The following is a 57,072-nucleotide window of genomic DNA, read 5'->3' on the forward strand; positions in this document are numbered from 1 at the left end:
TGAGCGCGGCGGCGGGCATGTCGCCGCCCGCCGCGAAGGCCACGCCCGCGCCGGCGATACCGCCGATGCCGTAAGACGCGCCGAGCAGCCCCATGCCCTCGGCGCGGCGCTCGGGCGGCGTGCCGTCCGCCATCCATGCCTGCGCCGCCGGCAGCAGCCCGCCCGAAAGGATCGACTGCCCGGCGCGGATCGCGAACAGCAGCGCGAGCGTCGGCATGCGGTCGAGCGCGCCGTCGAGTCGCAGCGCGATGACCCCGGCCATCAGCGCGGGACCGACAGCCGCGCCCATTAGCCCGGTCAGCAGAACGAAACGGCGGCCGCACGTCTCGCTGACCCTGCCCCATACAGGCGCGGAAACGAGCAGGATCAGCGCGGCGAGACCCAGCAGCAACCCGGTCTCGATCGGCGAGAACCCCAAATCGCGGCCGAGTGCGGGAAGCACGACCAGCACGAAGGATTGAGCGGCTGCGTTCGCCGCGAGGGCGAAGAGGAGAGGCAGGGCTTCGATGCGGAAGCTCCTTTCCGCACGCATCAGAAACTCACCCGCGCACCGAGAGCGAACGTCCTTCCCTTGCCGGGAACGCCCGCGAAGACCGGTTGTCCGGCCGTGTCCGTTCCTGCCTGAAACGCCGATGTCACATAGCTCTTGTCGAACAGGTTCTCGACGGCGCCGAAAACCTCCAGCCGGTCGCCTTGCCAGCCCGCGCGCAGATTGGCGAGGCCGTAGCCGTCGAGCTTGCGGCTGTTGGCGGGATCGATCTGGCGACCGCCGGTATAGCTGTATTCGGCCCGGACGAAGCCCGTGCCATTATACCCGCCGAAGTCGATGTCACGACGGTATTCGGCGTGCAGCATCCCGCTGAAGGACGGCGCGTAGGGGACGTCCTTGCCGCGAATCAGCGGATTGCCGCCCGTGATCTCGGCGTTCAACAATGCGATGTTCGCGCCAAGACTCCACTCCGCCGTCGGGCGGATGACGGCCTCCAGCTCCGCGCCGTAGCTGCGCGTGTCCGCGTTCTCCACCGAAAAGCGTCCGAGAACGGGATTGTAGGTGAAGAGCTGCTCGTCCCTCGTGTCGTTGTAGAAGACCGACGCCGACAGATCGAGCCAGCCCCCCAGGTCCGCCGCCTTCAGCCCGGCCTCGTATGACCAGGTGTTCGAGCTTCTGTATGGCGTCAGCGGGATGCCCATTGCCGCGAACTGGTTGTAGAACAGGTATCCGCCGGTCTTCTCGCCACGCGCCACTGTGGCGAAGGCCGTCAGGTCTTCTGTGAGGTCGTAGGTGAGCCCGGTGCGGCCGGTCACGAATGTATCGCTTACCCGCCCGGCTTCGTCGAATTGCGGCAAAGCGCCAGCGCGGCCGAGGAACCGGCCCTCGAAATCCTTGCTCTCGTGAGTGAGGCGCAGGCCACCGATCCAGTTCAGCCGGTCGGAAAGGGGCACAGTCACCTCGCCGAAAGCCGCAAGGTTCGTCGTGTCGATCCTGCCGCGATAGCTCCCGTTGGGCATCGCCATGCTGGTGATGTCAGTCGTGGAATCGAAACGCGACCACAGGCCGCTCAGCCCCGCCACCCAGCGCGTGCCGCCTGCGGTTTCGCCGTCGAGGCGGAACTCTTGGCTCAATTGGGTGCTGCTCTCGTCGATCCGGTGGACGTTGAGACCGGGAGCCTGAAGCGCGAAGCCCGGAGCGCCTGTCTGCGCGGAACCGATGAACCCGTCGACGATGTCGGCCTCCATCCATGTCGAATAATGCTGGATGCCGCTGATCGAGGTGAAGCGGGCCCATTCAAGATCGCGCTCGTACTTTGCGCCGAAGCCGGCGGTCTCGGTCTCCGTCTCGGGCAACGGATTGAGTGCGTTGCGCGGGAAGCCGGGATCGTCCAGCCAGACGCCGGTGGTCGGGTTCTGCCGATCACGGCTCCAGCTTCCCGAAAGCGTCAGCCGGCTTACCTCGTCGGGTTCGAACAGCAGCTTTCCCGAAAGCGCTCCGTAGGTTCGCGCGCGCAAACCTTTGTCGGAAGAAGACACCACGCCGGGAGCCGGCCAGAGCACATTGGTCAGGTCGCCGTCGAAATCTTTGATGCGGCCGGAAATGCGGCCTGAAACCGCGTCCGACAGCGGCCCCTCCAGCGTGAAGTCCGCCTCCTTGCGGCCGTGGGACCCGAAGATGATACCCGCGCTTCCTCCGGCGACGGGCGAAGGATCGCGGGTCACGATGCTGACGGCGCCCGCCTGCGCGTTCAGCCCGAAATGCGTTCCCTGGGGACCTCGCAGCATCTCGATGCGCTCGACGTCGCCGAAGGGCATGTCGAAGATTCGCGGAGGAACGGGAATGCCGTCGATATAGGTGTGGACCGATGGTGAGATCAGCGCCGAGGATGAGCCGATGCCCCGCATGTTGACGAGGTTGGCGAAGGTCAGCCCGGAATCGGCGTGGTTGAAGTTCGGCACGCGGCGCGCCAGAGATTGCGTGTCGTTCACACCCTCACGCCGCAATTCCTCGCCGCCGGCGGCGGTTATAGCGAAGGGGATGCGCTGGATCGACTCCTCGATATGTCTGGCCGTCACGGTGATCGGGGCGAGCATGGTCGTTTCGCGGTCGTCAGCGACAACGTCCTGTTCCTGGGCTGCCGCCATTCCGCTCAGAAGCACGGTTGTCACGGTCACGGGAACGAGACCCCGCCGCATCCCGTTCACAAGGTCGATGCTCCGCCGTGTCCGTCGCCCGCACCCCATTCTAATTCCCCCTGACTTGGTAAGTTACCAACTAAGTCAGCTATCAGCATCCGCGTAGCCGCGCAATAGCGGAGTGTCTTCGTCAGGTTTCAGGGAGAGTCAGGACGAAGAGAAGCCGTCCAAGTGGATCTGATTGCCCGTGCCGGCCGCAAAATTCCTAAGTTTGCGGCAAAGTCAGTTGCGCTGATTCTCCATAAGAGTTTCCGCCGCAAAATCAGGCGTGAATATCTAACTTGGGAACGACAGATTTTGCGACGCTGCGCGACCGCTTCCGCCCTCTGTCAACCGAGAGCCGCCGTTCGGCTTCCCACCCCATAGTGCCGTAGGATTCGGCCCACCCGCTTCCAAAGTGGGAAATGGGGGCCGTCAGACGACGGTCCGCTATCGTGCTGAGTAAAGCGGATTGCTGCCGTTCAGCCCAATAGCGTTGGTGCAATCCTGAAGAGAGAGACTAAGTCTCGCTGGTCGACGCGCCGATCTCATGCACTTAGTCTCGCCTCACGCATGTCGCGCCCGGGAGGTGCACCGAACAGGCGCGCGTAGTCGCGGGTGAATTGCGGCACGCTTTCATAGCCGACCCGGTGGGCAGCATGGGCGATGCCTGCACTGTCCACCAGCATCAGTCGCCGTGCCTCGATCAACCGCAATTGCTTCTGGAACTGAAGAGGCGACAGCGTGGTGACAGCTCGAAAATGCTGATGGAAGGAGGATTCACTCATCCCCGCTACAGCCGCCAGATCCCCGATGCGCAGCGTACTGGCATAGTCCTGGCGGATTAGCGCCACCGCCCGGGCAATGCGATGGGCGTGGGTATCGGTGCCGCCAAGTGACCGAATCGCAGCGCCGTGGCGCCCTGTCAGTAGCCAGTAATGCATCTCGCGCAGGAGCGCCTCGCCCAACACTGGCAAGGCTGTAGGCCGGTCTATGAGCCGCATTAGGCGCAGGGCTGCATCGATCGCATCGGTGTCAGCCTGCTCCACACGGATCGGGACAGTATCGACAGGACGCAGATCGGCCTCGGTGGACAGCGATCGCAATAGCGATGCGTCGAGTTCCAGCGCCAGCGCGTAATATGGGGCGGCGAGGCTAGCTTCGAGAATCTGGCTGATTGTTGGAACATCGGCGGTGATAACCAGTGCCTCGCCAGCGCCATAGTCAAAGCTGGTTGTGCCCATGGTCACCCGTTTGCGGCCCTGAAGGCAGATTGCAATCAATGGCTTTTGCACGGTCACCTGCAATTCGCCCGGATAGAGCGCGCGAACCGCGCCCAGACCACGAAAGGGCGTTGGCGCAAAACCCGCCCGGTCGGAATGGGCGTCCGCGTGGCGGCGAACAAGGCCGAGGAGATTGCGCATCGGAAAAACTTCAGGAAATAGCATGATGGTATCAGGCAAGGGATATCGGCTCCTTTGCAAGTCTTATCCTGGGATTTCGCAGAAACAGGCAAAACTATGCGAGGAACAGGCAACTCTGCCGCACCTGTTGCCCCATCTTCCGCTCATCCAAACAAGATGAGGAACATCACATGAGCAAGATCGCACTGGTCACCGGCGCCAATCGTGGCCTTGGCCGAAACACCGCCCTTTCAATCGCCCGCCACGGTGGCGATGTCGTCGTGGCCTATCGTGGCAATGCCGTCCAGGCAGGTGAGGTCGTGGCGGAAATCGAAGCCATGGGCCGCAAGGCCGTCGCCCTCCAGCTTGATGTGTCGAAAGTCGCAAGTTTTCCCACCTTTGCCGATGCTCTGCGCGATAGCCTCCGCGAACTGTGGAATCGCGACACCTTCGATCATCTGATCAATAACGCAGGCCATGGCGAGTTCACCCCGATCAGCGAGACAACCGAGGCGCAGTTCGACGGATTGTTCGACGTGCATGTGAAGGGGGTCTTCTTCTTGGCCCAGGCGTTGTTGCCGCTGATCGCTGATGGCGGGCGGATCGTGAATTTCTCGACTGGGCTGACACGATTCTCCTACGAAGGCTTCTCAGCCTATGCAGCGGCGAAGGGCGCGATTGAGGTGCTGACCCGTTATATGGCGAAAGAGCTTGGCCCCCGGGGCATTGCCGTGAACACCGTCGCTCCGGGCGCGATCGAGACCGATTTCGGCGGTGGGGTTGTGCGCGACAATCCCGATCTGAACGCCCAGTTCGCCGGGCTGACCGCACTCGGCCGTGTTGGCCTGCCCGATGATATCGGTCCTATGGTCGCGAGCCTTCTGTCGGATGACAACCGCTGGGTCACCGCACAGCGGATCGAGGTTTCGGGAGGTCAGGCAATCTGAACCAAAACCCAAGCGGCAGGCCAGCCCGAGAGGGTTCGCCTGCTGCTATGGCTGAGAGCATCTGGCTACTTGCAAGAGTGGTCTCAGGTTGCGCCGAATCTACCGCTTTTTCAGTTCCAACCAAATGGAAACATCAGGGCCTGTGAGCGGACTGTCCGCTATCGGCCATACAATCGAGAGAGCCGACCCCAGATCATGGTTAGTCGGCCGGCGCCTTGACTTCCCATGGCGCAATCCAGTCGCCGGCTACACGCAGGTCGATGCCAGCATCGTCCTCGATCACCTTGCAGACGGTCATCTCGCCCGCGCCCGTCCCATAGCGCGCGCCAGCTTCTTTGAAGCGGTCGTGGGTCGCGCGGGTCAGCTCGCTGCGCGTGCCCATTTCGGTCATGAGTTCTTCGATGAGCCCGAGATCCTTCAGGCACAGCGCAATCGGGAACGATGGGTCATAGTGCCCTGCAAAGATCGAGGGCACGTCGTGCTGCATGACGAAGCTGTCGGCTGCGCCGCCCTTCATCACGTCCCACCAGACTTTCGGGTCGAGGCCTGCGAGCTTGGCCGTAACCATCGCCTCGCCGATGGCCGCGGCATGAATCTTCCAGAGCTGGTTGTTGACCAGCTTGGCGACATAGCCATTGCCATGCTGCCCGACCTTGCGGATTTCGCCCATCGTCTCAATGACCGGGCGAGCGCGCTCGATGTCAGCATCCTCCCCACCCACGAACATCAACATGTCGCCCCGGATCGCGGCGTCGACGGATCCTGTGACCGGGGCATCGATGGGCGCGCCGCCCTTGGCACGAAACGCGCGGCCAAGGTCGCGCATCAGTTGCGGGCGGCTGGTCGTGAGATCGATCCATGTCTTGCCGTTACAGTCATTTGACAGGAGGCCATCCTCCCCGCGGAGGACTGCCTCGATCTCATTCGGGCCGAAGACCATGCTAACGACCACGTCGACCTGGTTCAGGACATCCGCCGGGCTGGCGCCCGCGGTGGCGCCTTTGTCGACGAGCGGCACGAGCGCTTCGGGCCGCACGTCATAGACGACCATCTCGAAGCCGTGACGCAGGATATTGAGCGCTGCGTTGCGGCCCATCATGCCCAGTCCAATAAAGCCGACCCTCATGCCAATGTCCTCGATGTCATCATGTCGGTGGTCACTTCTCCCAATGCGGCACCCAGTCACCGTCGAGGCGCATGGAGATCCCTGCATCATCCTCGATCCGCTTCGCGACATGAAGTTCCGCGGCGCCAATGCCGTAGCGCGTTGCCGCCAACGCAAACGCGCCTTCCGCTGCGGTGGTCATTGGCATTGCCGCTCGGACGTTGCGGTTCAGCTCCTGGATCAGTCGCAGGTCCTTCAGGCACAGATCGAGCGAGAACGATGGGTCGTAATGCCCAGCGAAGATCGAAGGAGCGTCATGGTCGGCGACGAAGCTGTCGCCGACGCTGTTACGGATCGCATGCCAGAGCGTGCCGAGTTCGACGCCGTTCGCGATACCGGTCGCGAAGCCTTCGCCGATGGCCGCCGCGTGAATGAACCAGAGCTGGTTGGTCACCAGTTTTACGACGTTGCCGGTGCCGAGCGCGCCGCAGTGTATGACCTTGCCGAGGTGGCGGAGGACTGGCTCTGCCCGGTCGAATGCAGCCTTCTCGCCGCCGGCGAACAGGGTCAGCTTACCATTCCGCGCGCCATCGACCGCTCCTGTCACCGGACTGTCGACGATGGTCACCCCGTCGGGCGCATCCCCGGCAAGCCGGAAGATGAGCTCATTGCTGTTGGTGGTGAGGTCGATCCACAGGCTCCCTGGCCTGAGGCTTTTCAGGCTGTCGGTCTTGCCGCTCATAACTGCTTCGACGTGATCAGGTCGCGGCAGGGACGTCAGGAGGATATCCGCGGCCGCGGCGCAGGCAGAGGCGGAGGTTGCCGCCACCGCACCCGCCGCGACAGCCCGCTCCAATGCCGCCTGGTTAAGGTCGAAGGCCCACACCCGATAACCTGCCTGAAGGAGTCGCTGGCACATGGGGCCACCCATATTGCCGAGGCCGATGAAGCCAAGGTGTGGCAGCGAACTCATCGCAGCATCTCCTCTTCGAAGGCGAAGCGCGACAGGAGTTCGATTCCCGTCCCGGTGATCAGAACTTGCTGTTCGAGCTTGACACCCTCGGCTCCACCCTCCTCGCCGATATAGCTCTCGACGCAAATCGTCATGCCGGGCTCGATGACGCCGTCATAGCCGGCATCGGGAAAATCGCCGTGATGGTAAAGATAGGGATATTCACCGGTCATCCCGCAGCCATGCGCCGACAGGTAGTAGCGGTTGGCGTAGTATTTTTCGGGGATGTTCCACGCCCGGTCGGCATAGTCGCGGAAGGTCATTCCGGGCTTCAGGATGTCCATGTTGGTATGGACCTGCTCAATGGCCGTCTTGTAGAGGTCGCGCTGCGCGTCTGACGGCTTGCCCGGGCCGGAATGGAAGGTGCGCGAGAAGTCGGAATAGTAGCCGTGGCAGCCGACGACGTCGGTGTCGAGGGCGATCAGTTCGTTGTCGCCGATGACACTGCTAGCCGTCTCCTGAAACCACGGATTGGTGCGCTGGCCAGCGCTCAGGAGCCGCGTCTCGCAGTAGTCACCGTTCTGCTCGATGACCGACTTGTGCAACACCGACCAGAGTTCGTTCTCGGTCATGCCGGGACGGATCGCATCGCGCAGCTTGCCGACGCCGACTTCGGTCGCCCGCAGCGAGGCGTTGATGCACTTCATCTCTTCCGCTGATTTGATCGCGCGGGCCATCTCGACGGGCTGCTGGGCGTCGACGATGCGCAGGCCTTGTGCCGCCAATGCAATCGAGGTTCCGGCATTGAGGCGCTCAAGGCCGACCGTTACGCCCTTGCCGACCAGTTCAAAGATCAGGTCGTTCATCTCGTCCGCCCAGATGCGCTCTCGGTCGGCGATATGCGGCCCTGCAGCGACGAAGCTCGCCGTCTTCGACGGACGGACCTCATCCACCGTCTCGTAGCCGTCGGCAAGATGCAGGCAGCCGGTGAACTCGAACAGGATCGATCGATTGGCGGTCATCAGCAGATAGCGCGACGGCGCATTGCGCATCGAGAACACCTGCATGTTGCGGGTGCCGGTGGCGTAGCGGATGTTGACCGGATCGGAGAGGATGATCGCGTCGACCCCATATTTCGCCATCTGCTCGCGCACCCGGCCTTGCCGGTAGAGGCGAACCTGCCTCAGGTCGATGCCCTCGCTTTCCGGTGCCCTGTCGAGCAGCGCTATGCCGGAGAGATCGCTGCGTTCAGCGTGCCAGTCGAAATTTGCCATGCGAGGACCGTACCATTGCCTGGGTGCCATTCTGGCGGTGCGCCGTCGACGTGACGACGTTGGAAAATCTCATGTCTCACGATAACCTGGAGTTATGAGTAAGTATCGCTCGACGTTGCCGCCGCTGGACCTCCTGATCTTTTTCGAAGCCGCGCGACGTGTTGGCAGCTTCACTGGCTGTGCATCCGAACTGCACGTTTCTCAGGCGGCGGTCAGCAAACGCATCAGGCAGTTGGAGGACTGGATCGGCGAACCGCTCTTCGTGCGTACCGGAAAGCGTGTCAGGACAACTGAGAGCGGGGAGCGGCTCTACCACACTACCACGATGGCGCTGGAATTCCTGCGCCAGGGTCTGGGCACAGCGCGCGAACAAGCGATGCGGCCACTGACGATCGGTGCACACACGGTGGTCGGCATGTTCTGGCTCACAGCCCAGCTGCAAGCCTTCGGGCTGTCAGGGGATGCCTGTCCGACGCGTCTCACGACATCGGACAACACGGGCGATCTCATCGCGGGCTCGAACGATCTCCTCATGATCTACAGCAACGGCACGATCCCGGGCTGGCATGCGACGCGCCTGCTGGACGAACAAATGGTGCCGATGGCTTCGCCTGAGGTGGCGGCCAAACTCCAGGGCCACCATGCCAGTTCATTCGCGGCGTTGCGGGGTCCGGGGCTTCCGCCCCTCCTCGACTATGTGAAGGGGTCGCCCGAATGGATCGATTGGCAAGCCTGGTTCGGCAGGCTGAAGATCAAGGGACCGGAAGGCTGGACGGTTCACCGGATGAGTGCCTACTCGCAAACGATCGGCGAGGCCATCCGAGGTAACGGAATCGCGCTGGGCAGCGTAGCGCTTCTCAGGACTGAGCTTGAGACGAAGCGCCTGGTAACGCTTGGCACCGACATACTCAGGACTGACCGGGGTTACTATCTTTGCCGACCGGCTAGCGCTCCGATCCCTCGAAGCGCGACGACTGGCGGATTTTCTTCTGAGGGCTGCGACGACGCCCTGACTATTTAGGGGCCGGTAGCTGTCAGTCCGGTTAGGAGTACCAGCCAGACGAAAGCGGCCCTTCAGGTCATGACCTCATCTTTGTCGTTCCTAAATCATTGATGACTTTCCGAAAGCCGCCGCTCTTGGCTCATCCCGGCTGTCGGCGTAATCGGGTCGCTTACCGCGCAACAGATTCTGGAACGCAAAATCGGCGTAACTGTCGTCTGCTAGTGTCCGGATGGGTATCTTGGAAGTGCGTAAGGCCTCCCCGAGATCATCTCGAACGCTCGCACCTATTGTTCGGTGCCGCGAGAGAACACCGCACAGGTCGCTGGCTTGCTTACCGATTCTGACCCAACCGAGACCTTTCCCCATGTACCAAATGGCGGAGATCAAAGATCCGAAGCCCCGACGCGCCTAGCTGGGGACCGGTCATGAACACAGCGGCCAAACTGGCGTGGGGTCAGTCCGGTTACCTCCCGGAAGCGGGCGGAAAAATGGCTTTGGCTGCCAAAGCCGCAGGAATGTGCCACATCGGACAACGGAATATTGCCTGCCGCAAGAAGCCGCTTGGCACGCTCTGTCCGTCTCCGCAACACGTAGCGATACGGGCCAAAGCCGGTCGAGCGTTTGAAGGCGCGGGCGAAGTGATAGGGACTCAGACCGGCCACAGCAGCCAGATCCTCGATCGTCAGGTCCTGCTCCAGATGGGCTTCGACATACTCCTGTACCCGCCGCAGGACGACTGGCGCCAGACCCCCGCGGATCAAGAGCGCTCTCAGCGGGCGTTCGCTGCAGTGGGCCGCGAGGTAGGCGGTCAGCATTTCGCCAGCCTGAGTTATGGCGATGCGGTCGGCCGGCTCCTCCCACGACAGTGGCAGCACCATGGAGCGGATAATGCTTTCGAGCGACGGATCGCGTTGGAGGCCCTCTTCGCGCAGGCTTATCAGGCTGGGGTCGGCATCGAGCGTCTCCACCACCCGCGATTCGAACACCGGCGTCGGGATATAGAAGTGGAGGAGCCTGCCTTTCCCGGCAGCTTCCCAGGTGGTCGACGCGCCGGCCGGCACAACCCAGAGACTGCTTTCGCCATGGATGGGATCGTAGCTGCGTCCGCGCAGCCGGCGAAAGCCCGCGCCCTCCGCGACCCAGAAACTGAGCGTATGGTGGTTGGCCGGCTTATAGCGGTAATGCCCGCGTCCTTCCCGCTCCCAGAGCGCGGCCGCCAAGCCCTCCCCGAAGCGTGCCGAGGCCCGCAAGGGAACACCCGACTGCTGCAAATGGTTGAAGGTGGCGTACTCCTGCAGTCGTACCATGACAGTTTAGGTAATCAGAATCTCCCGGCCAGCAAGACCGCTGTCCATTCCGCAGCAAGATCAGAACAAAACCCGGAGCTTTTGGGATGACAATGCTGCGGTGACTACCCTATGTGTCTGCCACGAACTTGATGGCGATGAGTTAGAGCGGTCCGGATTGCAGCAATGTTCGGAGCCCGTACCGCCAAGAATGCGATGCGGTCTGAAGCTGCGAATTAACCGCCAACACTGAGGAATGCACCATGCTGAACCATCCCCAGCGCGCTGCCGCGCGCACGACGACGCTTGCCCGCGAACGTCCTGCCTGGATTCCATTCGGGCCGGACCTGAACGTTGCCGTCTCGCCGCACGCCATCGAAGCGGAGCTTCCTTCCGCCATCCCGCTGATGGCGCTTTCGACCGGTTTCTGGGCCTTCAAAACCCTCGCCGCCGCGCACGAACTCGACCTCTTCAGTCGCCTTGCCGGCGGCGCAGGCATCGCGGTTGAAGAGCTGGCGGAAACGCTTGGTCTGCACCCGCGCCCGGCGGAAATGCTGTTGACCGGCTGCGCTGCGCTCGGGCTTCTGGAGAAAACCGACGGCCGTTATCGCAACACGCCGCTAAGCGAGACCTATCTCGTGCGCGGGAAGCCCTACTATTTTGGCGGCTTCGTGCAGATGGCCGACAAGCGGCTCTACCCGGGCTGGGGCAAACTTGACGAAGCGCTGCGCACGAACCGGCCAACCACGTGGAATCCCGACACGCAATCCTCGCTATTCGACGGCGAGGATCCGACGATGATGGCAGTTTTCTGGGAGGCGATGCATTCGCTTTCCACAATGACCGCGCGCAAGCTCGGCGAAGCGGTGGATCTCAGTGATTTCCATCGCCTCCTGGACATTGGCGGCGGATCGGGCGCCTACGACATCGAGCTTTGCAAACAGCACGGGGCGCTGCGTGCGACCGTGTTCGACCTGCCACATGTGGCCGAGATCGCGGCGGGCAAGATCGCCGAGGCCGGCCTGGCCGACCGGGTGGACGCCGTCGGCGGCAGCTTCTTCGACGGCGTGCCTGATGGCTACGACGTGCATCTCCTGTCGATGATCATGCACGATTGGGATGAGACGAAGAACCGCGCCCTGCTCAGCCGATCCTTCGAGGCTTTGCCGAACGGCGGCGCAGTCGTCATCAGCGAGCTTCTCGTCAATGACGAAAAGACCGGGCCGGCGCCGGCCGCGCTGATGAGCCTCAACATGCTGATCGAGACCGAAGGCGGACGAAACTACACGTCGGCCGAATATTCGGCCTGGCTCGAGGAAGCCGGTTTCCGGGACATCGAGACGGTCTGGTTCGACGGGCCTGCCGCGAGCGGCGCCGTGATCGGCCGCAAGCCCTAGAGCCACGGGATGGAGGCAAGCATGAGCATTTAGGACTTCGGATCTGCCGTGGCGCGCGTGGCATCGCAGACAGGCAGACGGTGGCGCCCGCAGCATTCGCGCCGCTGGCAGCGGCGATCGTATCGCTGTCCGCCAACGCGGCCGACAGCAAGCTGCTCGAACGGGGGAAATACCTGGTGACCATCGGGAGTTGCACCGATTGCCACACGCCGGGACATTTCCTCGGCAAGCCGGACACGACGCGTCACCTCTCGCCCATGATTGATGTGACCTCCGCAAGGGTGCGGCCCGCATTCTCAACGCCTTTGCTTTCCTGATGCGACGCCCAGGCAGCCTGCACGCCCTCGTATTGCGTGGCGGCTTCAAACTGGGCTACTTCCTCGGTGGTGAGGACCCGCACGGTCGCCCCGGCCTTCTTGAGATCCTCCAGCTGCGCGTCGAAGCTTTGCTCCATCACGGCGCCCAAGGTCTCGTAGGATTTTCTGGCGGCGCGGCCGATGGCGTCCCTGTCCTCCTGTGCGAGGCTGTTCCAGACATCCTTGTTCATCGCCAGAATATAGACATGCCCCAGCCGCAGATCCTTCGAGACCAGCACATGAGGGGCGCTTTCGTGGACTTTCAGCAGGTTGCCACTGTCGACGTTCACCATGAGGCCGTCCAGCGTCCCGGCCTTCAGGGCTGCGGGGATTTCCGGTCCCCAGTGCATGGTGACGGGCGTCGCCCCCGCACAGGCTTCGCGAGGAAGCTCGCCTCCTGTCACAAGCGTATCTCTTGGCCGCCGCGGACGCCACGCCTTGCCTGTCGCGGTAGTTCCATAGGCTTCGAGGGCGTTCGCTGCCGAAGCTCGTTGAATGTGTGAAAGGCAGCTTTTACCGCGTAGCGGCCCAAAACCTGCCAGTCTTTTTCCCCACCAATAGGTGCCGGAGGACTTGGCCCGCCCGCTTCCAAAGTGGGAAATGATTTCCCGTGACCGAACTGGGGCCATGTATGGACGGCTCTCCGTTGGCAAGGGGTTCGTTCGGCTTTGTGCATTAGCTTCTGTCCGCCCTTTCCAACCTCGTCAGCGATCGCTCGCCTTTTTCTTGCTTTATGCGACGACCGGCTCCCTGTAGCGCTCGCCGCCTGTCATCAATGCCCAGACCATCCGGGCGGTCTTGTTGGCGAGCGCGACGGCCGCCACCTTGGTCGTTCGTCGCGCCATTAGCTGTACGAGCCATGGCCGCCTGGTGCCGTTCCGCGCGGCATAGCGGATGACCGCCATCGCTCCGACCACGAGCAGCTGTCGCAGGTAGCGATTGCCGGCCTTGGAGATACTGCCGAGCTTCTCCTTGCCCCCGCTCGAGTTTTGCTTTGGAACGAGCCCTATCCAGGCCGAGAGATACCGCCCTGACTTGAATGCGTGCGGATCGGCGATGGTCGCGAAGAACGCGCTCGCCAGCAGCGGGCCGACGCCTGGAATCTCCATCAACCTGCGACCCAACTCCGTCTCTCGCGCACTCGCACGGACCCGGCGATCGTTTTCAAGGATCTGTTCCTTTACGACCTGGAGCTGTGCCTCCAGCATTCGCAGACAAAGCCGTGCGTCTGCGGGTATCTTGGCGTCTTTCTCGTCGTTGACGACAGCGAGCAGTTGCTCGATTTCATTCCGCCCGATCGGAGCCACAACCCCGAACTCGGATAGGTGTGACCGCAGCGCATTCGATATCTGAGTGCGCTGGCGGTTGAGCATCAACCGGACCCGGTGCAGCATCATTACGCTTTGCTGCCCGGGCGACTTCACCGGCACAAAGCGCATCGTCGGCCGCGTCACTGCCTCGCATATAGCCTATGCATCTGCAGCGTCGTTCTTCTGTCGCTTCAGATAGGGCTTCACATATTGAGCCGGCAGCAGCCGCACATCGTGGCCAAGTGCGATGAGCTCACGAGCCCAGTAGTGCGACGAACTGCAAGCCTCGATACCGACCAGGCATCGCGGCAAGCCCTTGAAGAATGCCAGCACGCGCCCCCGCGTAAGCTTCTTGCGAACAGCAACCTCACCAGCCGCATCCACGCCGTGAACTTGAAACACGGACTTCGCGATATCAAGACCGATCGTCGTAACGTTGCTCACCATAGCGCTCCTCCAGCTCAAATCCCGCGATCATACCGCAGGGAGGGAGGAGAGCCGTCCACCGCATCAACAGCGGAATGGCAGCTTCGGAGAGCGGCGGCCCCAGGAGCAGACTCGACTCTATAGGTGGGCATCGAAGTGCGCGGCAATTCGTCGTCATGTTCACGCGTCTCGCGCCACGCTCAGCGGATCCGGTATCCCACCTCATTGGGTCCGGTCGACGCCGGCCTTGAACTCGTAGCGCCATGTCGGCTTGCCGGAATCTCCCCCGCAGATGTCGTCGAAGGTCCACACCTTTGTTGCCGAGCGGAGCGGTTGGCCCGGCAGCGACGCCCATGTGTCGAGGAACCATTTGGTCTGCCAGCCGCCAGGCGGCGCCCTTCCCGACACGCCGCACATCAGGTGATCGGCGACAACCCAGTCGAAGGCGGTGAAGTCGTCGCGCTCCGTCGCCTCCACTCGCGCCGACGAGGTGTAGTTGATCCACGTTCCCCGGTTGTTGTCCGTCGGGAAGCGGCCGCCATAGACCCGTGGCTTGCCGTCGACGCCTGTCATCGGGAAGTCCGGCCACATATCTGGGAAACGGTAGGTGTCGTTGCCGGCATTGTCGACGTTCAGGTCGTAGTCGACAGAGTTCAGCTGGCCGCCGTTGGAGAACTGCCGGATCCGGATCTCGTCCGTATTGTTCAGCGGATCGGAGACCTGGATGTCGTCGCCGAACGGATTCCAGATGGTAAAGAGGTAATCGTCCTCGATGTTGGTGGTGCTGATCGCCTGGAACACCACCGATTTCAGGTTGGTGTCCCAGGTGAGGTAGGCAGCATGCGGGCGGGAGGTGTCGTCGCGCCTTGTCCGGACGTAATAGGCCTTCCGGCCCGTATCCGGTTCGGGCGTGAGGTTCCAGGCCGCGTCGACGTTCGCGGTATCGGTCCTGCCTCCGCCCAGCAATGCCGCTTCCTGCGGGAAGCGCCACAGCGTCGCTCCATGGGCATCGGCCGTCGCCTTGTCGGTGAACACGTCCATCTCGTAGGCGCGTGAGCAATTGCCGCCGGACGCCGCCACATTCGTGCAGGCCTGGCCGTCAAGGCTGCCGACATTGGCGATGCTGAGCGTCTGGAAGTCGGTTGCGGAGGAGGGCTTCTGCATCTCCACCTGGAACCAGCAGGAATCCTGCCCGGCGCCGAACCAGCCCTGTTCCGTCGTGTCGAGGTCCGCCTTGATCCCCGAGGAGACGGCGATCGCCTCGACCGGCTTGCGGCAGGTCCGCTTGCGGAAGCGGACGTGATAGCGGCCGGTGCAGCTCGTGCAGCGGCGGGCGATTCCGGGCTTGTTGACCTTGTCGACGTAGCGGGCCGGCGTGATGCGGAAATAGAGCTGGCCGGGGCTGCGGAAGGTGACCCGCGTCTCCGGCTTTCCGCAGGCCTCCGCAATCGTCCCGCCGTTCTGCGGGTCGGGATTGGCGATCGCCGAGCCGTTCGATTCACTGTTGCAGGCCGGATCGCCGGGCACCCGTCGACATGCTGCTTGGAATCGGCCACGGGAATGGGCGTCGAGATGTCGGACGGCAGGAAGGCCTCGACCATGATGCCGTACATGCCAGAATCCTTCCCCTCAATGATCAGATCGAAGGCGCCCGGCTCGCTGACGAAGAACCATTCGTTGGCACCGCGATGGCGGAACCAGCCATTGTGCACGCCCGCCTTGCTGTCGTAGCCGGGCTTGTTCGGGTCCGGGAACGGCGCCGTATTGGGCTCGCGCCACAAATGCGGGTTCGCCTTGGCCTCCATCGGGTTGCAATAGGGCGCTTCCGGGCCGACCTCGATGATCGTGCCGAAATGGTCAGAATAGGCGAAGTCGCGCGCCAGGCTCACATGCTGGACGCAGGACCGCTTCTCCAGCCAAGCCGGCGACGGACCGGGATACGGGCGTCCCGTGCCCGGCGCGTTGCGGATGTTGGAGGTGTGGAAACGGGCAAGCACCGTATCGTAGCGCGAGCCGCTGTCGAAGCCCGCCTTTGGATCGGGCGGCGCGTAGCGGTTGCCGCAGGTCTCCCGCTCGAACTCGGTGCAGGCGATCACGGTCCGGCGGCCGGAGACGTCGAAGGTGAGGCCTGCATCGCCGGCCGGATTCTCCAGCCACAGGTCGTAGAAATCCGAGAAGGTGCGCGCCGTGTTGCGCGGATCGAAGAACGTCCAATATTGCTGGTAGAGGGTCGGCGTCGGCCCATCGCCCGGATCGCGTGCTCGCCTGGAAGCCCCAGGAACTGGCTCGCTAAGCACCCATCCCCTTCACACACAAACCTGCATAGCGGAGTAATCATGGCGCAGCCCTGGATCAAAGACCAATGGTATTCCAGTCCCCATACCTTCTCGACGGAAGTGCAGCAGGACCTGCAATTTCCCAACAAGGTCGAGCTTTTGGATCTCTCGCTGGACGAGAATGGGGAAGGCATGTCCGGCGCCCATCTCACCGAGGACCAGAAGCTCACAATCGCCGGACTGCTCGACGACCTCGGCGTCCACCGTATTGGGATCCTCGGATATCCGCCGCGGGTGACGCCGGAAGAGATCGGGCGGCTGAAAATCGAGGTCTCGGCCGCCAAGCGCGTCGCCAAGGCCGTAAAGAAAGCCAAGCTGGTCGCGCTTTCCTCGACGCGCGAGGATATCGACCGGGCTGCTGAATGTGGCGCCGGCCAGGTGATCATACGGCAATACCTGTCGCATGTGCAGGACATTACGGCGGAATCCAACGCTGAGAAGGTCGCGAATTTCCTCGCTCTAGCCACACACGCGCGCAGTCATGGCCTGTCTGTCGCCATGCTGGCGCAAGGGATCACCCGTGCAGATGTCGGCGACATCCGCACGATACTTTCCGCCATCGATCGCGAGGGGATGCTGGACGAAGTCTGCCTGACCGATACCCATGGTGTCTGCACGCCCCAGGGCTTCCACTATCTGGTTTCATTCGTACGGCATTTCCTGAAGTCCCCCGTCCAGGTTCACTGCCACAACCATCTCGGCCTTGGCGTTGCGAACGCCTGCCTCGCGGCTTCCGCGGGGGCAAGCATTGGCCTGCTGCCGGTTTCGTGGACACCGAGATAAGGTGTTTGACGGAACTGGAGAGTGGGAATGCAGAGAAGGAAGTTCAGCCGCGAGTTCAAACTTGAGGCGGTGAGGTTGGTGAAGGATCGAGGCGTTGCTGTTGCGCAGGCTGCCCGTGATCTGGATCTCCACGAGAACGTGCTGCGCAAGTGGGTCAGGGAGTTCGCTGCCGATCGACAGCATGCGTTTCCCGGCCATGGTCAGATGAAGCCAGAGCAGCAGGAGATCGACCGGCTGCGCAAGGAAGTGGCGAAGCTGAAGGCGGAACGCGACATCCTAAAAAAGGCCGCAGCCTACTTCGCGAGGGAAGCGATATGAGATTCGCCTTCATCGCGAAGCACCGTTCGATCTGGCCGGTGGCATGGCTGTGCAGTGCGCTGGACGTCTCCCGCTCGGGCTTCCATGCCTGGCTCAACCGCAGCCCCAGCGCCCGGTCGCGGCGCGACGAGGTGCTCATTCCCCGGATCGACCGCAGCTTCAAGAGCAGCGACCGAACCTATGGCGCCCGTCGTGTCTGGCATGACGTGCTGGCCGAAGGCTTCTCCTGCGGCCTTCATCGTGTCGAAAGGCTCATGCGGGAGAACGGGCTGCGTGCTCGGCCCCGACGCCGTGGATTGCCGAAGGATACGGGCGAGCGAGCCTCCGTGTCGGACAACCTGCTTGACCGCGCATTCGAGGCATCGGCGCCGAACCAGAAGTGGATCGCCGACTTCACCTACATCTGGACCGCCGAGGGATGGCTCTACGTTGCCGCCGTCGTCGACCTGTTCTCCCGCCGTGTCGTGGGTTGGGCGATGAAGGCAGAGATGACGGCCCAGCTCGTGACCGACGCCCTCATCATGGCGATCTGGCGCCGAGGCAAACCCGACAGCCTGCTCCATCACTCGGACCAGGGATCGCAATATACAAGCGAGCAGTTCCAGCGCCTGATGGCCGACCATGGCATCACCTGTTCGATGAGCCGGTCGGGCAACGTCTGGGACAATGCCGCGATGGAGAGCTTCTTCTCGTCGCTGAAAACCGAGCGGACAGCCCGCAAGGTCTACAGGAAAAGGGACGACGCAAGGGCAGATGTGTTCGATTACATCGAGCGCTTCTACAACCCCCGACGGAGGCACTCGACACTGGGCTACCTGAGTCCTGTCGAGTTCGAGGAGAAAGCTATGTTAGCTTAACCTCGTGTCCGAAAAACCGGCAGCAGGCCACATCATCCATACGACGATCCACGGGCTTGGCCACTTTGCCGGCTTGGCAGCCCTTGAAGAGGTCGTGGCTGCCATTCAGATTGGCTATGGCATCGATCTCGGATTGAACCTCGAAGGGCTGTTCGAGCTGTCGCAGGTGTTTCAGCGATTCACCGGCATCGAGATGCCTCCACACAAGCCCGTCGTCGGCATGCGAGCCTTCGTGATGGCCAACGACGCCTTCTACAACAAGCTGAACATGGATCGGGTCAAAGGAGGTGTTCCAAAGATCAACGTGCTACCCTTCCTACCGGAACTGGTTGGAAACCGAGAGCGGGTCTATCTCGGTGAGGGTCTTACCCGGGAGGCCGTGCAGTGGAATCTCGAGCTGGAAGGGCTGTCGTCGTCAGAGACCCAGGTCGACTTGATCCATGTCAGCATCATGGACCTCGTCAGCCGCAAGGGGGCGCCTGCCACAGATGCGGAGTTCCGGGGCGTGGCCGACGCGATACTTGCCGGAGCCATATAGAACCTGAAGTATTCCACTCTGCGAAATGTGTGTGCAACCATCCGCCTCAAGCGGAGCCGTTGCGGCCTGTGACGATGGCGCCGTCTCGCTTGCTGTCCAGTCTGGACAGCAGCGCGTCACGGAACCAGTTGTTGGCCGAATTGCGCTCGGCCTCCGACATGACGTCGCCAGCCTTGATCGGATCGTCTACGAGGATCAAGTCACCGCCGCGCCCGGTGAGCGTTCCTCCGACCGACGTCGCATAGCGAAAACCCCCGGCGGTCGTTGTCTGCTCGGTCTCGGTGTTTCTGCCGCCGAGTCGGGTGTTGGGGAACAGACAACGATAGCGTTCGGATTGCATGATGTTGCGAAGGCCTGTGCCGAGACTGACGGCGAGATCTCGCGAATAGCTTACGCTGATGATTTTCTTCGTCGGGGCGCGACCGAGACACCACGCCGCGAATGTTGCCGAGACGGTGAATGATTTGAGCGCCCCGGCGGGGTGACGATACCTTACACTGCTCTGATTGCCGCGGCCTACGGTTCAACCGTGCCCTGTCGCGCCGCCCAATCGAACGGGTAGAGGGCATAAAAATAGCCGGTGCGTTCCGTGGCGATGTATTTGAGATGTGTGCCGTTCGGCAGCCAGACGATGTCGCCGGGCGTGCACTCATGCCGGCCATCGTCGAGTTCGATGGTCAGCGTACCCTCGTGGATAAAGAGCACCTCGTCATAGGTGACGGTCCAGTCGATCGACGCGTTTTCGAGATATTCGATGCCGCCGCCCATGTGCCGGCTGATGTCGCCGTTGATGACGCGGGCGATCGAAGACGTTCCGGTCGGCGTCACCGCCGGCTTGAGCTTCAGTTCGCTGTGTTTGAAGATCCTTGCCCTAGACATGGTCATCCTTTCCGCGCGCCGCGACGGTTGGCCTTGGAGGGGGTGACGCCAGACGGCGCGAGGCCGGCGAGCCATCTGGTGAGACCGTCCGGCTTGCGGCCGGCGTGTTCGAGGTCGTCTCTCCGGCGCACCGCGCCGCGCACGAAATGGGCGCCGATGAAGCGGAAGGGTTCCGGCGGAAAGCCGCGGGTCACGGGGCGGACGAGAGCCGAGTCGGTCAGTTCCGATTCGCTGCCGGTCAAAAGCTGGCTCAGAATCTGACCGCCGAGATAGGTCATCGTCGTGCCGTTGCCCGAAAAGCCATAGCCATAGGCGATGTCGCCATTGCCCGGCAGGGTGCCGAACAGCGGCAGGCCGCTCGCCGTTCGGTCGATCGGGCCGTTCCAGGAGGTTTCCAGTTCAAAGTCGGTAAGCGCCGGATGTCCGTCGCGCAGAACCCGCCGCATTTCATTGACGCGCGGCGAAGGGCCATGAAACCGCCGGTCGACGAAGCCGCCGAGGCCGATGATGCCGCCGCTGACGCCGACCGATAGACGCCCGTCCCGCGTCGGCGACCAGCCGCCGACGAAGACGCGGGAATCGATCATCAGCGGCGCGCGGCGATAGCCGGCCTTCTCCAGCTTCTCCGGCATCGGCTTCGACATGGCGTCGTCGCTCGATATGTTGAAGATCGCCGGCGCGAGTTCCGGGATTGCGCCCGACCATGCGTTGATCGCCAGCACAATCTTGCCGCAGGAGACGCTGCCCCTTGCCGTGTCGACCTTCAGCCTGCCGCTGCGGGAAAACCGCGTCATCGGCGACTTTTCGTAAATACGCACGCCGCGCTTCAATGCCGATCGACGCAATCCGCGCACCAGGAAGCCCGGATGCACCGTCGCCGACGAGGCGTCGAATGCGCCGGCGAGGTGGCTCGTCGTTCCCGCCATCGCCGCGATCTCGTCACGCGAGACACGATACGCCGGGACGTATCCGCGGGCATGGAGCTTGTCCAGCGCGTCGTTCCACGCGCCGACCTGGGCTTCGCAGGTCGCTCCCCAGATCCATCCGACCCGGTCGAACCAGCTGTCGATGCCTTCGGCCCGGCAGAATGCTTCGATACCGGCTATAGCCGCCTGCGATGCCTTGATGACCTTGAGGGCGTCGTCACCATTGCGAAGGGCGGCAAGCGCGCTGAACTTCGTCCAGGCGGACAGCACCATGCCCGAATTGCGGCCACTCGGCCCGCCGCCGCAGATGTCGCGCTCGATGATGACGACGTCCGTCGAGGGGTTCTGCTCCTTGAGCCGGATCGCGGTCCAGAGGCCGAGATAACCGCCGCCGACGATGCAGACATCGGCCTGCGTCGATTCCGTCAGCGGTGGCGCCAGATCCGGATCTTCCGGCAGCGCCTGACGAAGCCAGTGACTGCGCCACACAATGTCGCTTTCGGCGAGCCGCATGGATTATTCCATCTTTCGCGGAGTGAGCCGCCGTTCGATCAGACGGACCCACAGGCTCGCCCCTATCGGCAGAATGGCGTCATTGAAGTCATAAAGCGTGTCATGAGCAGCGGCCTGATGATCGGCGTCGGCCTGGCCGAGGAGGAAATAGCAGCCCGGCCGCCTTTGCAGCATGTAGCAGAAATCCTCAGAACCCATTTCGGGCGGCGGATCGAGCACGACGCGTTCGCCGCCCGCGACCTCTGCCGCGACACGTGCCATGACATCGGCCTGTGCGGGCGTGTTGATCGTCGGCGCGAACGGTCGTTCGTAGTCGATGTCGACGCTGGCGCCGCGACCTCCGGCGGCAGCGATCGCGATACGCCTGATCGCGGTTTCGAGCATCGCCTGCACCTCCGGATCGAAGGTGCGGACGGTGCCCGTCAGCACGGCGATGTCGGGAATGGTGTTGAAGGCTTCGCCGGCCCTGAAACTGCCGACGGTCACGACGGCCGGCGAATGGACGTTGGTCAGCCGGCCGGGCAGAGCCTCGATATCGAGCAGGATGCGCGCGGCGATCGGAATCGGGTCGTTGGCGAGATGCGGCATCGCAGCGTGGCCACCACGGCCGCGCACCACGATCTTGAAGCGGTCCGCGGCGGCCGCGACGACGGTGTGATGGATCGCGATTTCGCCGAACTGCCGCTCTGAATTGTGGAGTGCATAGACCTCGTCACAGGAAAACCGCTCCAGCAGCCCGTCATCGAGCATGGCCATGGCGCCGCCCCGGCCTTCTTCGGCCGGCTGAAAGATGAAATGCACCGTTCCGGCAAAGTCCGGGGAACGCGCCAGAGCATGAGCGGCGCCGAGCAGCATGGTGGTGTGGCCGTCATGGCCGCAGCCATGCATCTTTCCAGGAAACTTCGAGGCATGCGGGAGATCGCGCGCCTCGGTCATAGGCAGGGCATCCATGTCGGCGCGGATGCCGATGCTGCCGCCCGCACCGAGCCTGCCCCTCAGCGTACCGACGACGCCGGTGCGGCCGACGCCCTCGACAGTCTCGATCCCCCACGAACGCAGCTTCTCCGCGACGAAACGGGCCGTCTCGAATTCCTCGAAGCCGAGTTCGGGATTGGCGTGGAGATGCCGCCGCCAGGCCGTCATCTCGCCCTGGAGCTGGAGGACGGAGGGCACGAGCTTCATGATGCGGGCCTCATGCGCAGGCGTTGGGCGCGAACCTGCAACCAGCCGATGAGCGCCAGCAATATGGCCGAGAAGACGATCAGCAGCACGGCCACGGCGGCGATGGCCGGGCTGACGGATTCGCGCACGCCGGAGAAGATCATGCGCGGCAGCGTGCGCTCGTTGCCGGTCGACAGGAAGCTCGCAACCACGACCTCGTCGAAGGAGATGATGAAGGCGACGATGGCGCCGGTGACGACGCCGGGCGCGATGAGCGGCAGGATAACCTTGACGAAAGTGCGCATGGTTCCGGCGCCGAGCGATGCGGCGGCGCGGACAAGCGTGCGGTCGAATGTGGACAGGCTCGCCACGACGGTCGTCAGCATGACAGGCACGGCCATGGCGGTATGGGTCAGGATGATCGACAGCTTGTTGCCGACGAGGCCAAGCGTCGCGAAGAAGGAGAAGGCGGCAACACCGACGATGACCACGGGCACCACCAGCGGCGCGGCGATGATGGCGTAGATCAGCTTCTTGCCCGGAAAATTTCCCCAGGCGAGGCCGATGGCCGCCGGAATTCCGAGAACGCAGGAAAGGAGCGTCGTCGACAGGGCGATCACCAGAGAATTCCACAATGCGTTCGGCCAGCGTCGGTCGATCCAGAGCTCTTCATACCAGCGCAGGGAATAGCCGGGCGTCGGGAAGGCGAGCGCGTTGCTGCTGGTCAGCGACATCGGCACGACGATCAGCAGCGGCAGGATGATGAACGCCAGCAGGAGACCCGCATAGACATACATCAGCCATTTGCGGAAGATGCTGGCGCTCATCCGCTTGTCTTTCGTCTCAGAATGGCGTTCGCCGTCCAGCAAAGGAAAGCGAATACGAGCAGGATGAGCAGCAACTGAAGCGAGAGCGCCGCGCCCAGGCCCCAGTTCAGCGTGTTGTTGGTGTAGAAAGCGATATAGCTTGACACCATCTGGTCCGTGGGACCGCCGACCAGCGTCGGCGTGATGTAGTAGCCAAGCGAGAAGACGAAGACGATCGCGCCTCCCGAAAGAATCCCGGGCAGAATGAGCGGCAGTTGTACGCGACGCCATGCCGTCAGCCAGGATGCGCCGAGCGAAAGCGCGGCGCGCATATAAGTTGTCGGCACGCGGCGCATGACCGCAACGATGGACAGCACCATCATCGGCAGCAGGACCTGCACCATGGCGACGTAGAGCGAGAAGCGCGTGTAGACGAGATTGAGCGGCTCATTGACGATGCCGAGTCCGAGCAGGGTGGCGTTCACCGGACCATTCTTCTGCAGCACGATGATCCAGATCACCGTTCTCACAAGCAGCGACGTCCACAGCGGAAACAGCACGAAAGCGAACATCAGCCGGGACCAGACGGGCGGCGCGCTGACGATTGCCTGAGCCAGCGGCAGGGCGAGGAGCGTGCAGATCGCAGTCACCATCGCGCTGATCCAGATTGTTCGGAGAAGCACGTCGAGGAACACGGCGCGATCCGCCGGCACGCTTGTTATGCCGCCATCCTCGCCGCGCATCACGTCGACGCTATTCAGCAGATAGTAGTCGGTGAATGCGCTCTTCTGGCGTGAAATCTCCCGCCAGAGGGCGGGATTGTCCCAACCGGCATGTTTCGCGAGCAGGCTCTCGCGCACAGGGCGCATGTCGAACTTGCCGTCGGCTGCGTCCCTGGAGGTCTTGATGATCAGGAAACGGGTGCCGACGACGCGCTGGTTGACCAACTGGGCCAGCACGCCGTCCTGTCTGTTGCGCTTGGCGTCCGCCAGATCCTCGACCAGCGCGACGAATACCGGTTCGGCGGGCAGGCCGGTTTCAGGCTCCCAGTCCGACAATGCCGCGATGGTGCGCGGCAGGTTGCCGGAGATGTCGGAGTTGTCGACCGAGAGGGCAAGGAAGCGGGCGACCGGCCACAGAAACACGACGAAGACGAAGACGACGAGCGGCAACACCAGCAAGGCGAGGAACGCGCCTTGCCGGTGCCGCCCGGCCGGTATGGCCATTACCGGCACCGCGTGCCGCCTACCTGGCTTGCCAGGCCTTGAAGCGCTCTTCCAGCGCTTCCTTGTTCTCGGTCCAGAAGTCGTTGTCATACGCAGCGGCATACTGGATGTGTTCCGGAGATGTCGGCAGGTTGGCCGCCCACTCGGCGGGTATCAGGGCGGCTGCTTCCTTGCGGCCGGTGCCGTAGGCGTAGAGCTTCGAGAAACCAGCCTGATTCTCGGGGATCGAGAACCACTTCAGCAATTCGAGCGCTTCCTTCTCGTGCGGCGCGCCCTTGACCACCGCCCAATAGTCGGTGCCGTAGAAGAAACCTGCCTCCCAGACGATAGCGTAGGGCTTCTTCTCGTTCACGACTTCGTTGGTGATGCGGGCGTTAAACTGATCGCTCATCACCACCTCGCCGCTGTCGAGGTTCTGAATGCCTTGCGTGGTCGTCGACCACCAGACGGCATGCGGCTTGATCTTGTCGAGCATGGCAAACGCCCTGTCGACGCCCTCCGGCGTGCTCAGCACCTTGTACATGTCCTCCCGCTTCACGCCGTCGGCCATCAGCGCATTCTCGAGCGTGAACTGCGCCTGCGCATAGACGCCGCGCTTGCCCGGGAATTTCTCCACGTCCCAGAAGTCGGCCCAGCTCTTCGGGCCGGCATCGCCTTTGAAAACATCGGTATTGTAGGTCAGGATCGTTGCCCAGGTGTCGGACGCGACGCCGCATTCATGCAGCGTGCCGGGCAGATAGTTGGCCGCATCACCGGTGATCTCCGGCGTCAGCGGCACGAACAGACCCTCGGCGCAGCCGATCTCCATCCCCGGCGCTTCCGTGGAAACGACATCGTAGGTGACGTTGCCGGCCTGCACCTGCGCGCGCACCTTGGCGACCTCGCCAGCCCATTCCTCCTGGATGATCGGTATGCCTGTCTGTTCGGTGTATTTATCCCAGACGCCGTCCTTGTAGGCCTTGTCCCAGGTCCCGCCCCAGCCGACGACCGTGATCGGGTCGGCGGCGGATACGGCAAGCGTCGATGCCGCGAGGCACAACGCAACGGCTGAAACGGTTCGCAGGTATGTCCTCATTTCAGTTTCCCCTTTGCTTGTGGTGTAGATTTGATCAAATTTGTTGCGCGAAACGGATTGATAAGCAATAGTTATTCGCGATAGGATGGAAAAAAGTCATCGGATTGCGGAGATTTGATCGAATGCTTCAGGGCAGTGCCGACGCGCGCCGGAACGTCAGCCTGGACTCCGTCCTGGCGGAGGCGCGGCAGCGATTCACGGACGCAAATCCAAAGAGCCTTGCGCGCCACAAGGAGGCATCCGCCTCGCTGCCCGGCGGCAACACGCGGGCCGTCCTCTGGTACCGGCCGTTCCCGGTTTCCTTCGTCTCGGGCGACGGCTGCCGGGTGACCGATCTCGACGGCCACACCTATGTCGACCTCGTCTCCGAATACAGCGCCGGCTTCTATGGCCATTCCGACAAGACGATCGCGGCGGCGCTGGTCGAGGTCATACAGGGCGGCATCATGCTCGGCGCGCCGAACCGCTACGAGGCGCGGCTTGCTGCGGCGGTGGTCGACCGCTTTCCAGCCATCGAGCGCGTGCGTTTCTGCAATTCCGGCACCGAGGCCAACATCATGGCGATCTCGGCAGCCCGGGCGATCACGGGACGCTCGAAGGTGCTGGCCTTCCGCGAGGGCTATCATGGCGGTGTGCTGACCTTCGCCCATGGCGGCTCGCCCCTCAACCTGCCGTTCCCGTTCGTCTTCGGCGACTACAACGATATCGACGGCACGACCGCGCTGATCCGCGAGCATGCCGGCGATATGGCCGCGGTCATCGTCGAGCCGATGATGGGCGGTGGCGGCTGTATTCCGGCAACCCGCGAATTCCTTCAGGCTCTGCGCGACGCGACGCGCGCCAACGGTGTCCTGCTGATCTTTGACGAGGTGATGACGTCGCGGCTCGATTATCATGGGCTGCACGGCGTACACGGCATCACCCCCGATCTCGTCACGCTCGGCAAGTATATAGGTGGCGGCGCCAGCTTTGGCGGCTTTGGCGGTCGCGCCGACCTGATCGACCGCTTCGATCCGGCGTCTCCCAAAGCCTTCTCGCATGGCGGCACCTTCAACAACAATATTCTCAGCATGGCGGCGGGCTTCACCGGCCTCACCAGAGTGCTGACGCAGGAGGTGAGCCGGGCTGTCAACCAGCGCGGAGACAGATTGCGTGAAGCCATGAATGCAGCGCTCGAAAAGCATGGCGTCGAAGGAATCGTGCTCGGCCGGGGCTCGTTGATGAACCTGCACTTCGTCAAGGGGCCGGTCGATACGCCGGCTCCGCTCGATGCCGCCGACCCCTCGCTGATCGCGCTCTGGCATGTCGAGATGCTGCTGCGCGGATATTACGTGACGCCGCGCGGCATGCTGGCGCTGTCGCTGCCCTTCGGCGACGCCGAGCTTGCCGGTTTCGTCGACGCCTTCGACGATTTCCTCTCCAGCAACCGGCAGGTGCTGCCGTCGCGGGCCGCCTGATGCTGGACCGCAGGGAAGGAACTGGCAGCGTCTTGCCGGAAACCGCGCATGTGCGCGTGCATGCCGGGCTGAAGGAAGCGCTGATGAACGGCGATTTTCTACCCGGCCAGCGTCTTGTCGTGCGGCAGATTGCGGAACAATTCCGCACCAGCGCCATGCCGGTGCGCGAGGCGTTCCGGCAACTGGTCAGCGACGAAGCGCTGTTCGACCATCCCAATCGTGGAGTCATCGTGCCGGAAGCGACGGTGGCGCGCATCTCCGACCTCGTGCGGGTACGCTGCAATGTCGAGGGCACGGCCGCCGAATGGGCGGCCACGACCATCTCCGAGGCGGAAATCGAAGAACTGGTGCGCTTGAACGAGCGGATGCATCGCTGCGTCAGGGGGGATGAGATGGCGGATTACCTGACGGTCAATCGCCACTTCCATTTCGCCGTTTATCGCGCCGCGCGCTCGCCGGTCCTGCAGCAGATCATCGAGAAGCTATGGCTGCGCGCCGGTCCGTTCCTGAACATCGTGCGCACCGACACGGCCTATGTGCTGGGGCTCGTCCACCATGACGAGATCATCGACGCGCTGCGCCGGGCGGACGGCCAGGCAGCGCGCCGTGCGCTGGTCGCCGACCTGACCGAGGCGGCCGACATCATCTTGCGTGCCGCTACGGCGCCGGTGGCGTTCCAGAGCCGATCGCGCACGGCAACGTCGAGGCGACGTTCTGCTACCTCCAGCAAGGCGCCGGCGAAGTGACCGCCGCCGCCTCGCCGAGCGCGACCCACGTCCATTTTCGTGGCGTGAGCAAGCGCTACGGCGAGACGGTGCTGGCGGTCCAGAATCTCGACCTCGAAATTCTCCGCGGCGAGTTCCTGACCCTGCTCGGGCCGTCCGGCTCGGGCAAGACGACGGCGCTGATGATGCTCGCCGGCTTCGAGGATCCGACCGCAGGCGAGATTCTGGTCGACGGCCGCCGCATCGACCGCGTACCGGCCAACCGCCGGGGCATCGGCATGGTCTTTCAGAACTATGCGCTGTTTCCGCACATGACGGTGGCCGAAAACCTCGCCTTTCCGCTGGAGGTGCGCAAGCTGGGCAAGGATGCGATCGTCCAGCGTGTCAAAAGCGTTCTCGACATGGTGCAATTGCCTGGCCTCGGCAACCGCCGCCCGGACAAGCTTTCCGGCGGCCAGCAGCAGCGCATCGCGGTGGCGCGGGCGCTGATCTTTCAGCCGAAGCTCGTTCTCATGGACGAGCCGCTTGGCGCGCTCGACAAGCAATTGCGCGAGCAGATGCAGTTCGAGATCAAGGACATCCATGCGCGCCTCGGCGTGACCTTCGTCTATGTGACGCACGACCAGACCGAGGCGCTGACCATGTCGGACCGCATCGCGGTCTTCAATGCGGGGCGCGTCCAGCAACTGTCCACGCCGAACGAGCTCTACGAGCGGCCGCAGACAAGTTTTGTCGCGAGCTTCATCGGCGAGAACAACAAGATGCCGGGGACGGTCGAGGCTGTCTCCGCGAATGGCGAGCTCTCGGTGTCGCTTTCAGGCGAAGGCGGTACACTGCGTGCCGTCTCGCCCGGGCGCATCCTGTCAGCGGGCGCGCCAGTCATGCTCTCGGTTCGCCCGGAACGCGTCGCGCTGGTCTTTGATGCCGCCGCAATGTCGAACGAACTGTCGGCGACGATCGTCCAGTCCGTCTACGTCGGCGACCACATCCGCGTCGTGGCCCGCACCGCAGGCAATTTCCAGTTCGTGGTCAAGCTCGCCAACACGCCGTCGCTGCCGGAATTGTCGCCGGGCTCGACGATCCGCCTGGGCTGGCGCAGCGAGGATTGCCTCGCGCTCGATCCATAACCCGCAAAAGACCGAAGGACCCCGGGGGAAACCATGCAGCCGTCGTCGAAAGTCATCATCACCTGTGCCGTCACCGGGTCCGTTCACACGCCGACGATGAGCCCCTATCTGCCCATCACCCCGTCCGAGATCGTCGATGCCGCGGTGGGGGCTGCGGAAGCCGGCGCGTCGGTGATCCACCTGCATGCGCGCAATCCCGAGACCGGGAAGCCGTCTCCCGATGCAAAGCTGTTCATGGATTTCCTGCCGCGCATCAAGCAGCAGACCAACGCGGTCATGAATATCTCCACCGGCGGCGGCCTTGGCATGAGCCTGGAGCATCGGCTGGAAGCCGCGCATGCCGCCAAGCCGGAACTTTGCTCGCTCAACATGGGCTCGATGAATTTTGCGCTTCACCATGTCGTGCCGAAATTCCCGGACTGGAAATACGATTGGGAGAAGGACTATCTCGAGGCCACCAAGAGAGGTATCGTCTCGAATACCTTCGAACAGATCGAGCGTATCATCGTCGAAGTCGGACAGGCCTACGGCACCAAGTTCGAATTCGAATGCTACGATGTCAGCCATCTCTATACGCTGGCGCATTTCCTCGACCGCAAGCTTTTGACGCCGCCGCTCTTCGTGCAGACGATCTTCGGGCTGCTGGGCGGCATCGGGCCCGATCCGGAGGACATGCTGCATATGCGTCGGACCGCCGACCGACTGTTCGGCAAAGACTATCTGTGGTCTATCCTCGCGGCCGGCAAACATCAGATGAGTCTGTGCACCATGGGTGCTATCATGGGCGGCAATGTTCGCGTCGGTCTGGAAGACAGCCTCTATGTCGGCAAGGGCGAACTGGCGAAAAGCAACGCGGAGCAGGTTGCGAAGATCAAGCGCATCCTCGGCGAACTGTCGCTCGACGTGGCGACGCCGGCGGAAGCACGCGAACTGCTGAAGCTGAAGGGTGGAGACGAGGTCGGATTTTGAACGAACGCGGCATCGTCACCTACGCCGGCGTCATTCACCCCTGGATGTGCGATGCGATGGGGCATCTGAATGTCCGACACTACGTGGCGATGTTCGACGACGCCAGCTTCCAGCTTCTCGGTCGCATCGCCGGCCAGGGGGATGCTGACAACGGGCTCGGATGGGCCGATGTGCGCATGGAGATTGAGTACAAGCATGAGACCTCCGCCGGCACTTTGATCACGGTCTACAGCCATGTCGAAAAGGTTGGCGTGTCGTCACTTACGTATCTGCACGAGATGTACGGCACGCTCGACGGCGTTCTCCACGCGCAGATGCGCACGGTTACGGTGCGGTTCGACTTGCGGCAGCGCAGCAAGATCGAACTCGATCCGGCAATCAAACGGAGGGCGATTGATCTTCTGGCAGACGGGCACAAGTGATCGTCACTGGCGTAACGTCTCTCGTGACAACCCGCGCAGCGCCTGATCACGGGACATTCGTCACAGGCCCTGCGCCCAGCGCATTCCGGCATACGGCTTGGCGTCGTGGACTTCCGCCACGGCAACCGGTATCCTGTCTGTTCGCCTGGAGAGGCACCATGGAGCGCCGTCTCGCAGCCATTCTTTTCGCCGACGTGGTCGGTTACAGCCGGCTCATGGAGGCAAGCGAAGCCGCGACGCTGGCGGCAATAAGAACACGCCACAAGGAAATCGTGGTCCCAGTGGTCGCCGGCCACAAGGGGCGGATTGTCAAGCTGATGGGCGATGGGATGCTGCTGGAGTTTCCCAGCTCCGTCAGCGCGGTTGAGTGCGCCATTGAACTACAGGTCGCGATGGCCAAGGCGAACAAAGGAGTGGCGCCCGATCGGCAGGTGCTCTACCGCATGGGCATAAACATGGGTGACGTCATCGTCCAGGACGATGATCTTTATGGCGACGGCGTCAACATCGCCGCGCGTCTGGAAAACCAGGCCGACCCCGGCGGCATTGTGATCTCCGATACGGTGTACGGGCAGGTCCGCAGCAGGGACGAGTTCCGTTTCAGCGACCTGGGGGAGCGTACGTTGAAGAACATCGCCCGGCCGCTGCGAGTCTACAGCGTATCGGGGGCGCGGTCGGCAGGTGCGACGGACGACGCTACGGCCATTTCGAAGCCCGGCATTCCGATTGTCGTGCTGCCATTTGCCAATGTCAGCGGAGATCCGGAGCAGGAATATTTCAGCGACGGCATAACCGATGACATCATCACAGACCTGTCGAAGATATCGGCCCTCAACGTGCTCTCGCGCAGCACCGCCTTCACCTTCAAGGGCGGCGCGATCAACATCAACCGGATCGCGAAGGACCTCAAGGTCTCCTATGTCGTCGAAGGCACCGTGCGCAAATCCGGCGGCCGCGTGCGCATCGGCGCGCAGCTTATCGACGCGGTGCGCGACACCCATATCTGGGCGGAACGTTACGATCGCGAATTCAGCGACGTGTTCGCGCTCCAGGACGAGTTGTCCCGTGCGATCGTGTCAGCGCTGAAGGTCCGCCTTCTGCCGCAGGAGCGGCAGGCGATCGAGACACGTTCGACTTATGACAGCGAGGCGTATCGGCTCTATCTGATGGGCCGTCAGTATTTCGAACTGCGCGGCGCGCGGAATTATGAGATCGCATTGCGGTTCTGCCGCCGGGCGCTTCAGGCCGATCCCGACTATGCCCGCGCCTGGGCGCTGTCGGCGCTCTGCCTGTCCTATCTGAGCTTCAGCGGACAGACCTCGGATTCCGGCTTCGAAGCGGCGCGAAAGGCGTTGACCCTCGATCCGACGCTTGCCGAGGCGCATTCCGCCATGGGGCGCATTCTCGCCGAGCAGGGGCGGTTCGAGGAGGCGCTCGTCGCGCACCGGGAATCGCTGCGCCTCGACGCCAATTCCTTCGATGTGCACCAGAACCTCGGAACGACCTGCATCGAGTTCGGATTGCTCGATGAGACGATCTGGCATCTCGACCTGGCGTCGCGGTTGTCGGAGACGGACTACACCGCACTCAATCTGATGGCGCTGGCGCTGCGTTCGGCCGGCAGGCATGAAGAGTTCGTCACTACGACCTATCGCGCGCTCGAGCGTATAGAGAAATCCGTGCTGAAACATCCAGACAATACGAACTCACTGGCGCATGGGGCGCTTGCACTCGCGCGTGTCGGCGAAAAGGAACGCGCCAGCGAATGGATCGACCGGGCGATGATCATCGAGTCGAACGACACCACAGATCAATATAATATGGCCTGCGCATTGGCGCAGATCGGCGACTTCGACGCTGCAATGGATCTGCTCGAAGCATGTGTCCCGAAAATGCCAGCGGAGTTCGTGCTTTGGTTACCCAAGGATTTCGATCTCGCGCCGATCCGCGATCATCCCCGCTATGCGCAGCTTGTTTCAGATTGCGAGGCGCGATTGGTCCACTGCTCAATGGAATCGGATCCCCAGCGAACGAAGACGCGTTCGCGGGCAGCGGTCGACCCGATCGGCATCGACAGCGTGAAGGTGGAGCGTGCCGGATAATTGGCTCGTATGGACAGAGATAGTCCTCAACCAAAGTCACGTACGATCGGACTCTCCATCGCGTTTCGGAAGTCGACGAAGAAGCCGGTTTCCTCCAGCGTGAAGGCCGCTGCTGACGAGGTCGATCCGGTTTCAAGCGCATGCTTCACGCGGGCCAGCAATTCCACGCCGTCCAGCATCTTTTGGTTTACCCGGTTTCGCAAGATCCGCTCGCGGCTTTCGGCGCTGACGGCACCAGCCGAACGGGCATTGTAGGCATCGATGACGCGGCCCAGATCGCGGCGCGCGTAGAACGTCGCGGCAGCGATGCCGGCGATCCGGGTAGCGGTTTCGTCGCTGATCAGCGAGCATGCGACCGCGTTGGCCAGCGTATAGCGGATGTTCACCAGCGCTTCCGACAGATGGGGGAAATCCAGTTCGGCGGGGCCGTGTTCGATAGCAACCTCGTCATCACGCGTCAGCCGCCCTGTGGCGAAGTCACGGAAGATCGCGCCGATGCCGATCATGCCGAATGAGTGCAACTCGGCGGCGCGCAGCGCGCCCATGCTTGCCGCGCCGTATACCGCGCAGCCGCGCGTCATCGCCCACAATATTTCCTTGTGCAGGACCGAGGGCACGGTCTTGAAGCAACCGTCGACCAGACCGATCAGCCGCGTGCCTGCCAAAGCGGCGCGGTAGATATCGCCGCGCCGGGCCGGCGGACGCCAGTCGAACGCCTCATCACGCGGTATCGATCGCAATGTCGGACCGGCAAAGATCACTGGTTTCATCGCCATGCTCCGGCGGATTGCGCCCGCTTGCCTGGACTGTAGTGGCGAGCGTACGGGAAGGTCTCGAGGCCGGGCACGACGACCCTTGCGAAGGCCAGTTGTGGAGAACGGCTTTTCAGATCCACAGCGATTGCTTGAGCAAAGCCCGCCGCCGTCAGCCGGTCGAGCAGCCAGACGAGCATCTCCGCCGAAGACCTGCCGGCGCACGCGACTTCGACAAGTGGGACCTCGCTCGAGCCGAACGGCAATGGCGCGGTCGAGCAGTAATGGCGCGGGCGTAGATCGTCGCGAGCGCCCGAAATCAGCAGAGCACGGGTCTGTATCGCCTCAAAAAGCGCGCCTTTCAACGCGATGGCGGGAATTGGATGGCAACCTGCGCCATCCGTCGCGATGGCTATGTTCAGGGGACCGTTTCCGCGCTCGACCAGCCGACAATAGAAGCAGGGAACCCCAATCTCCGTCGTGATGTCCCACGTGATGACGTCTACGCCGAAACTGAGGCAGTTGCTGCGAAAGATCAGCGCGTCCGCATCGTCTACGGTGCTCCAGTCGATTCGCGCAAAGCGATCCTTTTGCGACGCATGGAACACCGCGACCGCATCGCCCTCGATGACCTCGCACAATCCATGCAGCACCGCTTCGGTCATGTCGGCGCCGCCGCCGAGGCCATTGCTGGATATGACATAGCCGTCATTGCTCCGCTCCGTTTCGACGCGAAAATCAGTGTGAACGAGGCCAAAGGGCACGGCAGCCAGCGATCCGGAGATCAGTTCGCAGCCAACCGTCATCGCAAGCGAAGGCCAGGGCCTGGTCGGTCGCCGGGCATCGGCGGCACGCGGCAATGCAGACAGATCCGGCACGATGCAGCCGCCGGGAAGATCGGAGAAAGGCACCCGATCGGAGAATATCTCGGCATGGAAAATCTCCAGGCCCTCCATCAATCCGGAGACCCGAGCTTCAGCCAGAGTTGCACCCTTACCGGATGCGATGCTGAGGGCGCGCGAGTTTGGGCGGATGACCGAGACCACGTTGAGCCCGATTTCGTCCAGCCCGCTGATGTCGGCCACCCGCGTGATGCCCGCCTGCCGCTCCAATGCGCGGCATGCCGCCAGCGTATCGTCGAGGGACGCAGCGGCCGATGCTCGTCGTGACGTAAAGACCGACGCGGCACTATCTCGGACGATCATCGCCGAAGCCGCCGCAATCACCAACCCGTCAGTTGCGGCCCATAATGACCATGCCGCCGCCGATCTCGACCGGCTCATAGATGGACGCCGCCTTGTCCCCGCCAAAACGCAGTTGGACCGCTCCGGCCACGTTAATGACGTTACTCCGGACGGCGTTCAGCGCCTTGCTGATTTCCTGATCGACGAGGGCCCATCTTCGGTCATCGAGGTTACGGTCAAACCCCACCAGCGCAATTCCCGGAATTGCATAAAGCCGCTTGTCCCCCTTGCCGCCGGCGGCGATCGGCGTCATCTCGACCTGGACGAACAGCGCGCCGTTCAGAATCCACTTCTCATCGTCGGTGAGCTCTTCGCCAAAGAAGTAGTTGCGCAGCGCCGCGCGAAACCGCAACAAATCGTTATCAGAAGACGCGATCGCGTTGAGCTTGGCATTTGCCAGCGCGTCGGGTTCCACGGCGACGGGTTGGTAGTCCCGAACAAAATCGCTGAAAGCCTTGCAATCCTCCTGGAGGACGCCCCCGCTCACATTAGGTGCCTCGCCCGCTTTAAGTTTCTCCCTGGCCTTATCGCTGTTTTGGAAGAAGAACGTCATGTCCTTCAGAGAAGTTGGTTTGTTCTGGGTGATCCATCTCTGGTATCGAACGTAAAAGTCTTCGTTTCCTTCCTCTATCCAAACGCTGGCCTGTGGGTCAGCCGTATATATTGCGCAGAAATTGGGATCACCAGCAGACATGCTAACCCTCCCTCGGAAACAATACTTGACTGTACTATTATCTTTTCCGTTCGAATTTGAATTGAATGCGCTTAACTGGTAATTGTAACTGGTTTTTTCGGAGTTGGAAAGGCTGTGCCGTTACCGGGGAGCAGGTCAGTCTGAAATTCGGAGGCGGGCATGGATATCGCCCGCCACTTTATCGCGGAGACACTGTGATGCCAGTCGCGCTCGTCAGTCGACTGATCATTACAATCGATCCTTCATATGAATTCATCGCCGCGTTTTGCAGGGACCGCGAACGATCGGCCTCCCGGCTTCCTTTACGTCGGGCAGCGCAACAATGTTTGCGATCTCGCGCCAGTGCATCCGGCGGGTCTATAGCGGGCTAGGCCCTCTCCGACGACCTATTCAGGTCGGATGTTCTGGTTGATCCTGAAGAGATTGGCAGGGTCGAACTTGCGCTTCAGCTCAACAAGGCGCGGATAGTTGTTGCCATAGGTGGCGCGCAGCCGCGCATCGCCTTCATCATCCATCATGAAGTTCGGGTAACCGCGCTGAGGAACGTCTCGATGGAGGTGGCCCAACACGACGTCGTGGCCCTGCTCGGCTCCAACGGCGCGGGAAAGTCGACGCTCCTGTCCGCTATAATGGGCGTTATGGAGGGTATCGTCGAAGGCTCTATCCTACTCGACGGCGTCGACATCACATCGCAGCCGAGCGAAAGGATCGTCGGCCTCGGCCTGGCGCTCGTTCCGGAAGGTCGCGATCTCTTCGGCGATCTCACTGTCGAGGAAAACTTGTCGATTGGTGCCTATCTCCGGCGAGACAAGGCGGCCATCGCGGCAGATCTCGAGGACGTTTTCGCGCTGTTTCCGCGGCTGATGGAGCGGCGCAAGCAGGTGTCAGCGACGCTGTCGGGTGGAGAGCAGCAGATGGTGGCGATCGGCCGGGCGCTGATGTCACGGCCCCGGATTCTGCTGCTCGACGAGCCGTGCCTCGGCTTGGCGCCGATCTTCGTGATCGAAATCATGCGCTACATCAAGCGCATCAACGAGAAGGGCACGACGATCTTACTGATCGAGCAGAACGTTCGTCAGGCCCTGTCCGTCGTATCCAGAGCATATGTCCTGGAGAAAGGGACGATACGCATATCCGGAACTGCCGAAGAACTCAGGAGTCATGGGGACGTATCTTCTGCATATCTGGGATCGTAGCTTTATTATTGGAGGAGAAGACGTGAGAAACAAGATATTATTATCTGCACTAGCGTTGTTTTGCACCAGTGCGCTCGCCGTGCAAACGCATGCCGAGGACGGTGTCACCGACACCGAGGTCACCATCGGCTCGTATCTGCCGCTACAAAGCCCGCTCGCGGCCGCGGCAACCCAGTATCGGGACGGGCTCAAGGCCTATTTCGACTGGGTAAACGACAATGGCGGCGTCAACGGCCGCAAGATCAACTGGATCGTCGAGAACGATTCCTACAATCCGCAGCAATCGGTCGCGGTCGTCAAGAAGCTGGTTGACCGGGACGGCGTATTGGCAATCGTGGGAACCTTGGGAACCAGCAACAACCTCGCCACGCTCGCCTTCCTCAGGCAGCGCGGCGTGCCCCTCATCGGACCAATGGGAAGTGGGCCGGAACTTGGTTCTCCGACCGACGAAGTCGTGTTTCCAATCGCCCCGTTGGGCACCCTGCACGGAACGTCGCTCACAGAGTTCGCGGATAAGGACTTGAAGGCCAAGACGATAGCCATCTTCTATCAGGATGATCAGCTCGGCGAGGAAATCTCGAAGGGTGTGGAAGACTACGTGGCCAAGAGTGACATTAAGATCGTGGCGCGTGCTGCTTATCTGCCCTCCGACGTGGACGTCAGCGTCCAAGCTCTGACCCTGAAAGAAGCCAATCCGGACGCGGTGATCCTGGCATCCATTCCAAAGCACGGCGCGCTGTTCATGGTCGAGGCGGCGAAGCTGGGCTGGAAGCCGCATTTCCTATCGACCGAGGTGATGGCCGACAAGGTTGTGAAGGATCTGGCCGGCGCCGCCGTGGATGGCCTCTACGTGAACCTTTACGCCGCGCTCGAGATGATGGAGAGCAAGGAGGTTGCCGAGGCCACCAAGATGATAGAGAAGTACACACCCGAGACTCCGCCCGGATATTGGTCTTTCGTCGGCATGTCGGGTGCCAAAATCTTCGTGGAGGGCCTCAAGAAGGCCGGAGCCGATCTCACTCGCAAGAGTCTTGCTGACACACTGAACTCTATGGGCAAGGTCGAGACAGGGCTCATTCCGCCCGTCACCTACCAAGCCGGCCAGCGGTTCGGACCAACCACGGTCGGTTATGCTCAATGGCGCAACGGCCAGGTGGAGATCGTCCGTCCCTGGTAGACGCAATGAGCCGGCCCGGAAGAACCTCGTCTCTGGGCCGGTCTTCGGTTTACCTTCCGGCAGCCACGACTGCAGACGGGAATCGCGATGAGAACTCTCGAAATCGGCAAGTTCACGGTCGACAGCATCGTTGAGCTCGAACGCGTGCCGCGGGCGCCGGAGTGGCTGTTCCCGAACGTCACGCGTGAGATGGTGGAGCAACACAAGAAGAAGCTCGGCGCAAACTTCGTCAACCAGAGAACGAACGAGCTCTACTTGTGCTTCCAGAGCTTCCTAATACGGGCGCACGGAAAGAACATTCTGGTCGATTCTTGCAACGGCAACCACAAGTCGAGGAAAACTATCCCATTTCTCGATCAACTCGACAGCCTTGCCTATCTCAGCAATCTGGCCAGGCTGGGCTTAAAGCCGGACGACATCGATCTAGTGTGTTGCACGCACCTACACACGGACCACGTTGGCTGGAACACCCGGCTGGACAATGGGCGCTGGGTTCCGACCTTTCCCAATGCCAAATATCTGATGTCGGCCAGGGAGTTCGATTATTTCAAGCGCCAGAATGCCGAGGATCCGGAGAAGCCGGCGAATCACGGGGCCTTCAATGACAGCGTGCTGCCCGTTCACGACGCCGGGCTAGCGCAACTGGTGGAACTTGCAGAAGACAAGAGCGTGCTACTGGACGAGGGCATCGAGCTCCAAGCAGCGCACGGACACTCCGTCGGCCACATGGCCATGAGGCTCGCATCGCAGGGCGCGTCAGCAATCTTGTGCGGCGACGCCATTCATAGTCCCATCCAGTTCCTGGAACCACAGCTTTACAACATGGCCGATCTGTTCCCCGAGCAGGCGCGACAGACGCGCCACCGCATCCTGTCGGATTGCGCGGCCAATGGTTCCTTCCTGCTTCCGGCCCATTTCCCTTCGCCTACCGCAGCGTTGATCGAGGCATGTGACAATGGCTTCGCCTGCCGGTTCGTGGGAGAATAGCTTTGGTCCCTGAACGCCTCTGCCGTCGAAGCTAAGACACGTCCAAGCCGCCGATGGCGGATGCTTGAGCAACTCAGCGGCTCAAGACTAGCGGCGCCAGATGTCCCGGTCACGCTCGAAATTGAGTTTCGCCTCGTGGGCCGAAACGACCTTATCGACGATCGTCATCAGCAACTCGCGCTCGCGGGCCGTTAGCGGCCCGAGAAGCTTCGTACGCGCCTCCTCGACGAAGGGGCGTGCCGCTTCCAGCAATCGGTCTCCCGCCTCGCTCAAGGCCACGTTTCGTGTGCGTCTGTCGTGCTCGCCGATGGTGCGCACGATGAGCTTCTTGGCCTCGAGACGCTCAACGATGTCTCGTACCGTAGAGGTGTCGAGAACGGAGATTTTCGCGATGGAGATCTGATCAATACCTCCTTTTGCCTTAACGACATTCAGTATCGTGTATTGCAGAGGGGTAAGCTCAAACTCCTTGAGGCTTCTGATATAGAGCGCCATGGCAACCTGCTGCAGGCGGCGTATCATGAATCCAGGGTTCTTCTCATAAGCAAGATCAAGATTCATGGGTTTCGTTGCAGTTCCCGTTTATGAAACTAAGATCGTGAGTATGCCCGACCAGCGTAGGCTTATAAAGGGAGGCCGCAACGAATTCCTGCCTGATTGTCGTTTGCAGTCCGGGGGGACTCGCACGCAGATGCTACGCCCTTTTTGATAATAGCCACCCCGCGCGAGAGCGAGGCTGCTCATGTCCTGTCTGGCAGGTATGCTGGCCACCCCACCCCTCCCGACTTTATCGTCGGGGCGGTGTACGCGCGCGACCGCCTGATACTCGCGATCTTAGCCTGATCGCGCAATCGGTTGACGTTTGCCGGATTAACGCGTGGTAATCTCCGGACTGGAGAGGGGCTCGTCTTTGCAAATCCGGCTTGGCCAGAAGTACAGCATCTCACCCATAGCTGGACGTGCGCCTGCCACAGTCCGCAAACGCAGCAGTTGCTGAAGCATATCGACAGAGGCCTGTCGCGCCGTTCGGTTCTGAAAGGGATCGCGGCGAGCCTTGCCGCCCCGACTCTCGGCATTGCCGGTCCGGCCTTTGCGCAAAGCCCTCTAAAGCCGATCCTGCTCACGAACGTGCGTATCTTCGACGGAACAGGCAGCGAGCTTGTCGAAGACCAGGACGTGCTGGTCGAGGGCAACATGATCAAGGCGCTGATCGCTGGCGCCGAGACGGTCGCCGATGCGGATGTGATCGACTGCGGTGGACGGACACTGATGCCCGGCATGATCGACGCGCACTGGCATTCGATCCTTGCCGGCATCTCCCAAGGTGGCGGCGATGACCGCCGACATATACCCTATGTCCATCTTGGTCGCCGCCCAGGAAGCCGAGCGCACCGTGCTTCGCGGCTTTACGATGGTTCGCGACGTCGGCGGTCCGGCTATTCGCCCTGAAGCGCGCCATCGACGAGGGGCGCATCGCGGGGCCGCGCATCTATCCATCTGGCGCCATGATCTCGCAAACTTCCGGACATGGTGACTTCCGCATGCGGATGGAAGTGCCGCGGACCCTGCAAAGCGATCTCAGCGTGGCGGAGCAGGCGGGTGCCTATGCGGACATGCTGGTGGTCGACGGCAATCCGTTTGAGGACATTTCGCTGATCGTAGATCCCGACCGGACCATGAAGATCATCATGAAGGATGGGCGCATTCACAAGAACACGCGTGCAGCTTGAAGGAGAAATCCTTCAACAGAGATGCTGCCGTCGCAGTTCTGTCCCTTTGTGGCGCACAGGCCGCCTATGCCGCCGACGCCACCCTTGATCTGCCGGAAGAGCCTGCCCGGGAGTCATGGGGCGCCCGGACTGGGCATTGCAGATCACGCCCTATATGTGGGCGGCCGGCCTCGAAGGCAGTATTTCGCCGTTCCGGCACGGGCCGACAATCGGCGTCGAGAAGTCCTTTTCCAATGTCATGGAAGATCTCAACTTCGGCGGCTTCGTGAACATATGGGGACGCTACGACCGCTTCGTCTTCTCCGGCGATGTGATGTATGTCGATACCACCGGCGGTCATGGCACCGGTCCGCTACCGGCGACGCAGATTCCGGGACTTGGCATGATACCGCCTGGAGCCAACGTCAATGCGGAAGTCGATACGAAACAGTTCACGGCAACATTACAGGGCGGCTACCGCGTCATTGATACGCCACACGTCACTCTGACGCCCTGGCGGGTGCGCGTTTCTGGTATATCTCGAACGATGTGACGGTCACCGCAAGTCACCCCGCTATCGGGACCCTGTCGGCCAGCCATGGCGAGAGCTTCGGTTGGGTGGACCCGGTGATCGGTTTACGCGCATTCCTTCCCCTGACGGAAAAGCTGTCTTTTCAGGCCCAGGCGGACATCGGCGGCTTCGGCGCGGGCTCCGATTTCGCATGGTCGGCACTGGCGACCGTCAACTACGTCTTCACCAACCGTCTTTCCGCCTCGGCCGGCTATAAGGTGCTTGACGTCGACTATAATCACGGCGGTCATGTCTTCGACGCGCGCCTGAGCGGTCCTGTGCTGGGCTTGACCTATCGTTTCTGACCGACAGAAACGATGCTGCGAGAGCATCATCTCTGTCGGCGTGCAAACCTTCTGATGTGTATATTCCGGCAGGAGCTGCCGGAATGCTCTCCTTCAGGTCCGCTTGAAGGCGCCGTTCTCCCAGCCTTCGAACTTGCCGGTGAAGAAATCCACCTTACCGAAGCCGAGCAGGTTCAGGACCGTATAGCTGTGCGAGAGCTGCAGTCCGCCGCGGGTGAAGAGCACGACGCGCTTGTCGGGCGTGACGCCGGCGTCCGCATAAAGCTTCTTCAGCTCTTCGGCCGGCAGCAGCACGCGGTCCTTGTCCAGCGTCTTGTCCCAATAGACGTTGACCGATCCGGGGATATGGCCGGCCTGGTAGTCCGATGGCGAGCGGACGTCGACGACGATGACGCCCGGATCGGCCGCAAGCGCCTTCACGTCAGCCTCGCTGAGGAATTCCGGCGCGTTGTCCGATTGCTTGCCCGTGCCTTCGAACGTGTAGTTGGCGAGCGAGACCTGCTGGCCGGAGCGCGGGTCACGGCTCCATTCGTCCCAGCTCGCATCGTAAAGCACCACGTTCCTGTAGCCGAGGTTTTTCAGCGCGAGGTAGTTGTTTGCCGCCGCGACGCCGCTGCCGCAATAGGAGACAACCTCGCGGTCCGGCTCGACGCCCTTCGATTGCAGCAGCGCGGTCAACACCGGCTCGGACTGCAGCGTCGCATCCTTGTTGAGCAGGCTCGCGGCCGGCAGGGCCTGCGCACCGGGGATATGGCCATCGGCATAGGCCTCCTCGTTGCGCCCGTCGATGATGACGGCATCCGACGCGCCGACCTTGCCGGCGACATAGGCCTTGTCGACGCGGATGTCGTTCTTCTGGTCGAGCTTGAAGTCGCTTGCGGCGACCGTCACGGCATCCGTCGACAGATCCTTCTTCCAGGCCGCCACGCCGCCGTCGAGCACATGCGTCCTGGCGCCAAGGCCGGCATATTCGAAGGCGACATAGGCGCGGCCGGGCAGGGCGGTCGTGTCGTAGATGAGGATCGTATCGCCGTATTTCAGGCCGGCGGAGCGGATCTCCTTCTCGAAGGTTTCGTCGCTGGCGAATTCGTTGCGGATGCCGTCCGCCTCGGACACGTTGAGACGCTGCCAGGGCAGGTTCACGGCGCCGGGAATGTGGCCCTTGGCGTAGGCGGCTTCGGAGCGGACGTCGACGACTTTGGCGCCGCCGGCGATGAGTTCTTCCGCCTGCGGCGCGGAGACGATTATCGGCAGCGCCGTTTCCGCCTGCGCGATCGCCGCGGTCATGAGAAACGCGGTGGAAGGTATGACTGCTGACGAAGCGGCGAAGAAGACGCCGGCGAGAAGCTGGGAGCGGAAATCCGAGATATGCATGGCATGGCCCCTGAATTGATGACCACGCAATAGTCTACAAAGTCGGTAGACAATGAAGTTCGCGTTTTGCGTATTCGACGCGGAAAGCGGAACGGTTTACTGCGCGGGCGGCGGCTCCCAGCCGGTCAGGGCGGGTTCCCAGCCGGGGAACCAGATCAGCAGCTGGATCTGGATGAGACGATCCCAGCCGAGCAGGATGGCCACGCCGGTCAGCACGATCAGGGCGCCAAGCACACGCTGGATGCGGGTGGAGTTCGCCTGGAACCATGACAGCCGGGTGACCAGCCTGCGGCCGCCGAGAATGATCGCCGCCATAGGCAGCGCGGTTCCAAGCGAGAATGCGAGCGTGACCAGCACCGCGCCGGCGTCTACCTGCTGGTTCAGCGCCAGCGTGATGACGGAGGCCATGATCGGACCCACGCAGGGGCTCCAGGCGAAGCCGAGCCCGGTGCCCACGGCAAGTCCGCCGCCGAACCCGTTGGCCTGCCTCCGGCCGGCCGGCATGCGGCTGATCAGCCCGCTCGCCCAGCGCTCGAAGGCCTCATGCAGGAGTGGCACGGCGAGCACGAGGCCCAGCACGATGAGGATGATCGCGGCGAGCAGCCGGTTGAGGTCGGGCGACAGTCCGAGCGAGCGGACCAGGAAGCTGAGCGTCAGCGTCGCCAGCGTGAAGCTGCCGACGAAGCCGACGACCACGCCGACCGGCCGCGCCTTGCCCTCCTGCGCGGCGGTCGCGAGGATCACCGGCAGGAGCGGCAGCACGCAGGGCGAAAGCACGGTGATGACGCCCGCCAGAAAGGCGAAGCCGGCGGTGATAAGCATCGTTGCGGGAGATCAGGAGGAGGAGTTCTTGTTCAGGCCGTCGACGCCGCCGCTGTTCCACGACTTCACCGCCCCGCCTTTCTCGTCCAGCAGCACGAACGTGTCCTGATAGGTCACGCCGAACTTGCCCTTCAGCGCCGTTTCCTTGTCGTAGTCCGCGATGACAAGGGTGATGTCCGGGTTCACGTCGGCCCAGCGCGCATTGAGTTCAGTGACGGTGGCGCGGCAGTTCGGGCACCAGCTGGCGAAGAAAAACACCACCGTCTTGCCTTTCGCGGCGAGTTCGTTGAGCTGGTCCTCGCTCTCGAAATTGGTGACGACCGCCTTCCTGGCCTCGGCCGCAGGCGCAGCCTGCGTGACGGTCTCGCCGGTTGTCTGGGCATGCAGCGGCACAGACGAAGCAATGGCAAGAGCGAGCAGGCGGGCGATGTTTCCGGCAAACGAACGAAAGGTCATGATATGTCCTTGCCGCATGGATCGCGACGCTGGTGCTGAAAATACGCTGGCCCGCCAACAGCCAGAAGGAATACAGTTCTATGAAATGGCAGTTTGTCGGATATATTTTCCGATATCCCTGCCTTTTGCGTACATTCCGGCACTCGGCTTCCGCGGGGGTTGAGCCTAAATGAGGCATCGGATTTTCAAGGGAAAGGCAATCATGAAATCCCTGCTCATCAGCGCCTTCGTAGGTCTCCTCGTCGCCTTCACCGGCGTCGCGCAGGCCGAGCGCCTTACGGACCAGCCGCTGGTCGACACGCAGTGGCTGAAAGACCATCTCGGCAACGAAAGCCTCGTGATCCTCGACATCCGCGACAAGGTCAAGGATCAGGACCCGTATGCCGAAGGGCATGTGCCCGGCGCGATCAGCGCCCGCTATTCCGATTCCGGCTGGCGCGCCCCGGTGAACGGCATCCCCGGCATGCTGCCGCCGAAGGAAGATATCGAGAAGCTCATCCAGAGCCTCGGCGTCAACAAGGACAGCCATGTGGTGGTCATCCCGGCCGGAACCAACGCCTCGGAATTCGGCGGCGCCACCCGCGTCTACTGGACCTTCAAGGTGCTCGGCTTCGACAATGTCTCGATCCTCGACGGCGGTTATGCCGCGTGGGACAAGGCGGGCGGCGAGCTGACCAAGGAAGCCTCCGCGCCCAAGGGCGCAGGCGATTTTACGGCGAGTTTCCGCCCCGAGCTTCTGGCGGAGGTGAAGGAAGTGCAGGACGCCATCGCCAGCGATACGAACCTGATCGACGCCCGCTCGGTCGCGCAGTTCATCGGCAAGGAGAAGACCAACACCGTTCAGTCGCTCGGCACCGTGCCGACCTCGGTCAACGTCAACTTCGACAAGTTCTATCACAACGACAAGCCCGGCTTCGCCAGCAAGGACGAGGTCGCTGCGCTGACCAAGGCGGCCAGCGTGTCGGACGAAAAGGGCATCATCACCTTCTGCAACACCGGGCATCTCGCTTCGATCGCATGGTTCGGCCTGTCCGAAGTAGAGGGCCTGAAGAACGTGCGCCTCTATGACGGCTCGATGGCGGAATGGACCGCCGATCCGTCGCGCGAGGTCGTGGCGAACTGACCGATCCTCATGCATAAAGCGGCTCGATCTCGCACCGGGCCGCATTCATTTTGGAGACGGTCATGGCTGATATTACCGCGACTCAACTTTCTCCCTCGACTGCCTTTCGCATCGATCGCGGCCCGGTCACGACCGTGCTCTTCGCCCTTCTGGTTGGCACGATCGCCATCGGCACGCTTGTCGACCTGCGCCAGGCCGCGCTTTTCCTGATCGGCAGCCTTCTCGGCATCGCGCTCTATCACGGCTCGTTCGGTTTCACTGGCGGCTGGCGCCGCTTCGTTGTGGAGCGCCGTGGCCGCGCCATCCGCGCACAGATGCTGATGATCGCGGTCGCCGCGCTTGCCTTCATCCCGTTGCTTGCGGGGGGAGAAGCGTTCGGCCGTCCGCTCGTCGGCGCTGTCGCGCCGGTCGGCGTCTCCGTCCTCGTTGGCGCGGCGATGTTCGGCCTCGGCATGCAGCTCGGCGGCGGATGCGGTTCCGGCACGCTCTTCACTGTCGGCGGCGGTTCCTCGCGCATGCTGGTGACGCTGCTGTTCTTCATCGTCGGCGCGGTCATCGGCACGGCGCATCTGCCTTGGTGGCTGGCGCGGCCGTCTTTGCCGCCGATCAGCCTCGGCACCGAACTCGGCGTGCCTCTGGCGCTGGCCGTGACGCTCGCCGGGCTTGGCGCCGTCGCGGTGTTGAGCGCCTTGTTCGAGCGCCGTACTCACGGTTCGCTGGAGGTGGCGAAGGCTCCTTCCATAGGGGGCTGGCAGCGTCTGCTTTACGGCCCGTGGCCGCTGGTCGGCGCGGGCCTCGCGCTCGCCGGGCTCAACATCGCCACGCTGCTGACCGCCGGCCATCCGTGGTCTGTCACCTACGGCTTCGGCCTGTGGGGCGCCAAGGCCGCGCAGGCGGTGGGCGTTCCGGTCGCGACGTGGGAGTTCTGGACTTGGCCGGCGCAGGCCAAGGCCTTGCAGGCGAGCGTGCTGGAAGACATCACCTCCGTCATGGATTTCGGCATCATCCTGGGCGCGGCGCTCGCTGCCGGCCTCGCGGGCAAGTTCGCGCCGAAGGCAGCGCTGCCTTTCGCCTCGCTCCTCGCAGCCGCGATCGGCGGCATATTGATGGGCTATGGCGCGCGGCTCTCCTTCGGCTGCAACATCGGCGCCCTGTTCAGCGGCATTGCGTCCGGCAGCGTGCATGGGTGGCTCTGGCTTGCCTGCGCCTTTGCCGGCAGCCTCGCGGGTGTCTGGCTGCGTCCGCTCTTCGGTCTGGACGGGTTCAGGAAGTCATGAGTTCACGCAATACGTTCCTGTTCGGCACGGTCCTGCTGGCCGCCACCGCTGCCGTCGCGGCAGACCATATCGCATCGGCGGGCCGTGCCGCGCCGCCTGCGCAGGCCGCCGCGCCTGCGCCGACGGCGTCTCCCGCAGAGGAGGCAAATCCCTGCGCAGCGGGCAACCCCTGCGCGGCTTCCAACCCCTGTGCCGCAGGGAATCCGTGTGCGGCCTCGAACCCTTGCGCCGCCTCGAACCCTTGTGCGGCGGCGCCGGCCGACGCCAATCCCTGCGCAGCTTCCAACCCTTGTGCTGCGGCGAACCCTTGCGCGGCGGGCGCGCAATGACGACGCCGGAGGATCGCGACCGGGCTGAACAGGAGGCGCGCTACTGCGAGAATATCCTCGCCAAGGGCGGGCTCAACGTTTTGCTCGAAACGCTGGCGGAAGCGAAATCCGTCGAGGCGTGGTCGCACTATCCGAAGGGAGACGTGTTCGACCCGGAGACCGGCGCGCAATGGTACTATCACGCGCATGTCCCGGCCTTCGACGGGGTCGAGCATGGCCACTTCCACTGCTTCGTCCGGTCCGACGAGAAGCAGGGGCCGGTGCATCATCTGATCGCCATTGGCGTCGATGCGCATGGGCGCCTGCACCGGCTCTTCACCGTGAACCAATGGGTCGTTGGCGATACCTGGCTCGATGCCGAAGCCACCATCGCGCTCCTGCCACGCTTCGACGTGCAGATGCCGAAGCCCTCCTATCTGGTCAATCGCTGGCTGTCGGCGATGCTCCGCCGTTACGAGCCCGAGATCGCCGACCTCATCCGCGAGCGTGACAGGGTCCTCGCCTCGCACGTCCCGGCAAATGGTATCACGACGCGCGAGGACAGGTCACTGGAGGTGACCTCGGTCCTGATGATTTGACGAAAACTGAAGTTGCGAAGCGCAAGTCGCTGACCGGCGCGGAACGTGCGCACCCGAGCGCTCACCTAGATGAGCCATGACGCTTGCGCCGGAATTGGCGTGAAGTCTCGCAACTTTCTGCGGGCATCTGAAGGCAGGGAATTCACGTTTTGGTCGAACGCCGGGCAAGGCCACCGCAGCTTTCGCGCACGATCAGCCGGGGTGCGAGAAGCTTCATGCCGAACGTCTTTTCAAGTCTGTTCTCTATCAGACCGACCAGATGCTCCGCGGCGAGCCGGCCAAGTTCGCTGGTCGGCTGGGCGATGGTGCTCAGGCGCGGAATGGTAAACTGCGATTCCTGCACGTCGTCATATCCGATAACGGCCATATCCTTCGGAATAGCGATGCCGCAGTCGGCAGCCGCGCGCAGGATACTGATGCCGGCGAGATCGAACGTGGCGAAGATCGCGCTTGGTCTGTCGGGAGCTTCGACGATTTCGCGCGCCAGTTCGTAGGTCGACTGCCGATCGAAGTCGGCGCTGTGATGCAGGACCGGCTGCAATCCGGCGCTTTCCATCGCCTGAATATATCCCTTGGCCCGTTCGCTCGGCATTTTCGACGGTCCACACAAGGCGGCGATCGAGCGATGGCCGAGCGCGATCAGGTGGTTGGTCGCCATGGCCGCGCCCGCGACGCCGTCGGTCGCCAGAAGATAGGCGTTCGGAGCGTAGTTGATGCGCCGGTCGAGCAGGATGAAGGGAACGGGAATCTCGGAGAAAAGCGCGGTGAGCTGTTCGGAGCTCGAGCCGCTGATCAGGATGAGGCCGTCTACCTGCCTGTCGAGAAAGGTGCGCACATATCTGAGCTCGCGCTGCGCGTCCTGTTCGCTGTTGCCGAGCACCAGCGTGTAACCGAAGAGATCGGCATGGTTTTCAACGGTGCGCGCGAGCTCCGCATAGAACGGGTTCGATATGTCGGGCACGATCAGCCCGATCACGCGGGAACGCTGGCCTCGTAGTGCTTGCGCAACGCGGTTCGGCCGATAGCCCAACTCGGCTATCGCCTTCAGGACTCGCTCCCTCGTATCCGTGGCGACGGGCCGGGGACCGTCATTGATGACGTAGCTCACCACCGCGGTGGATGTGCCCGCGCGCCTGGCGACGTCGGCTCTGGTAACCATGCCTTGCCCTACCGCCTCTCCGGAAAGCTGATGATCGTGACCATCCTGCCGCCTTCTATGCCCAAGTGGATTGCATGTGTTCCAGAACCTTGTCGAGGAGGGCGCTGTCCGGATCGGCGAACCCGTCGATGGCCGTGAAATGATTGCCGCCCTGCTGCGGATGTAACTCCATACGGTTGCCCTTCGCCGCCCAGGCCGCTCCGAATTCCTCCGATTGCCGCCAGAATTCGGCGCTTTCCCCGGTTCCCCAGCTGACGAGCAGCGGGATCGCGTTTTCGGGCACATGCAGGATCGGACTGTTGCGGCGTATCTGCTGACCATTGAACTGGATCTTCGGTTGCAGCCAGGTGTACTGGAACGGCTCCAGGTCGTAGAGGCCGCTGATGGGGCAGGCGCCCTTGATGACGTCGGCCGGCAGCATGTAATCCCCGACCCAGTCCGTGATCGCCATCATCGCCGTGAGATGACCGCCGGCGGAATTGCCTGTCACGTAGAGCCGATCGCGATCGCCGCCGAACGTTTCCGCGTTCCTGTAGACCCACGCCACCGCAGCGCGGCACTGGCGCACGATCTCGTCGACGGTGACTTTTGGACAGACGTCATAGTCGACGACGATGGCGGTCACGCCGCGCGCCACAAATCCGCGCGCCACCCAAATGTAGTTTTCCTTCTTCAAACGGCCGTCGAACCAGTAGCCGCCATGGATGAAGACGACCACCGGCGCGTTCGGCGCCGCTGCCGGATAGATGTCGAGCTTTTCCATGCGCGTCGGGCCGTAATAGACGTCAGCCATCCGCTTCAATGTGGCACGCGCCTCTTCGGCCCTGGCGATGCGCTGTGCGATGATCTTCTCGAATGCTTCGGGGTCATCGATGCGGATCTCGGGCTTGTACTCCCAGTCGAGTTCCTCCTGAGTATTGAACTGGCGATAGAGCGGCATCGGTCGAATCCTTGAGCGTTCCGCGAAGGGCGCAGGTGATCGGTAGAGCGGAACTCCATCGTCCTGCAAGCCTTCGTCGGCGCGCACGGCCAATGGAGAAATTCATATTAATCCGACTTGCAACACCAAGTCTACGCGTGTAGATAAGTATTAATACGGCTTATCCCGATGCCATCGGGGAGTCCAGACCGTTACGGAAATTCAGGAATGTGCAACGCCGGTCGGAGTGGGCAGCGATGTCCGCTGGCGTTGGCTATGGGGGAGCGGATGTCGGGCAAGATACTCATCGCAGGCGAGACGTGGTTCTCCACCTCCGTGCACACGAAGGGCTTCGACTCCTTCACCACGACGACCTTCCATGAGGGCTATTCCTTCCTCAAGGCCGCGCTCGAAGCGAGCGGCTACGAAGTCGACGTCATCGAGAACCATGTGGCCCCGGTGAAGTTTCCCGAGACCGTCGAGGCTCTGAAGCAGTATTCTGCAATCATCCTGAGCGATATCGGCGCCAACACGCTGCTGCTGCATCCGAAGACATGGCTGCAGTCGGAGCGCGCCGTCAACAAGCTGGACGCGATCGCGGGCTATGTCCGTTCGGGCGGCGGACTGATCATGGTCGGCGGCTATCTCACTTTCACCGGCATCGAGGCCAAGGGGTGCTGGAAGGACACGGTCGTCGAGGCCTGTCTGCCCGTGCGTCTGATGGCGAGCGACGACCGACGCGAACATCCGGAAGGCGTCGTGGGCGAGATTGTAAAACCCTCCCATCCCGTGCTCGCAGGAATCGAAGGCCCGCTTCCGGCCGTTCTCGGCTACAACCGGGTCAGCCTTGCGCCAGGGGCCGAACTCCTGGCGACCGTCGATGGCGATCCGCTGATTGCCGTGGCTGAGGTCGGAAAAGGCCGCAGCGCCGTGTTCACCTCGGATTGCAGTCCGCACTGGTGCCCGACGGAGTTCGTAAACTGGCCGGGTTATGGTCAGATCTGGTCCAACCTCTGCGCCTGGACGGGCCGGCAATAGTTCGGGCGGCGCATGGCGATGATCGACATCATCCATGATTGCGACCCCGGCAACGACGATGCGTTGGGCATTCTGGTCGCGCTCGGTCATCCGCGTCTCAACCTGCTCGCGGTGACCACCGGCGCGGGCCATCTTGCCGCCGACAGGACCGCAATCAACGGCGCCATCGCCGTCGCAACGGCACGTCCGAAGGTCGCGCCGGTCTCCGCTGGCGCGGTCGGACCGCTGGTGCGCGATCGGCTGATCGCCCGCATCCTCGACATGGAAAGCGGCCTCGATGCCGAAAGGAACGATCTTGATCGCGTGCCGCTCGATGCGTTGCACTCAGTAGATCGCATCGCGGCCGAAGCGAATGCCAGCCCCGGACTGACGATCGTTGCGACGGGCCCGCTGACCAATCTCGCGCTGGCGTTGCGGCGCTATCCCGAAATCCGGAGCAGGATCGGCCGCATCGTCACACTCAGCGGCGCCTGGGGGCTGGGCACGAAGACCGCTGCCGCCGAGTGGAATATCCTCTGCGATCCCGAGGCCGCGGCGATCGTCTACGGTTCGGGTATCCCGATGACGATGGTGCCGGTCGACGCCAGCGGCACTGTCCCGATTACGGCGGCGCTGATCGACAATGTCGCACGGCTGCGCGGTCCAGCCGCGTCCCTGGCGGCCGAATTGCTGGCCTCGCTGGTCACCACCTACAGGCCGGGCGTCCTGGTGCCCCCGGAAATGCCGCTACACGATCCTTGCGCAATGCTCCTCGTCGCCCAGCCGAACATCGCAAGGACGGTGCCGGCGCGCGTCGACGTGGAAACGGCTCCTGGTCTGAACTACGGCCGCACCGTGGTCGACTTCGCGCTTCGCACGGACAAGCCGAACAACTGCGACGTGGTCATCGCCTTCGATGTTGAGGCCACCCACGCAGCCCTCGTTGGCGCGATCGGAGAGTTGTCGAGGCTTCAGCTTACCACTGAATTCGCGGCGGCTCACGCTGCAGATCTTTGATGTGCAAAATGAAAAGGGAACGGACATGACACTGATTTCAAAGAGCTTACGCGGCATGGCGGCCGGCATCTTCGCCCTGTCGTTGCTGGCCGGGCCGGTGGTGGCGCAGGACGAGTTCAGCGCCGTCTATGTGATGAGCGACAATCTCGGCGACATGGGATTCAACGACAACGCCAAGACCGGCTTTGACCGCGCGGAGGCGGAAGGCGCGAAAGTGCGTCTGCTGCAGGCCTCGCCGAGCGATCCGCAGCTTTGGCGCCAGAATCTCGAGGCGGTCTCGAATTCGGGCGAATGGAGCGTGATCTTCACCGGCCCGAACATGCATGACAACCTCGCCGCCGTCGCGCCGCAGCACCCCGAGCAGAAATATGTCTTCTTCGACGACCAGCTCGACCTGCCGAACGTGCTGTCCGTGAAGTATGCCCAGAACGAGGGCTCGTATCTGGCCGGCGTCCTTGCGGCGATCGCCGCCACGGACAAGGCGACGTTCCCGCTTTCTTCAGGCGAACCGAAGATCGCCGTCGTCGCCGGCATGGACCTGCCGGTGATCCAGGATTTCATCGTGGGCTTCAAGCAGGGCGCCGCGACCGTCGTTCCGGACATCGAGGTGCAGGTTATCTTCATCGGCAGCTTCAACGACGCCCAGAAAGCATACGACCTGACGAAGGCGGCGATCGAGAACGGCGCCAACGTCGTCTACAACGTCGCGGGTCCGGCCGGCCTCGGCATTCTCAAGGGCGCAGCCGATGCGGGCAAATACGCGATCGGCGTCGACTCCGACCAGAACGGCCTGCATCCGGACAACGTCATCGCCTCCATGCTGAAGCAGATCGGCAATTCGATCTACGACTCGATAGGCCAGATCCGCGCGGGCAAGGCGGACTTCGGCAAGCTCAAGATCTATGGTCTCGCCAACGAAGGCGTCGGTCTCGTCTACAACGACAAGCTCGTGCCCGACGCCGTCAAGGCGAAGGTCGACGAAGCGAAGGCCAAGGTCGTCAAGGGCGAACTGAAGGTCGATACCGCCTTCAAATGATGGCTTGATGCGTGACGGGCGAGGAATACGCTTCCCGCCCGTTCCGCCTGCTTTCCGGATGCGAGATGACCAACACGGACGACATATTGAGGCTGTCGGCGATCGCCAAGACCTTCGGCGAGAAGGTCGCGTTGAAGCACGTCGACCTCGACGTCAAGCGTGGCGAAGTGCACGTCATCTGCGGCGAGAACGGCGCCGGCAAGTCGACGCTGATGAACATCCTCGCCGGCATCCACCAGCCTTCCTCCGGCTCTATCGTGCTCAACGGCCGGGAAGTGACCATCGCCGATCCGATCGAGGCGAGCCGGCTCGGCATTGGCATGGTGCATCAGCATTTTACGCTCGTCCCGTCCATGAGCGTCGCCGAGAACGTCTTTCTCGGCCGGCATGTCCGCAAATGGGGCATCTTTTCCGACAAGGCCGCGATGGTGGCGCGCACCCGCGACCTGATCGCACGCTACCGCTTCGGCCTCGACGCCCAGGCGGTGGTCGGCACGCTTTCGGTCGGTCAGCGGCAGCGCGTGGAGATCCTGAAGGCGCTCGCCTTCGATGCGGAACTGCTGATCCTGGACGAGCCGACGGCGGTGCTGACCCCGCCGGAGGTCGACGAACTGATCGAGGTCATCGCCGGGCTGAGAACGCTCGGGCGCACGATCCTGTTCATCACGCACAAGCTGCGCGAGGTGAAGGCCGTCTCGGATCGCGTGACGGTCATCCGGCATGGCGAGAGCATCTCGACCCATGCGACGAAAACCGTGAGCGAAGCCGACATCGCCCGCGACATGGTCGGCCGTAACGTCTTTCTCGTCGGGCGCGGCACCGATGACAGGCCGCGCGCCTTTGGTCCGCCCGTCTTGGCGCTGAAAAATGTCAGCATGACCAACGCTTCCGGGCGTCTGCTGCTCAATGACGTCTCCCTCGAAGTACGTGCCGGCGAGATCGTCGGTATCGCCGGCGTCGACGGAAACGGCCAGACCGAACTGTCGGAGGCCATCGCCGGGCTGATGGAGATCCAGGCCGGTTCGATCATGCTCGGCGGCAAGGACATCACCGGCTTCAGCGTACCCGAACGGCAGCGTGCCGGCATGGGCTTCGTGCCGGAAGATCGCCTGGATCGCGGCCTTAGCAGGACCATGTCGGTCGCGGAGAACGTCGCCGCCAGCAACTATCGCCGCGCGCACCTCAAGAGGGGCGGACTGGTCGATCAGAACCGCATCGAGGCATTTGCAAGCGAGAAGATCAAGGAATTCGACATCAGGGGCGCCGCCCCTTCGACGCCGGTCGGCTGGCTTTCGGGCGGCAACATGCAGAAGGTGGTCATCGCGCGCGAACTCAACCGCGATCCCGACCTTCTGATCGTCTGCCAGCCGACGCGTGGGCTCGACGTCGGCGCGTCCGAATTCATCTATGCTCGCATCATGACGGCCGCCGACCGGGGCAGGGCGGTGCTGCTGATCTCCTCGGAATTGTCCGAGGTGTTCGCGCTCTCCGACCGCATCGGCGTCATGTATTCGGGGCAGTTGTTGCGCGTGATCGACAGGAAGGATGCCGATGAAGTGACTGTCGGCGCGCTGATGAACGGTTCGCTCGAGGCGGCGGCATGATGTCGACCCGTCTCGCGAACTCCTTTCGTGCGATGTACGCGCCTGTCGCGGCCATCCTGCTCACGCTTGCGCTGGGCTTTCTGCTTGTCGTGGCCGTCACGGATGATCCCGTCCGCGCCTATCGCGACCTTCTGTTCGCGAACTTCGATTCGCTGAGCAATTTCGCGCTGTTCCTCAACCGCGCAACGCCGCTGACGCTGATCGCGCTAGGCGTGATCTTTTCGTTTCGGGCAGGCATCTTCAATGTCGGCGGCGAGGGTCAGCTCTACGCCGGCGCGATCACCGCGACGGTGGTCGGCGTCATGCTGGCCGGCCTCCCGGCGATCGTCCTCCTGCCTTTGGCCATCGCGGCGGGCATTCTTGCCGGTGCTTTCCTGGGCTGGATACCGGGCGTGCTGAAGGTTCGCTTTGCCGTCGACGAGGTGGTGACGACGCTGATGTTCAACATCATCGTGTTGCTCCTCACTTCATATCTCTCGAACCAGGTCATCCGCGACACCAAGAGTTATGGCGCCGTGAGCGAGATGGTGCCGCAGAAGATCTGGTTGCCTTCGCTCCCCGGCGTGCCGGGCGCGACGAACGGCATAATAGTCGCGGTCATCCTGGCCCTGGTCACGTGGCTTGTGCTCTTCCGCACGGAATGGGGTGCGCAGCTTCGCGCTTCCGGCACCAATCTGCGTTTCGCCAAGGCGGTTGGCATCCCGGCCGGCCAGCGCATCATCACCGCGATGCTGATCGCCGGCGGTTTCGGAGGTCTCGCCGGAGCACTCTACGTGCTGGGCATCGGCCATCGCTTCGAGCAGAATTTTTCGCCGGAATACGGGCTTGTCGGCCTGACCTGCGCGCTGCTCGCGCGCATCCATCCCATCGGGGCGCTCGCGACGGCCATCTTCTACGCGATGATGATCAACGGCTCCGCCTATATGCAGATCTCGACGGATGTGCCCCGCTCGCTGGTCGATCTGCTGACCGGTCTTCTGGTGCTTCTGATGACCGCGCGGCTGACCGTCGCCGGGGCGAGGGGCCGGTCATGAACCTCTCATCGTTCCTCGCCTCGGTCCTCGAGCAATCAGCGCCTATCCTGCTGGCCGCGCTCGCCGCGATGATCACGCTCCGCGCGAACATACTCAACGTCGCGGTGGAAGGCATGATGCTGGTGGCAGCCTTCGTCGCCATCGCCGTCGGCAACGCGACCGGCAGCGCCGCGCTCGCCTTCTTCGCCGCCGTCATTGCCTCGATCGTGATGTCCCAACTGCTGGCGCTGATGACGCTACGCTTCTCCGCCGATTTCATCGTCGCCGGCCTCGGCATCAATCTGCTGGCCGCGGGCGGCAGCCTTTTCGCGCTGGAATGGTTCTACCGCAGCCCCGGCGGCCTGCGGCCCATCACCTTTCCCGACATATGGCATGTGCCCGCGGGCAGCCTGTCCTTCCTGCCGGTGATCGGACCGGCGATCGAAGGGCAAAGCATCATCCTGCTGCTCGCCTTCCTCGCCATCCCGCTGTCCGCGCTGTTCCTTTACAATACGCCGACCGGCGCCTATCTGCGTGCCGCCGGCGAGGACGAACACGCTGCGCGCTCGGCGGGTATCAAGGTCGCGCGGATGAAGGCGTTGTCGCTGGCGATCAGCGGTCTTTTCGCAGGGCTTGCCGGCGCGCAACTCGCCATGGACAAGCTGCATTTCTTTCTGCCGGACATGACGAACGGCAGGGGCTTCATCGGCCTGGCCGCGACGCTGTTCGGGAGCGGCCATCCATGGGTCACCGCAGCCGCCTCGGTGCTGTTCGGCTTCTTCGGTGCATTGGGCGACAGGCTTCAGGCCTTTGCGATTCCGTCGCAGTTCGTGCTCATGCTGCCCTATGTGGCAGCGATCGCCGGCCTCACCTTTGCGAGGTGGCGCATTCATGTCCGCAGCCGCCCGGCCCGGATCGTGGCGAAAGAGGCCAGTTCATGACGATCGCCGGCAGAGATCAGGACTTCGTCTTTCGCGTCGGGGGACACGAGCCCAGACTGCGCGTGGCGCAGGGAGAAGCATTCACCGTCTTCACCGAGGACTGCTTTTCAGGCCGCCTTGCAACCGTGGAAGGCAAGCCGCGCGAGGTGGCGCCCTATCCGCGTGTCAATCCGCTGACCGGTCCGATCCATGTGGAGGGTGTCTCGGCAGGCGACATCATCGCGATTCGCCTGATCGCGCTCGAACCCGCGCGCGATTGGGGCGTGGCGACCATCTCGCCGGATTTCGGCCTTCTCTCCGGCACGCGCGCCAACCCGAACCTGCAGCAGCCGCAGGACGAGCACGTCTGGATCTGGCGGCTTGCCGCCGATCGTTCCACGCTGGAGACTCCGACGAAGGACGGCCGCACGCTGCGCGTCCCCTATCGTCCGTTTCACGGGACGCTGGGCGTCGCGCCCGCGCATGGCGAGGTTCGGCTGGCGGTCGCTCCCGGCGATTTCGGGGGCAATCTCGACATTCCCGATCTCGGTCCGGGGGCTACGCTTTATGTCAGGGCGAATGTCGCCGGCGCGCATGTCTATATCGGCGACGGCCATTATGCGCAGGGCGACGGCGAGATCGCCGGCACTGCAATCGAAGGCGCCTTCAACACGACTTTGAAGTGCGAACGCGTCGAGATGGACGACGCCTTCGACTGGCCGCGCTTCGAGAACGATCGTGTCATCGGGGTGATCGGCTGCGCGCGCCCGCTGGACGACGCCTGCCGTATCGCGGTCGCAGGGCTTGTCCGCTGGGTGGCTCGCCGCGCCGGTCTTGCGCTGCACGATGCGCATCAGCTGGTGACGCAGCGCTGCCGGCTTCGGATCGGCAATCTCGTCAATCCGTCCTTCAGCGTGATGTGTTCGATCGACAAGCACGCTCTGCCGACGTGATTGCGCGCCCAGGCAGCGTTTTGCTGACGCCGGTGGCCTGACGATCGGCACGGACTTACCTCGCGCTCTGTACGGTCGGAGCCAGCTACACGGCACCCGCATTGCCTTCAGTGCTTCTGCGGCACCGATTTTTCCCTGATGCCACCAAATTTCGCAAAAACGTCTCTCATCAGTAAGTCTACAAATTTTATAGATTTTATCCCGACCGGCGATGTCCGCTGGGTGTCGAGGCGGAAATCAGCCTCATGCAAAAAGGGGTAGACTTATGAAAAAGGTGCTCTTGGCCGCCCTTGCAGGGCTCTCCCTGGCCATGTCGCTCTCGATCGCCAGCGCGGCTGACGACAAGAAGGTCGTCATAGCTTACCAGACAGGCTCGGTGCCGTACTTCGTCGGCATCGCCAACGGCGATTTCGCCAAAAAGACCGGTTGGGATATCGAGTTCCGCCGCTTCAATTCGGGCGCCGAAATTTTCGCCGCCATCGCCTCCGGCGACG

At 62.7% G+C, this 57,072-nt stretch carries 55 protein-coding genes and 3 pseudogenes (2 of these 58 running past the window's edge); 31 read left to right on the forward strand and 27 right to left on the reverse strand.

Annotated features, from left to right (window positions below; all coding sequences use genetic code 11):
• From M9955_22450 to M9955_22460, 3 genes are all read right to left on the reverse strand, one after another.
• Window positions 1–532: the start of an MFS transporter gene (locus M9955_22450; protein MCO5084404.1), read on the reverse strand. Its footprint begins 659 nt before the window's first position; the window shows 532 of its 1,191 coding nt (coding positions 1–532); it begins with the start codon at window positions 530–532; its stop codon lies beyond the left edge, outside the window.
• Entirely contained in the window at window positions 532–2,667 is a 2,136-nt protein-coding gene (locus tag M9955_22455) for a TonB-dependent receptor (GenBank protein ID MCO5084405.1), read from the reverse strand. The genes M9955_22450 and M9955_22455 overlap by 1 nt, the downstream gene beginning before the upstream one ends.
• A gap of 548 nt (window positions 2,668–3,215) precedes the next feature.
• Window positions 3,216–4,091, reverse strand: coding sequence for an AraC family transcriptional regulator (locus tag M9955_22460; GenBank protein ID MCO5084406.1), 876 nt, complete (start codon window positions 4,089–4,091; stop codon window positions 3,216–3,218).
• A 170-nt stretch (window positions 4,092–4,261) separates the two neighbouring features.
• Here M9955_22460 and M9955_22465 point away from each other — a divergent pair, with 170 nt between their 5' ends.
• Entirely contained in the window at window positions 4,262–5,017 is a 756-nt protein-coding gene (locus M9955_22465) for an SDR family oxidoreductase (GenBank protein MCO5084407.1), read from the forward strand.
• 199 nt (window positions 5,018–5,216) lie between these two features.
• On the opposite strand, the gene M9955_22470 is transcribed toward M9955_22465, so the two are convergent.
• The 3 genes from M9955_22470 to M9955_22480 are packed head-to-tail and all read right to left on the reverse strand — an operon-like array spanning window position 5,217 to window position 8,348.
• Window positions 5,217–6,143 carry an NAD(P)-dependent oxidoreductase gene (locus M9955_22470; protein MCO5084408.1) on the reverse strand — a complete coding sequence of 309 codons (927 nt, stop codon included), beginning with the start codon at window positions 6,141–6,143 and terminating at the stop codon, window positions 5,217–5,219.
• 31 nt (window positions 6,144–6,174) lie between these two features.
• Window positions 6,175–7,095 carry an NAD(P)-dependent oxidoreductase gene (locus M9955_22475; protein MCO5084409.1) on the reverse strand — a complete coding sequence of 307 codons (921 nt, stop codon included), beginning with the start codon at window positions 7,093–7,095 and terminating at the stop codon, window positions 6,175–6,177.
• Window positions 7,092–8,348 (reverse strand): Xaa-Pro peptidase family protein, encoded by a 1,257-nt coding sequence (locus tag M9955_22480; protein ID MCO5084410.1) that lies wholly within the window; start codon window positions 8,346–8,348, stop codon window positions 7,092–7,094. Before M9955_22480 ends, M9955_22475 begins: the two co-directional genes overlap by 4 nt.
• Window positions 8,349–8,442: 94 nt before the next feature.
• Between M9955_22480 and M9955_22485 the strand changes: the two genes are divergently transcribed.
• Complete coding sequence (locus M9955_22485) at window positions 8,443–9,369, forward strand: LysR family transcriptional regulator (protein ID MCO5084411.1); 927 nt, start codon at window positions 8,443–8,445, stop codon at window positions 9,367–9,369.
• Window positions 9,370–9,734: 365 nt separating this feature from the next.
• Here the strand turns inward: M9955_22485 and M9955_22490 are convergent, their stop codons facing one another.
• The gene (locus M9955_22490; protein MCO5084412.1) at window positions 9,735–10,658 is read right to left on the reverse strand and encodes an AraC family transcriptional regulator; all 924 of its coding nucleotides are present in this window, start codon (window positions 10,656–10,658) and stop codon (window positions 9,735–9,737) included.
• Between the two features lie 242 nt (window positions 10,659–10,900).
• Between M9955_22490 and M9955_22495 the strand changes: the two genes are divergently transcribed.
• Window positions 10,901–12,034, forward strand: coding sequence for an acetylserotonin O-methyltransferase (locus M9955_22495; GenBank protein ID MCO5084413.1), 1,134 nt, complete (start codon window positions 10,901–10,903; stop codon window positions 12,032–12,034).
• A gap of 48 nt (window positions 12,035–12,082) precedes the next feature.
• Window positions 12,083–12,285 (forward strand): annotated as a pseudogene (locus tag M9955_22500) (cytochrome c).
• Here the strand turns inward: M9955_22500 and M9955_22505 are convergent.
• The 3 genes and pseudogenes from M9955_22505 to M9955_22515 all read right to left on the reverse strand — a co-directional run bounded on the left by M9955_22505 (window position 12,279) and on the right by M9955_22515 (window position 15,653).
• Window positions 12,279–12,740 (reverse strand): hypothetical protein, encoded by a 462-nt coding sequence (locus M9955_22505; GenBank protein MCO5084414.1) that lies wholly within the window; start codon window positions 12,738–12,740, stop codon window positions 12,279–12,281. The pseudogene M9955_22500 and the gene M9955_22505 overlap by 7 nt on opposite strands.
• Before the next feature lie 381 nt (window positions 12,741–13,121).
• Window positions 13,122–14,144, reverse strand: a pseudogene (locus M9955_22510) (IS110 family transposase).
• Window positions 14,145–14,348: 204 nt separating this feature from the next.
• The gene (locus M9955_22515) at window positions 14,349–15,653 is read right to left on the reverse strand and encodes a hypothetical protein (protein MCO5084415.1); all 1,305 of its coding nucleotides are present in this window, start codon (window positions 15,651–15,653) and stop codon (window positions 14,349–14,351) included.
• An 809-nt stretch (window positions 15,654–16,462) separates the two neighbouring features.
• Here M9955_22515 and M9955_22520 point away from each other — a divergent pair.
• From M9955_22520 to M9955_22530, 3 genes are all read left to right on the forward strand, one after another.
• A complete protein-coding gene (locus M9955_22520; protein MCO5084416.1) occupies window positions 16,463–17,245 on the forward strand; it encodes a hypothetical protein in 783 nt (260 codons plus the stop codon).
• Between the two features lie 27 nt (window positions 17,246–17,272).
• A protein-coding gene (locus tag M9955_22525; GenBank protein ID MCO5084417.1) for an IS3 family transposase occupies window positions 17,273–18,420 on the forward strand; the annotation gives its coding sequence in 2 pieces (ribosomal slippage) (window positions 17,273–17,522 and window positions 17,522–18,420; 1,149 coding nt in all).
• A 4-nt stretch (window positions 18,421–18,424) separates the two neighbouring features.
• Complete coding sequence (locus tag M9955_22530; GenBank protein MCO5084418.1) at window positions 18,425–18,958, forward strand: hypothetical protein; 534 nt, start codon at window positions 18,425–18,427, stop codon at window positions 18,956–18,958.
• Window positions 18,959–19,004: 46 nt separating this feature from the next.
• On the opposite strand, the gene M9955_22535 is transcribed toward M9955_22530, so the two are convergent.
• The 7 genes from M9955_22535 to M9955_22565 form a co-directional block, all read right to left on the reverse strand.
• Entirely contained in the window at window positions 19,005–19,298 is a 294-nt protein-coding gene (locus tag M9955_22535) for a hypothetical protein (protein MCO5084419.1), read from the reverse strand.
• Window positions 19,299–19,474: 176 nt separating this feature from the next.
• Window positions 19,475–19,837 (reverse strand): AraC family ligand binding domain-containing protein, encoded by a 363-nt coding sequence (locus M9955_22540; protein ID MCO5084420.1) that lies wholly within the window; start codon window positions 19,835–19,837, stop codon window positions 19,475–19,477.
• A gap of 2 nt (window positions 19,838–19,839) precedes the next feature.
• Window positions 19,840–21,276 (reverse strand): FAD-binding oxidoreductase, encoded by a 1,437-nt coding sequence (locus M9955_22545; GenBank protein ID MCO5084421.1) that lies wholly within the window; start codon window positions 21,274–21,276, stop codon window positions 19,840–19,842.
• Window positions 21,277–21,279: 3 nt separating this feature from the next.
• Entirely contained in the window at window positions 21,280–22,458 is a 1,179-nt protein-coding gene (locus M9955_22550) for a M20 family metallopeptidase (protein MCO5084422.1), read from the reverse strand.
• On the reverse strand, window positions 22,455–23,264 hold the full coding sequence (locus M9955_22555; GenBank protein MCO5084423.1) for an ABC transporter permease: 810 nt from the start codon (window positions 23,262–23,264) through the stop codon (window positions 22,455–22,457). The genes M9955_22550 and M9955_22555 overlap by 4 nt, the downstream gene beginning before the upstream one ends.
• Window positions 23,261–24,469, reverse strand: a complete 1,209-nt coding sequence (locus M9955_22560; GenBank protein MCO5084424.1) for an ABC transporter permease — start codon at window positions 24,467–24,469, stop codon at window positions 23,261–23,263. The genes M9955_22555 and M9955_22560 overlap by 4 nt, the downstream gene beginning before the upstream one ends.
• A 19-nt stretch (window positions 24,470–24,488) precedes the next feature.
• The gene (locus M9955_22565; GenBank protein MCO5084425.1) at window positions 24,489–25,544 is read right to left on the reverse strand and encodes an ABC transporter substrate-binding protein; all 1,056 of its coding nucleotides are present in this window, start codon (window positions 25,542–25,544) and stop codon (window positions 24,489–24,491) included.
• 122 nt (window positions 25,545–25,666) lie between these two features.
• On the opposite strand from M9955_22565, the gene M9955_22570 reads away from it, so the two are divergent.
• The 6 genes from M9955_22570 (at window position 25,667) to M9955_22595 (ending at window position 32,346) form a co-directional block, all read left to right on the forward strand.
• Complete coding sequence (locus M9955_22570) at window positions 25,667–27,001, forward strand: aminotransferase class III-fold pyridoxal phosphate-dependent enzyme (protein MCO5084426.1); 1,335 nt, start codon at window positions 25,667–25,669, stop codon at window positions 26,999–27,001.
• Window positions 27,002–27,033: 32 nt separating this feature from the next.
• Complete coding sequence (locus M9955_22575) at window positions 27,034–27,747, forward strand: GntR family transcriptional regulator (GenBank protein MCO5084427.1); 714 nt, start codon at window positions 27,034–27,036, stop codon at window positions 27,745–27,747.
• Window positions 27,744–28,853, forward strand: a complete 1,110-nt coding sequence (locus M9955_22580; GenBank protein ID MCO5084428.1) for an ABC transporter ATP-binding protein — start codon at window positions 27,744–27,746, stop codon at window positions 28,851–28,853. The genes M9955_22575 and M9955_22580 overlap by 4 nt, the downstream gene beginning before the upstream one ends.
• Window positions 28,854–28,886: 33 nt before the next feature.
• Entirely contained in the window at window positions 28,887–29,822 is a 936-nt protein-coding gene (locus M9955_22585) for a 3-keto-5-aminohexanoate cleavage protein (protein MCO5084429.1), read from the forward strand.
• Window positions 29,819–30,244: an acyl-CoA thioesterase gene (locus M9955_22590; protein MCO5084430.1), complete on the forward strand. Its 426-nt coding sequence runs from the start codon at window positions 29,819–29,821 to the stop codon at window positions 30,242–30,244. The genes M9955_22585 and M9955_22590 overlap by 4 nt, the downstream gene beginning before the upstream one ends.
• Window positions 30,245–30,402: 158 nt before the next feature.
• Entirely contained in the window at window positions 30,403–32,346 is a 1,944-nt protein-coding gene (locus M9955_22595; protein MCO5084431.1) for an adenylate/guanylate cyclase domain-containing protein, read from the forward strand.
• Window positions 32,347–32,372: 26 nt separating this feature from the next.
• Here M9955_22595 and M9955_22600 read toward each other — a convergent pair whose 3' ends face one another.
• The 4 genes and pseudogenes from M9955_22600 to M9955_22615 form a co-directional block, all read right to left on the reverse strand.
• Complete coding sequence (locus M9955_22600; GenBank protein MCO5084432.1) at window positions 32,373–33,107, reverse strand: TfuA-like protein; 735 nt, start codon at window positions 33,105–33,107, stop codon at window positions 32,373–32,375.
• A gap of 5 nt (window positions 33,108–33,112) precedes the next feature.
• The gene (locus M9955_22605; protein MCO5084433.1) at window positions 33,113–34,324 is read right to left on the reverse strand and encodes a YcaO-like family protein; all 1,212 of its coding nucleotides are present in this window, start codon (window positions 34,322–34,324) and stop codon (window positions 33,113–33,115) included.
• Between the two features lie 7 nt (window positions 34,325–34,331).
• Window positions 34,332–35,036, reverse strand: coding sequence for a hypothetical protein (locus M9955_22610; protein ID MCO5084434.1), 705 nt, complete (start codon window positions 35,034–35,036; stop codon window positions 34,332–34,334).
• A gap of 386 nt (window positions 35,037–35,422) precedes the next feature.
• Window positions 35,423–35,566, reverse strand: a pseudogene (locus M9955_22615) (BBE domain-containing protein).
• 21 nt (window positions 35,567–35,587) lie between these two features.
• Here M9955_22615 and M9955_22620 point away from each other — a divergent pair.
• From M9955_22620 to M9955_22630, 3 genes are all read left to right on the forward strand, one after another.
• Window positions 35,588–36,232 (forward strand): ABC transporter ATP-binding protein, encoded by a 645-nt coding sequence (locus tag M9955_22620; protein ID MCO5084435.1) that lies wholly within the window; start codon window positions 35,588–35,590, stop codon window positions 36,230–36,232.
• Window positions 36,233–36,254: 22 nt separating this feature from the next.
• Window positions 36,255–37,409, forward strand: a complete 1,155-nt coding sequence (locus M9955_22625; protein MCO5084436.1) for an ABC transporter substrate-binding protein — start codon at window positions 36,255–36,257, stop codon at window positions 37,407–37,409.
• An 87-nt stretch (window positions 37,410–37,496) separates the two neighbouring features.
• A complete protein-coding gene (locus tag M9955_22630; GenBank protein MCO5084437.1) occupies window positions 37,497–38,396 on the forward strand; it encodes an MBL fold metallo-hydrolase in 900 nt (299 codons plus the stop codon).
• Between the two features lie 87 nt (window positions 38,397–38,483).
• Here the strand turns inward: M9955_22630 and M9955_22635 are convergent, their stop codons facing one another.
• Window positions 38,484–38,957 carry a MarR family transcriptional regulator gene (locus M9955_22635; protein ID MCO5084438.1) on the reverse strand — a complete coding sequence of 158 codons (474 nt, stop codon included), beginning with the start codon at window positions 38,955–38,957 and terminating at the stop codon, window positions 38,484–38,486.
• 294 nt (window positions 38,958–39,251) lie between these two features.
• Between M9955_22635 and M9955_22640 the strand changes: the two genes are divergently transcribed.
• The 4 genes from M9955_22640 to M9955_22655 all read left to right on the forward strand — a co-directional run bounded on the left by M9955_22640 (window position 39,252) and on the right by M9955_22655 (window position 40,981).
• Window positions 39,252–39,845 carry a hypothetical protein gene (locus tag M9955_22640; protein ID MCO5084439.1) on the forward strand — a complete coding sequence of 198 codons (594 nt, stop codon included), beginning with the start codon at window positions 39,252–39,254 and terminating at the stop codon, window positions 39,843–39,845.
• 92 nt (window positions 39,846–39,937) lie between these two features.
• Complete coding sequence (locus M9955_22645; GenBank protein MCO5084440.1) at window positions 39,938–40,126, forward strand: hypothetical protein; 189 nt, start codon at window positions 39,938–39,940, stop codon at window positions 40,124–40,126.
• A gap of 115 nt (window positions 40,127–40,241) precedes the next feature.
• Complete coding sequence (locus tag M9955_22650; protein ID MCO5084441.1) at window positions 40,242–40,658, forward strand: hypothetical protein; 417 nt, start codon at window positions 40,242–40,244, stop codon at window positions 40,656–40,658.
• A complete protein-coding gene (locus M9955_22655; protein ID MCO5084442.1) occupies window positions 40,655–40,981 on the forward strand; it encodes a hypothetical protein in 327 nt (108 codons plus the stop codon). The genes M9955_22650 and M9955_22655 overlap by 4 nt, the downstream gene beginning before the upstream one ends.
• 93 nt (window positions 40,982–41,074) lie before the next feature.
• On the opposite strand, the gene M9955_22660 is transcribed toward M9955_22655, so the two are convergent.
• From M9955_22660 to M9955_22670, 3 genes are all read right to left on the reverse strand, one after another.
• Window positions 41,075–42,355 (reverse strand): rhodanese-like domain-containing protein, encoded by a 1,281-nt coding sequence (locus tag M9955_22660; GenBank protein ID MCO5084443.1) that lies wholly within the window; start codon window positions 42,353–42,355, stop codon window positions 41,075–41,077.
• Window positions 42,356–42,451: 96 nt separating this feature from the next.
• Window positions 42,452–43,177: a cytochrome c biogenesis CcdA family protein gene (locus tag M9955_22665; GenBank protein ID MCO5084444.1), complete on the reverse strand. Its 726-nt coding sequence runs from the start codon at window positions 43,175–43,177 to the stop codon at window positions 42,452–42,454.
• Between the two features lie 12 nt (window positions 43,178–43,189).
• On the reverse strand, window positions 43,190–43,633 hold the full coding sequence (locus tag M9955_22670) for a thioredoxin domain-containing protein (protein MCO5084445.1): 444 nt from the start codon (window positions 43,631–43,633) through the stop codon (window positions 43,190–43,192).
• 202 nt (window positions 43,634–43,835) lie between these two features.
• Here M9955_22670 and M9955_22675 point away from each other — a divergent pair, with 202 nt between their 5' ends.
• The 3 genes from M9955_22675 to M9955_22685 all read left to right on the forward strand — a co-directional run bounded on the left by M9955_22675 (window position 43,836) and on the right by M9955_22685 (window position 46,940).
• Window positions 43,836–44,756, forward strand: a complete 921-nt coding sequence (locus M9955_22675) for a sulfurtransferase (GenBank protein ID MCO5084446.1) — start codon at window positions 43,836–43,838, stop codon at window positions 44,754–44,756.
• Window positions 44,757–44,818: 62 nt separating this feature from the next.
• Window positions 44,819–46,033 carry a YeeE/YedE family protein gene (locus M9955_22680; GenBank protein MCO5084447.1) on the forward strand — a complete coding sequence of 405 codons (1,215 nt, stop codon included), beginning with the start codon at window positions 44,819–44,821 and terminating at the stop codon, window positions 46,031–46,033.
• Window positions 46,034–46,358: 325 nt separating this feature from the next.
• A complete protein-coding gene (locus M9955_22685) occupies window positions 46,359–46,940 on the forward strand; it encodes a hypothetical protein (GenBank protein ID MCO5084448.1) in 582 nt (193 codons plus the stop codon).
• Between the two features lie 142 nt (window positions 46,941–47,082).
• Here the strand turns inward: M9955_22685 and M9955_22690 are convergent, their stop codons facing one another.
• Complete coding sequence (locus tag M9955_22690; GenBank protein MCO5084449.1) at window positions 47,083–48,099, reverse strand: LacI family transcriptional regulator; 1,017 nt, start codon at window positions 48,097–48,099, stop codon at window positions 47,083–47,085.
• Between the two features lie 55 nt (window positions 48,100–48,154).
• Window positions 48,155–49,039, reverse strand: a complete 885-nt coding sequence (locus M9955_22695; protein ID MCO5084450.1) for an alpha/beta hydrolase — start codon at window positions 49,037–49,039, stop codon at window positions 48,155–48,157.
• Between the two features lie 267 nt (window positions 49,040–49,306).
• Here M9955_22695 and M9955_22700 point away from each other — a divergent pair, with 267 nt between their 5' ends.
• The 8 genes from M9955_22700 to tauA all read left to right on the forward strand — a co-directional run.
• The gene (locus tag M9955_22700; GenBank protein MCO5084451.1) at window positions 49,307–50,056 is read left to right on the forward strand and encodes a glutamine amidotransferase; all 750 of its coding nucleotides are present in this window, start codon (window positions 49,307–49,309) and stop codon (window positions 50,054–50,056) included.
• Window positions 50,057–50,068: 12 nt separating this feature from the next.
• Window positions 50,069–51,052, forward strand: coding sequence for a nucleoside hydrolase (locus M9955_22705; protein MCO5084452.1), 984 nt, complete (start codon window positions 50,069–50,071; stop codon window positions 51,050–51,052).
• A gap of 25 nt (window positions 51,053–51,077) precedes the next feature.
• A complete protein-coding gene (locus M9955_22710) occupies window positions 51,078–52,088 on the forward strand; it encodes a BMP family ABC transporter substrate-binding protein (GenBank protein MCO5084453.1) in 1,011 nt (336 codons plus the stop codon).
• 65 nt (window positions 52,089–52,153) lie between these two features.
• Window positions 52,154–53,692, forward strand: a complete 1,539-nt coding sequence (locus tag M9955_22715) for an ABC transporter ATP-binding protein (protein ID MCO5084454.1) — start codon at window positions 52,154–52,156, stop codon at window positions 53,690–53,692.
• Window positions 53,692–54,726, forward strand: coding sequence for an ABC transporter permease (locus tag M9955_22720; protein ID MCO5084455.1), 1,035 nt, complete (start codon window positions 53,692–53,694; stop codon window positions 54,724–54,726). Before M9955_22715 ends, M9955_22720 begins: the two co-directional genes overlap by 1 nt.
• Window positions 54,723–55,646 (forward strand): ABC transporter permease, encoded by a 924-nt coding sequence (locus M9955_22725; GenBank protein MCO5084456.1) that lies wholly within the window; start codon window positions 54,723–54,725, stop codon window positions 55,644–55,646. Before M9955_22720 ends, M9955_22725 begins: the two co-directional genes overlap by 4 nt.
• Complete coding sequence (locus tag M9955_22730; GenBank protein MCO5084457.1) at window positions 55,643–56,578, forward strand: acetamidase/formamidase family protein; 936 nt, start codon at window positions 55,643–55,645, stop codon at window positions 56,576–56,578. The genes M9955_22725 and M9955_22730 overlap by 4 nt, the downstream gene beginning before the upstream one ends.
• Window positions 56,579–56,843: 265 nt before the next feature.
• Window positions 56,844–57,072, forward strand: partial view of a taurine ABC transporter substrate-binding protein gene (gene tauA, locus M9955_22735; protein MCO5084458.1) — the start only. Its footprint extends 788 nt past the window's final position; the window shows 229 of its 1,017 coding nt (coding positions 1–229); the start codon lies at window positions 56,844–56,846; its stop codon lies off the right edge, out of view.

Source organism: Rhizobiaceae bacterium (assembly GCA_023953845.1).
Lineage (GTDB): Bacteria > Pseudomonadota > Alphaproteobacteria > Rhizobiales > Rhizobiaceae > Arvimicrobium.

Coding starts and splice junctions, on each gene's coding strand:
- M9955_22460 (MCO5084406.1), bottom strand. CDS start 4,091: ATGCGCAATCTCCTCGGCCTTGTTCGCCGCCACGCGGACGCCCATTCC.
- M9955_22465 (MCO5084407.1), top strand. CDS start 4,262: ATGAGCAAGATCGCACTGGTCACCGGCGCCAATCGTGGCCTTGGCCGA.
- M9955_22470 (MCO5084408.1), bottom strand. CDS start 6,143: ATGAGGGTCGGCTTTATTGGACTGGGCATGATGGGCCGCAACGCAGCG.
- M9955_22475 (MCO5084409.1), bottom strand. CDS start 7,095: ATGAGTTCGCTGCCACACCTTGGCTTCATCGGCCTCGGCAATATGGGT.
- M9955_22480 (MCO5084410.1), bottom strand. CDS start 8,348: ATGGCAAATTTCGACTGGCACGCTGAACGCAGCGATCTCTCCGGCATA.
- M9955_22485 (MCO5084411.1), top strand. CDS start 8,443: ATGAGTAAGTATCGCTCGACGTTGCCGCCGCTGGACCTCCTGATCTTT.
- M9955_22490 (MCO5084412.1), bottom strand. CDS start 10,658: ATGGTACGACTGCAGGAGTACGCCACCTTCAACCATTTGCAGCAGTCG.
- M9955_22495 (MCO5084413.1), top strand. CDS start 10,901: ATGCTGAACCATCCCCAGCGCGCTGCCGCGCGCACGACGACGCTTGCC.
- M9955_22505 (MCO5084414.1), bottom strand. CDS start 12,740: ATGCACTGGGGACCGGAAATCCCCGCAGCCCTGAAGGCCGGGACGCTG.
- M9955_22520 (MCO5084416.1), top strand. CDS start 16,463: ATGGCGCAGCCCTGGATCAAAGACCAATGGTATTCCAGTCCCCATACC.
- M9955_22535 (MCO5084419.1), bottom strand. CDS start 19,298: ATGCAATCCGAACGCTATCGTTGTCTGTTCCCCAACACCCGACTCGGC.
- M9955_22540 (MCO5084420.1), bottom strand. CDS start 19,837: ATGTCTAGGGCAAGGATCTTCAAACACAGCGAACTGAAGCTCAAGCCG.
- M9955_22545 (MCO5084421.1), bottom strand. CDS start 21,276: ATGCGGCTCGCCGAAAGCGACATTGTGTGGCGCAGTCACTGGCTTCGT.
- M9955_22550 (MCO5084422.1), bottom strand. CDS start 22,458: ATGAAGCTCGTGCCCTCCGTCCTCCAGCTCCAGGGCGAGATGACGGCC.
- M9955_22555 (MCO5084423.1), bottom strand. CDS start 23,264: ATGAGCGCCAGCATCTTCCGCAAATGGCTGATGTATGTCTATGCGGGT.
- M9955_22560 (MCO5084424.1), bottom strand. CDS start 24,469: ATGGCCATACCGGCCGGGCGGCACCGGCAAGGCGCGTTCCTCGCCTTG.
- M9955_22565 (MCO5084425.1), bottom strand. CDS start 25,544: ATGAGGACATACCTGCGAACCGTTTCAGCCGTTGCGTTGTGCCTCGCG.
- M9955_22570 (MCO5084426.1), top strand. CDS start 25,667: ATGCTTCAGGGCAGTGCCGACGCGCGCCGGAACGTCAGCCTGGACTCC.
- M9955_22585 (MCO5084429.1), top strand. CDS start 28,887: ATGCAGCCGTCGTCGAAAGTCATCATCACCTGTGCCGTCACCGGGTCC.
- M9955_22595 (MCO5084431.1), top strand. CDS start 30,403: ATGGAGCGCCGTCTCGCAGCCATTCTTTTCGCCGACGTGGTCGGTTAC.
- M9955_22610 (MCO5084434.1), bottom strand. CDS start 35,036: ATGTCTGCTGGTGATCCCAATTTCTGCGCAATATATACGGCTGACCCA.
- M9955_22620 (MCO5084435.1), top strand. CDS start 35,588: ATGGAGGTGGCCCAACACGACGTCGTGGCCCTGCTCGGCTCCAACGGC.
- M9955_22630 (MCO5084437.1), top strand. CDS start 37,497: ATGAGAACTCTCGAAATCGGCAAGTTCACGGTCGACAGCATCGTTGAG.
- M9955_22635 (MCO5084438.1), bottom strand. CDS start 38,957: ATGAATCTTGATCTTGCTTATGAGAAGAACCCTGGATTCATGATACGC.
- M9955_22645 (MCO5084440.1), top strand. CDS start 39,938: ATGCGGATGGAAGTGCCGCGGACCCTGCAAAGCGATCTCAGCGTGGCG.
- M9955_22650 (MCO5084441.1), top strand. CDS start 40,242: ATGGGGCGCCCGGACTGGGCATTGCAGATCACGCCCTATATGTGGGCG.
- M9955_22660 (MCO5084443.1), bottom strand. CDS start 42,355: ATGCATATCTCGGATTTCCGCTCCCAGCTTCTCGCCGGCGTCTTCTTC.
- M9955_22665 (MCO5084444.1), bottom strand. CDS start 43,177: ATGCTTATCACCGCCGGCTTCGCCTTTCTGGCGGGCGTCATCACCGTG.
- M9955_22670 (MCO5084445.1), bottom strand. CDS start 43,633: ATGACCTTTCGTTCGTTTGCCGGAAACATCGCCCGCCTGCTCGCTCTT.
- M9955_22675 (MCO5084446.1), top strand. CDS start 43,836: ATGAAATCCCTGCTCATCAGCGCCTTCGTAGGTCTCCTCGTCGCCTTC.
- M9955_22680 (MCO5084447.1), top strand. CDS start 44,819: ATGGCTGATATTACCGCGACTCAACTTTCTCCCTCGACTGCCTTTCGC.
- M9955_22685 (MCO5084448.1), top strand. CDS start 46,359: ATGACGACGCCGGAGGATCGCGACCGGGCTGAACAGGAGGCGCGCTAC.
- M9955_22690 (MCO5084449.1), bottom strand. CDS start 48,099: ATGGTTACCAGAGCCGACGTCGCCAGGCGCGCGGGCACATCCACCGCG.
- M9955_22695 (MCO5084450.1), bottom strand. CDS start 49,039: ATGCCGCTCTATCGCCAGTTCAATACTCAGGAGGAACTCGACTGGGAG.
- M9955_22700 (MCO5084451.1), top strand. CDS start 49,307: ATGTCGGGCAAGATACTCATCGCAGGCGAGACGTGGTTCTCCACCTCC.
- M9955_22705 (MCO5084452.1), top strand. CDS start 50,069: ATGGCGATGATCGACATCATCCATGATTGCGACCCCGGCAACGACGAT.
- M9955_22710 (MCO5084453.1), top strand. CDS start 51,078: ATGACACTGATTTCAAAGAGCTTACGCGGCATGGCGGCCGGCATCTTC.
- M9955_22715 (MCO5084454.1), top strand. CDS start 52,154: ATGACCAACACGGACGACATATTGAGGCTGTCGGCGATCGCCAAGACC.
- M9955_22720 (MCO5084455.1), top strand. CDS start 53,692: ATGTCGACCCGTCTCGCGAACTCCTTTCGTGCGATGTACGCGCCTGTC.
- M9955_22725 (MCO5084456.1), top strand. CDS start 54,723: ATGAACCTCTCATCGTTCCTCGCCTCGGTCCTCGAGCAATCAGCGCCT.
- M9955_22730 (MCO5084457.1), top strand. CDS start 55,643: ATGACGATCGCCGGCAGAGATCAGGACTTCGTCTTTCGCGTCGGGGGA.